This window comes from Alteromonas sp. BZK5, assembly GCF_014349115.1.
In the GTDB taxonomy this organism is placed as follows: domain Bacteria; phylum Pseudomonadota; class Gammaproteobacteria; order Enterobacterales; family Alteromonadaceae; genus Alteromonas; species Alteromonas macleodii.
In genome coordinates this window covers 1-57,671 of sequence record NZ_JACSOE010000024.1, presented here as the reverse complement: position 1 = coordinate 57,671, position 57,671 = coordinate 1, and the positions used below count along the sequence as shown (strand labels likewise).

Here is a 57,671-nt window from a genome sequence, read left to right as displayed (position 1 = left end):
AAGATCCGCGCCACGGCAGTAAAAAGCCTATTCAGCTTGTAAAAGCAGTGACGCCCACCCCTGCTCAAAAGAAAAAGTACGCCACACCAGCCCAAGAACTGGCAGCGCTTGAAGCAGATCAACGCTTGTCAGATTTACTCGACAAACTTGACGACGATAAACCGCTCACCCGTGAGCAACAAGCTTATGTCGACGAGAAAATGGCACGCCACCGCATTCTTTGTGATCTATTAGGAATAGTAGAAGAGGATGATGAAGACGACGATATGGATCCGTTTAATGATTTAGACGCTATTAATATCGACGACTTTAAGCACTAATAAAAAACGGGAAAGAGTCATGCTTTGGGCAGTACTTTCAGGCATCGCGCTACTAATTATTCTTGCGCTAGGTTTTTACGCAGGCAAACTGCTGTTTATGTTAAAACAACAAAAAGAGCGACAAGAAGCGGCAAGGCAGTCGCGCGTAGCCACTATAACCGACAGTATTATAGTAATAGCTAAGGCGATGGAGCAGCAGCAATGTGATTTGTCAGAAGGCGTAATTCGCATCGTGAACTTGCTTAACGCGCTTCCAATAAGTACTCCGCCTGATTTTAAAGCGCAGTATCCCAACATTCATGCACTATTCACAGAGGTAAGCGGTTTTGCGATTTTAGAAGCAAGGCAACAGCTACCTAAGAATGAGCGAAGAAAGCAAGATATCGCTCGCGAGCAGATTGAATCGGAATACGAATCTAAGGTGCTGGACGAATTACCACCGCTGAAGGCGTATTGTGAGACACTCGTAGCCACTAAATAACGAGTAAGCGCGACGCTGATTTAAAAGATAAAAACTAATGCAATCAATATCGAAAATGGCCGAGTACAGTATGTAGTCGGCCATTTTTTTAACCCGGTTACCTTTGCCTATGTCACTTTATCGCGAGCTCGCAGGTACGTTCGTAACAATGACACCCTACTTCGTGGTCATTGACCATACCCACAGCTTGCATAAAAGCATAGCAAATCGTTTCACCTACAAAATTAAATCCGTGCTTTTTAAGTGCTTTTGACATTGCTTTAGACGCATCAGTTGATGTGGGTGCTTGCCTGAAGTCTTCCCACGCATTAATGACCGTACGTCCATCTGTAAATTGCCAAATAAAATCACTGAATGGCTGCGACGCTTCAATAGCTAAAAAACCCTTGGCATTTTTGATAACCGACTCTATTTTGAGCTTGTTTCTGATTATGCCGCTGTCTTGCATAAGTCTGTCGACATCATCGGGGCCCATTTTCGAAATTTTCTCAGGGTCGAACTGGTAGAATGCCTGTTCAAAATTCTGCTGTTTTTTCAAAATGGTCAGCCAAGATAAACCAGCCTGCTGTCCATCGAGGCATAACTTAGCAAACAACGCGCGACTATCTAGCTCGGGTACCCCCCATTCGTTATCATGATACGCTAAATAAATAGGGTCGCTGCTTACCCAACCGCAGCGATGCAAAGGCATATTTTTTTCTATTTTTGTTTGATTGGGCATGGCTTAAGATTAAATCCTTGTTGTGAAGTGGCATATTGGCTTTATTCGTGACGTTTTTTCACCCTTTACACCTACATACTATGCCTCACAAATTGTATACTATCCCACCTTTATTTTAAGTCAGATAACTAATAAGCAGCGGATGTATGCAGAAATACGATATTAAGACCTTTCAAGGGTTGATCCTTGCGCTTCAAGATTATTGGGCGCGTCAGGGCTGCGTTATTATTCAGCCTCTGGATATGGAAGTGGGTGCCGGTACTTTTCACCCTATGACGTTCCTACGTTCTTTAGGTCCAGAGCCAATGAGTAGCGCCTATGTTCAACCGTGCCGTAGACCGACCGATGGTCGTTACGGTGAGAACCCAAACCGCTTACAACATTACTATCAGTTCCAAGTAATGCTTAAGCCTTCACCTGACAATATTCAGGAGTTGTACTTGGGCTCTTTGAAAGAGTTAGGTTTCGATCCGCTGGTTCATGACATTCGCTTCGTAGAAGACAACTGGGAATCACCCACGCTTGGTGCATGGGGTCTAGGTTGGGAAGTGTGGCTAAACGGCATGGAAGTAACTCAGTTTACGTACTTCCAGCAGGTAGGCGGTCTAGAGTGTAAGCCTGTTACCGGCGAAATTACCTACGGCTTAGAGCGACTCGCCATGTACGTTCAAGGTGTCGATAGTATCTACGACCTGGTTTGGACTGACGGCCCTATGGGCAAAGTGACCTATGGCGATGTGTTCCATCAAAACGAAGTAGAACAATCGACGTATAACTTCGAACACGCCAATGTTGAAGCTTTATTTAGAACCTTCGACGAATGTGAAGCAGAAAGCAAAAAGCTTATCGAAAACAACCTTCCACTTCCTGCCTATGAGCAGGTTATGAAGGCGTCACACGCATTTAACTTGCTTGATGCTCGTCATGCTATCTCAGTGACCGAACGCCAGCGCTATATTCTTCGCGTTCGAACGCTAGCCAAAGCGTGTGCAGAAAGCTATTACCAAGCACGTGAAGCACTTGGCTTCCCACTATGTAACAAGGAGGCATAAGCGTGCGTACAGAAAATTGTTTAGTTGAATTAGGTACTGAAGAACTCCCACCAAAAGCGCTTAAGTCTTTAGGTGAAGCCTTCGCCACGCAGTTTGAAGCTGCGCTTACGCAAGCTGACTTAAGCTTTGATTCAGTCAGCTGGTTTGCAGCCCCTCGCCGCTTAGCCGTTTATGTTTCAGGTCTTGCTGAAGGTCAGGCTGACAAAGTAGTAGAGAAACGCGGCCCAGCAGTATCAGCCGCGTTTGACGCCGACGGTAATCCCACTAAAGCAGCACAAGGTTGGGCTCGCGGTAACGGCATTGACGTTGCTGACGCAGAACGCCTTGTAACTGACAAAGGAGAGTGGTTACTTCATAAAGCCCACGTTCCAGGGCAATTAGTTGCAGAGCTTCTAGAAGGGCTGATAAACCAAGCGGTAAGCAAGCTACCTATTCCAAAGCCAATGCGTTGGGGTAATTACAACACTCAGTTTATACGCCCGGTTCACACCCTTTGCGTGCTTTACGGAAGCGAAGTGGTTAACGTTTCTGTATTGGGCCTAACAAGCGGCCGCGTTGTTCAGGGTCACCGATTCCACGGCGAAGGTCGCTTTGAACTGGATCATGCTGACAATTACGCCTCTGCCCTAGAGCAACAATATGTGCTGGCAGATTTTGAGGCGCGTAAAGATAAAGTGCGTCAGCAGCTTGAAGACGCAGCGCAAAGCTTGTCGCTTAAGCCAGACTATAATGAAGACTTACTAGAAGAAATCGCGTCACTTGTAGAGTGGCCGGTTGTACTTCAAGCTGGTTTTGATGAGGCTTTCTTGGCAGTACCGAAAGAAGCGCTTATCTATACCATGAAAGACGACCAAAAATATGTGCCGCTGCTAGATAGCGATGGTGCACTTTCAAACACTTTCTTATTCGTAACGAATATCGAAAGTCGCGATGCGTCTCAAGTTATTTCTGGCAATGAAAAGGTTATCCGCCCTCGTCTTGCAGACGCTGAGTTCTTCTTTAACAGCGATAAAAAGACGACATTAGAAAGCCGCCTTGAAAGCTTAGAAACCGTGTTGTTCCAAAAACAGCTTGGTACGCTAAAAGAAAAGTCTGAGCGTATATCTGCCCTATCGGCGTTTATCGCGTCGCAAATAGATGCGAATGAAACACAAGCTGCACGAGCAGGTCTTCTAGCTAAAACCGACTTGATGTCGAACATGGTTATGGAGTTCCCTGACGTTCAAGGTGTTATGGGTAAATACTATGCGCTAAACGACGGTGAAGATGCGCCCGTTGCAGAAGCACTGTATGAACAATACATGCCGCGTTTTGCTGGTGACGCACTTCCTAGTTCAGGCGTTAGCGCGTCGGTCGCGCTTGCTGACAAACTAGATACTCTTGTGGGTATTTTTGGTATTGGCCAGTTACCTAAGGGTGATAAAGACCCATTTGCGCTTCGTCGTGCAGCTATCGGTGTATTACGTATTGTCACTGAGCTGTCACTGCCGCTAGATCTTGAAACGTTAGTAAGCAAAGCTATCGATGTGTATGGCGATAAGTTAACGAATGCAGAAACACAATCTCAGGTTGTTGATTTTGTATTGGGTCGATTTACTGCGCTCCTACAAGATCAAGCTATCGCCATTGACGTTATTCAGGCCGTTGCTGCTCGTCGCCCTACTAAGCCAGCTGACTACTTAGCCCGAGTTCATGCGGTAGATAAGTTCAGAGCATTGGAAGAAGCCGAAGCGCTAGCTGCCGCTAACAAGCGTGTTGCAAACATCCTTGCTAAGCAGAACGTTGAAGTGACAGACACAGTGAATATTGATGAGTCACTGTTAGCTGAAGAAGCTGAAAAAGCGCTTTACGTTGAGCTGAAAGCCGCACAGAAAGAAGTTGATATTGCTGTTCCTTCACAGGACTACACGCGTATTCTTACTGCGCTTGCAACCTTACGTAATGTAATCGATAACTTCTTCGATAACGTAATGGTTATGGCTGATGACGAAGCGGTTAAAAATAACCGACTTGCTTTACTGTCGCTTTTAAGGCAACTTTTCCTTACTACCGCAGATATATCTATTCTCGCGAAGTCGTAGGCTAGTAAGAGTTAATGCGGTTTTATGCCGCGAAAAACAAAGAGCCCAGCCTTAACGTTGGGCTTTTTTTATAAATGGAGACGCTGTGAAGAAGTTACTAACTATTGCTTCTATGTGCATAGCACTTTCAGCATGCTCAAGCAGTGGAAGTTTTAAAATTCCAGAAATAGCACCGGACGTGCCTCGCATTCAATTCGAAAACATGTTCCTAAGAGGTGTATTTAACTGGTGGGAGGCTGACCCAAGTTACAAGTTCAAACGATCAAATTCAGGCTGGACAGTGGACGTTGAACTCATAGCCGACGGACAACCTTATGATTTTAGGTTGTCCGATGCAAAATGGACGCCCTCACAAAGCTGTGGCGGCAAATATAAAGGGCAGCCTGTAATGTTAGGCTCCACTGTTTATTTAGTCTGTGAACAGGGCTCAGAGAACTTGCAATTTACCCCCTCCTCAACTGGCACCTATCGCTTTACAGCAACAGCAGCAAGTGCGGGGGAAGTCGCTCTGGTTGTTTCTAAAGTTTAGACTTGAGTGCCGTGTAGTAGTAGCGGCATTCACCAAGCTTTTTTCATTGTAAAGACTCTTGCCTCACGTTCAATGCCAATAAAAAGTTCTCTGTTTTGTACGAGTAATTCACCTGAGCTTAGGCAAAAAAAAAGCGACCCGTTGGTCGCTTTTTTCAAATAAATAAAAGCTCTACACGTCTAAGTTTTCCACTTTCAGCGCGTTAGCTTCGATAAACTCTCGACGAGGCTCAACTTGGTCACCCATCAATGTAGTGAACAGCTGGTCACAACCAATGGCATCCTCAATGGTAACTTGTAGCATACGGCGGCTTTCAGGATCCATGGTGGTTTCCCAGAGTTGCTCAGGGTTCATTTCACCTAGCCCTTTATAGCGCTGAATGTATTGGCCGCGTTTCGCTTCGTTCATTAGCCACTCTAGTGCTTCTTTGAAAGACTCAACTGGCTGTCTACGCTCGCCACGCTGAATGTAGGCGTCTTTGCCCATCATGTCGTTAATGGCAAGGTTAAGCTCTTTAAGACGCTGGTATTCCGACGACTCGATGAACTCATGATCGATAATGTACTCATAATCAATTCCGTGCATACGCATAATGATTGTAATGTAGTACTCGCTAAGCTCAGCATCAGTGCGAATTTCATAACGGTATGTAGCACCATCGTTTTCGCGCTCTGTAAGCTGCTCTACGAAGTGTTTCGCCACATGCTCTAGTGCAGATTGATCTTTAAGGTCTTCAAGGTTTAGCGTAGGCGTGTAAAGCATTCTGTAGAGGATAGATGCAGGCATAAGACGTTTCATACGTGCAATCATCTTCTCTACCGATTGGTACTGCTTAACAAGGTTTTCAAGGCCTACACCACTAATACCTGGGTCTTCATCGCTGGTGTGCAAAGACGCACCGTCAATGGCGATTGATGTTAGGTAGTTAGTTAACGCATCGTCATCTTTAAGATACTGCTCTTGTTTACCCTTCTTCACTTTGTAAAGCGGAGGCTGTGCAATATATACATATCCACGCTCAATGATTTCAGGCATTTGACGATAGAAAAATGTGAGTAGAAGCGTTCGAATGTGAGAACCATCCACGTCAGCATCGGTCATGATAATGATGCTGTGATAGCGTAGTTTTTCAGGGTCATACTCGTCGCGACCAATACCACAACCTAGTGCAGTGATTAGCGTCGCAACTTCCTGCGAAGAAAGCATCTTATCGAAACGCGCTTTCTCAACGTTTAGTATTTTACCTTTAAGCGGAAGAATAGCTTGGTTTTTACGGTTACGACCCTGCTTAGCTGAACCGCCCGCAGAGTCACCCTCCACTATGTATAGTTCACTAAGTGCAGGATCTTTTTCCTGACAGTCAGCTAGCTTACCTGGTAGGCCAGCCAAATCTAGCGCACCTTTACGGCGTGTCATTTCACGGGCCTTTCGTGCAGCTTCACGAGCACGAGCAGCATCGATAATCTTACCCGCAATGATTTTACTTTCTGCAGGGTTTTCTAATAAGAACTCAGCTAGCTTTTCATTCATTGCCGATTCAACAGCTGGACGAACTTCAGAAGATACAAGCTTATCTTTAGTCTGTGAGCTGAATTTTGGATCTGGTACTTTAACAGAAATAACCGCGGTTAGACCTTCACGCGCGTCGTCACCACTGGCATTCGTTTTAGCCTTTTTGTTCAGGCCTTCCTTTTCCATGTAGTTATTCAATGTACGCGTCAACGCTCCACGGAAGCCCGCCAAGTGAGTACCGCCGTCGCGCTGAGGAATGTTGTTGGTGAAACAGAACACGTTCTCTTGGAAACTATCGTTCCATTGCATCGCTACTTCTACTGCAATACCGTCTTCTTGTTCACTGCTGAAATGAAACACTTTCTGGTGAACAGGTGTTTTCTTTTCATTTAGGTACTCAACGAAAGCTTTGATACCACCTTCGTACATGAAGTGGTCTTCTTTTCCATCGCGTTCGTCTTTCAAGCGAATAGACACACCAGAGTTCAAAAATGATAGTTCACGAAGACGTTTAGCAAGAATATCGTAGTGGTAAAGCGTATCTGTGAAGGTGTCTGAACTTGGCCAGAAACGGATCATAGTTCCCGTTTTGTCAGTATCGCCTGTTACGGCTAGTGGCGCCTGTGGAACACCATGATGATATTCTTGTTCATGCGCTTTACCGCCGCGACGAATACGAAGCTTCAGACGGCTTGAAAGTGCATTTACTACTGATACACCTACACCGTGCAAACCGCCCGATACTTTATAAGAGTTATCGTCGAACTTACCGCCGGCGTGAAGAACCGTCATAATAACTTCAGCTGCAGACACACCCTCTTCTGGGTGCATTTCAGTTGGTATACCACGTCCATCGTCAGACACAGATACTGAGCCATCGCTGTGAATGAGCACAGTAATCTCAGAACAATGTCCAGCAAGTGCTTCATCGATAGAGTTATCGACCACCTCGAAAACCATGTGGTGTAATCCGGTACCATCATCAGTATCACCGATATACATACCAGGACGCTTTCTTACGGCATCTAATCCTTTAAGTACTTTAATACTGGACGAGTCGTAGTTGTTCTCTGCTGACATACTAGCTTTTACTCCTCTTTCACGTTTCCATGTTCCACGTGAAACATTTTCTTTTCGTTGTATTTTTGTATAAAAGCGAGCTGCGTGGATTCTATTGCAGTAACGAAAACCTGCGTATCCATTTTGAGCAACCCATCAATAAATTGTTCTCTTTTATCGGCATCTAGTTCGGCACCTACATCATCAAGTAAAAAGATACTTTTACGCTGCGTTGCCTTATTAAATAGCTTAGTCTGTGACATTTGAAGCGCTGCCACAGCCATTCTAAGCTGCCCTCTCGATAAAAGCTCCTGGGCGTTTACTCCATTCACTTTAAGCCTTAAATCGGCTTTATGGGGCCCAGAAGAGGTATGTCCTATTTTACCATCATACTCACGTTTTTTAACTAGGCTTTCTAATAAACCGACATCTTTTTCCCACCCTTTATAGTAACTTAATTCCACATCGAAGTTAGGAAGAAATTCTTGCGCATATTGCTTAAAAATAGGCGTAAGGGTATCCACATATTCCTGACGCGTAGCCGATAGAGATTCACCTAGTTTTGAGAACTGAGACTCCCAATATTGATTTTGTGGTGCGCTTAAATTTGCCTGCTGTTTCAGTAAGGCATTTCTATGTTTTAAAAATTTACCATACTGATTAGCAAGTGATTGAAACTGATGTTCCACGTGAAACAATCCCCAATCACAAAAACGTCGACGCTCGGAAGGCGAACCAATTATAAGGTCAGTACTCTGCGGAGTAAAAAGTTGAAGTGGTACCAAGCTAACTAAATCTGATAACTTATTTGAATGTTCACCGTTAATACTACAGGTGAATGTCTCATTTCTACTTCGTTGAAAACCTAGCTTTAATTCATCCCCTTCTTCAGTTTTGCATGACGCGAAAACACTGAAGCTGTCCTTCTCATTTTGAATAACCGAACTGTGTTTATTTGTTCTAAAAGAACGTCCAAAGCCCAGGTAATAAAGTGCTTCGATTAACGAGGATTTTCCACTCCCATTCACGCCTTTAATGATAGTCAACGCTGGTGAAGGAGAAAGTGATACGGAAGTAAGATTACGAAACTGTGTAATCTGGACGCGGTCCAGTTTCATGAGGTCACACTGATGAAAGAAAAGAAGCGAGGAGTATCAACACTCATCGCTTCTTGAATTGATAATTTAAATAATAAAATAACGTGGAATATGCGAAACGCTGCAAACACTTAATGTAGTAGTGACTACAGTCGCATTGGCATAATAACGTATAACGCGGCGTCATCAGCATCATCTTCGATTAGCGCACTTGCGTTTGAGTCTGATAGGCTAACTTTAACACCATCAGATCCAAGCGCATTCAATACGTCAATTAAATAGGCAACGTTAAAGCCAATTTCTAAATCGTCACCTTGATATTGAACATCAACGATTTCTTCCGCTTCTTCTTGCTCTGGGTTATTAGCCGTTATCTTAAGCTCACCAGAAGACAAGTTTAATCGTACGCCTCTAAACTTTTCGTTAGATAGAATGGCCGCACGTGAAAATGCTTCTTTTAATACGGCTTTACTCGCAATAATTTCCTTGTCGCCATTTTGAGGTAAAACACGGCGATAATCAGGAAATCTGCCATCAACTAATTTCGAAGTGAAAATGAAATCGTTTGAGAAAATTCGAAGATGGTTGGCGCCTATTTGCACCTTAAGAGATTTATCATCTTCGCTAATAAGACGAGAAATTTCTAACACGCCTTTACGTGGAATAATCACCTGACGAGATGGCAAAGCGGTCTCGTAGTTTAGGCGACAAAGAGCAAGACGGTGACCGTCTGTTGCAACGGTACGAATGATATTCTCTTCCGTTTCAAGGGACATACCATTTAAGTAATAACGTACGTCTTGTTGAGCCATTGAAAAGCTCGTTGCATCGATAAGACGTTTTAGATCACTGCACGATAATTCAAACTCAACTTCACCTTCCCAGTCTTCTAAATTTGGGTAGTCGTTGGCAGATAAAGTAGAAAGCGTATAACGACCTCGACCGGCACGAATAAGTGCTTTGCTGCCGTCTAACGAGAAATGAATATCTGTTCCTTCAGAAATACCGCGAATAATATCAAACAGCTTTTTAGCAGGAACAGTAATTTCACCTTCCGTGAATTCACCTTCTAATTTCACGCTAGAAATTAGTTCTACCTCTAAATCTGTACCAGTAAGCCAAAGTGCGTCCTCACTTACTTTGATGAGAACATTGGAAAGAATTGGCAGTGTGTGTCTACGCTCTACAGCACCAGATACCAACTGTAGGGGTTGTAAAAATTGTTCGCGGCTTATAGTAAATTTCATCGCAGTGCTATCTCGCCTCTAAGGTCGTGGTGTTAGGAAGACAAAGTCCTAATGAGGTTCTTATAGTCCTCTTTTATATCATGACTTTCTTCTCTTAGCTGCTCTATTTTTCTACAAGCGTGTAAAACCGTAGTGTGGTCTCGTCCACCAAACGCGTTTCCTAGTTCAGGTAAACTGTGGTTGGTAAGTTCTTTGGCCAGCGCCATCGCGACTTGGCGAGGACGCGCCACACTACGACTACGTCGTTTAGACAAAATATCAGCTACTTTTATCTTATAATAATCTGCGACGGTTTTCTGAATATTATCAACGGTTACCAATTTTTCTTGAAGCGCAAGAAGGTCTCGAAGCGCTTCGCGAACGAAATCAATAGTGATAGGGCGACCGGTAAAGTTTGCGTTAGCAATAACACGGTTAAGTGCACCCTCGAGCTCACGTACGTTTGAACGCAATCGCTTAGCTATAAAGAACGCCACTTCATTAGGTAAGTGAATCCGGTTCTCTGCCGCTTTGCGCATCAAAATAGCCACTCGGGTTTCAAGCTCTGGTGGCTCTATAGCAATAGTTAAACCCCAACCGAAGCGCGATTTCAATCGATCCTCTACCCCATCAATCTCTTTAGGATATCTATCAGAAGTAAGTATGATTTGTTGGTTACCTTCAAGAAGCGCATTGAACGTGTGGAAGAACTCTTCTTGTGAACGCTCTTTATTAGCAAAGAATTGAATATCATCGATAAGTAACGCATCAACGCTGCGATAGAAGCGCTTAAAGTCCTCTATAGCGTTATTTTGTAGTGCCTTAACCATATCCTGCACGAAACGCTCTGAATGCATATACACAATTTTAGCGTCACCGTTATTAGCTACGATGCCATTACCCACTGCATGTAATAAGTGAGTTTTACCTAAGCCCGTACCACCGTAAATGAACAGTGGGTTGTAAGAACCGCCTGGGTTATTTGCAACTTGAGTTGCAGCCGCACGTGCTAGCTGGTTAGATTTACCTTCGACAAAGTTGTCGAATTGATAAGTCGGATTAATATTACTTTTATGCTTCATCGCCTCAGGGATCGGGATCACTTTCGGCGGTGTAGACGATCTTGGCGCTTGATCTGCGTATGCATTATATCCATTACGGTCGTGGTTTTGCGCACCGCGATCATTTAGATCCATACCCTGTGTGTATGAAGGTGATTTTGAAAACGCATTGTTTTGTCCTTGATCACCCGCTTGGCTTGCCGATGATGGCATACCGCTATTCGACATTGGTGAATAAGACGATGTGTGCTGCCCATTACTGCCGCTGTGAACAGGCTGATTACTAGGATTATAGTTCTGATACCCTTGACCGCCCGCAGGTGCACTAGGCTTACTTGGTTGATTATTAGGCGTATTTGGAGCAGGCGAAGATCCGCTGGTACTTACAGGCTGACTACGGCTTACGCTGTGACGATTCATCACTTCTAAACGCAATTGTGGTGCGTCACTTCCGGCAAACTCTTTTAGTAGTGCGGTAATATTATTCAGGTACTTGTCTCTTACCCAATCAAGTACAAAACGATTGGGAGCATAGAGTGCAACCACGCCTTGTTGTTCTTCACAAACAAGCGGTCGTATCCACATACTAAACTGCTGCGTTGGTAATTCTTGACGCAATCTTTCAAGGCATTGGTTCCACAAGGACATGGTACGTAGTTAGCTCCCGTAACTCGCTAGAAAAACCAACTCCTGAAAAGCCAAGCATAAAGAAAGCAGGCACTAAAAAGCGCCATTAGAAGAAAATAGCGTTGGAAGTGTTGGGTAGCAGCGAGAAATTAAGTTATCGTTTTAATCGCTGTGGATTATCTTACTTTATCAACACAATGTAAATGGCGATCCCGATCGATCTTTTCGATCAAAACAACAAGCAACTGATTAGCAAGCTTTTTTCTTTTAGATCAAATCAAACTATAACGAGAAAAATTCATTCTAAATTTGTGCTAAAAAACCGTTAGATCACCTTGCTTTTTATATATATCTCTGTGTTTTTCACAACGCACTGTGGATAACCTAACCAAATTTTACGCGTTATTCACAGACGATTTGTACGAAAACTGCGTTATCGATTAGGCTATCGATTAGAAAATGCAAAAATTGTTCACTTATTCATCCGAAAAGCGAGAATATGCATTGACAGCACGCCCCGAGATCTCTAGAATTCAGCGTCCTTTTTCGATGGGCTTTTCTGGTGAAAACACCACATTGTTCTGGCAACAGCATAATGTGTTACCAAAAACGCCTATGTTTAACTAAATATAAGTGAGACTTTGGTCATGAAAAGAACATTTCAACCGAGCAATCTAAAGCGCAAGCGTTCTCACGGTTTTCGTGCTCGTATGGCGACTAAAAATGGTCGTAAAGTACTAGCAGCTCGCCGTGCAAAAGGCCGCGCTCGTCTTTCAGCTTAATTGAAAGACGCCAAAGTGGGCGAGAATAATTTTTCTAGGGAGTTACGTCTGTTAACTCCCACCCACTTTACCTATGTGTTTGATAACGCAACCCCAGCTGTATCTCCCTCTTTTACTGTCCTAGCCAGAAAAAATACACTTTCAACTCCTCGTTTAGGCATTACGCTCGCGAAAAAACGTATCCGTAAAGCTCACGATAGAAATCGTTTGAAGCGATTAGTCAGAGAAAGTTTTAGGCATAAACAGCACAACTTACCCAATGTCGATATTATCGTTATTGGCAAGTCTGGCGCTGACAACCTTAGCAACCAAGAAGTTTTCGCTACATTGGACAAGCTATGGAAAAAATTAAACAAGCGTTGCGGCAACTCTTAATTGCAGTGCCTTTGGCATTGATAAAATTCTATCAATGGTTCATTTCCCCTATGTTAGGGCAACGATGTCGTTTCCATCCTTCTTGTTCTTGGTATGCTATAGACGCATTAAAAACGCACGGATTAGTAAAAGGCGGTTGGTTATCTATTAAACGCATATTAAAATGCCACCCTTTGCATGCCGGCGGATATGATCCAGTGCCGGAAAAACAACAAGATAAACACTCAAAATAAAGAGACCTCTATGGAATCGCAACGTAGTTTTCTGATAATTGGCCTTGCGCTAGTTAGCTTTTTGCTTTGGCAATCATGGCAAAAAGATTATGGGCCACAGCCAGTTGTGCCTGTTGAGCAACAACAAACGCAAGAGACATCACAAGGCGTACCGTCATTTAATGAAAATGGCAGCGAAGATGTACCTAGTAGTGATAGCGTTCCTGCTGCACAACCTATCGCAGCGGCGCAAAGCTCAAACCGCATTATTGAAGTAAAAACCGATACGCTTGATTTACGCATCGATTTGCTAGGCGGCGATGTAGTATCAGCAGACTTACTGAAGTTTCCGGTAGAGCAAGGTTCGGATATTCCTTACAGCCTACTTCGCTCTGGCAACGGTCTTTATGTAGCGCAAAGTGGTCTAATCGGTGCTCAAGGGCCTGATGCAAGCAGCAGTGGCCGCCCGGTGTATAATGCACAAAGTGACTATTATGAAATGACTGGCGACACCCTTGTTATTCCTCTTACATGGAAAAACAACCAAGGCTTGTCAGTTACCAAAACTTTCACTTTCACTAAAGGTCAGTACGACGTAAACGTGAGCTATAACGTTGAAAATGGCACCGGCAGCGCAGCAACGGTTCAGCCGTATGCGCAGCTTAAGCAAGTGATGGAGTTTGAAGACGACAGCAACATGTTTATGCCAACGTACCGTGGTGCCGCTTACTCAACGGAAGATGACCGTTATCAAAAGTACTCGTTTGACGAGATTGAAGATGACAACCTACGCGAAACCACGAAAGCGGGTTGGGTTGGCATGCTTGAACATTACTTTGTATCAGCATGGGTACCTTCACAAGAGCAAACTAACACGCTTTATTCTCGTAACCTGAAAAATCAGTATGCGGTAATTGGTGTATTATCGCCGTCTGAGAGCGTAGCGCCTGGTGAAACCAAAACCCTTGCGTCTACCCTTTACATGGGTCCTAAAGATCAAGAAAGCCTAGCGAAAATTGCGCGCGGATTAGACCTAACCGTTGATTACGGTATTCTTTTCTGGATTTCACAGCCGCTGTTCGCCCTTCTTACCTTCCTTCATAGCCTAGTTAATAACTGGGGTGTGGCAATTATCCTTATCACTATTGTAGTGAAAGGCGCGATGTACTGGCTAACTAAGAAGCAATACGAGTCAATGGCACGTATGCGCAACTTAGCACCTAAGATGCAGCAGCTAAAAGACCGTTTTGGCGACGACAGACAAAAAATGTCTCAAGCTATGATGGAGCTTTACCGCAAAGAGAAAGTAAACCCAATGGGCGGTTGCTTACCTCTTCTTCTGCAAATGCCTATCTTCCTTGCGCTTTACTGGGTACTGATGGAAAGTGTTGAACTACGTCACGCAGACTTTGTGCTTTGGATCACTGACCTTTCTACAAAAGACCCGTACTTTGTGCTGCCAATTCTAACTGGCGCAAGTATGTACCTGTTGCAAAAACTTCAGCCAACCACCATTACTGATCCAATGCAGCAGAAAATCATGCAATGGATGCCGGTAGCAATGAGTGTATTCTTCCTGTGGTTCCCTGCAGGTCTGGTACTATACTGGCTAGTCAGTAACGTGATTACCTTGGTTCAAGCCAAAATGATTTATGCTTCAATGGAGAAGCGGGGCATCAGCAGTAAATAACACGCTGATCAATGAATTATACAGCCCGCCTATGCGGGCTGTTTTGTCTTAAGAGGAATAACCTGTGCCATCATTTGATATTGTTTCTGAAATCAACATGGAAGAAGTACGTAACGCCACTGAAAACGCAAGCCGTGAGCTATCAACGCGTTTCGACTTTCGCGGTATTGACGCGAGCTTTGAGTACAAAGATAAAGCCGTGGTCATGAAAGCTGAAGCTGAATTCCAACTTCAGCAAATGGAAAGCATGTTTAGAACGGCGATGTCTAAACGTAACGTAGACACTTCATCTATGGATGTTAAACCCTACGATGCACACGGTAGAACTTACCGTCAGACCATTACCTTTAAAGAAGGTATTGAACAGCCGATGGCGAAGAAGATTGTGAAGCTGGTGAAAGACGCCAAAATCAAAGTGCAAACGGCTATTCAAGGCGAAGAACTTCGCGTAACAGGTAAAAAGCGTGATGATTTGCAGCAAGTGATTTCGCTGGTTAAAGAGTCGAACTTAGGCCAACCTTTCCAATTTAAGAACTTCCGCTAAGTTGATGACATAGCTATAATGCTGCCCCATTAATCCCTAGGGGCGCTTTGCTTGTCTCAATTCGCAATATCATACACACGATTCTCATCAGGCTCACAACGCCACGGCACAAGCCTAGAACGTCAACAAGAGCTTTCTAATGCATACTGTAAGGAACACAACCTTACCTTAATACAATCCTTTCATGATGGTGGAAAGTCTGGTTTTCACGGTAGACATTTAGCAGCAGATGGAGAGTTAAGACGGCTGTTAAAGATGTTGGACAATGGTGATATACCAAAAGGTACTCACCTTCTCATAGAACAAACTGACAGACTCTCTAGACAACCATTAATGCAAGCTTTTAGCCTAGTAACGAACTTGCTTGAAAAAGGGTTGGTAATCGTTACTTTAGATGATAAGCAAAAGTACACCTATGAAGGAGACCAAACCCAAGTCTATATGTTGGCTGGCAGATTACACCGTGGTTACGATGAATCTCGTTCTAAGAGTGAGCGTCTTAGTAAAGTGTGGGCTAACAAACAAAAGGAAATGGAGGAAGGTATAGCTCCAAAGATGAGACTTCCATTCTGGCTTGCACGTGATTCTTCTGGGAAGGTCATAGAGCTATCATCATGGGTCTCTATGATTGAAGAAGTCCTAAACCTTGCCATTGAAGGCCATGGTGGAGCAGACATCGCAGCAAAGCTTAACGGTGAGGGTAGACTGACTAAAGATGGTGTTGATTGGAATAGCTCAAAAATCACTAAACTCATTCGAAACAAGCAACTGATTGGTTGGCATACGCGTAAAAGCGATAAGACCACTTACTTGTGTCTCCCACCTATAGTGTCTCAGGAGCTGTTCTCAATGGCGCAGAAAGCTCTAGACTCCCGTACACGGACAAGAGGTAACAGCAAGCAGTGGAATAGTGCCTTATCTGGCTTAACGACATGTGGGGCATGTGGAGGCACTTTAAAGCTTCATGGTAGACCTCAATCAAGGACAGCCGTTTGTAGAACCGCAGTTGATGGTGGCTCATGTACAAATAGGAAGTCTATAAGATACAAAGCTCTTATTCTTGGTTCTGTTGCTTCACTTAACACAAGCTTAGCGAATCTTATGATGAACCAACCAATTAAAGAGCAGCCTCAAGAAAAGCGTGAATTAGAGGCGAAACTAGCCAAAGCTCAGGTTAAGGTCAGTAACCTCACTTTAGCGATTGCTCAACTAGAAAGCCCTGCAGCCCTTTCAGCTATAACGAGAGAACTCGATACCGCTAGTAATGAAATTGAGAAGATAAAGCGTAGCTTGTCTGAATTAGACCCTGTCGAACACCCTGATGACAAGGCTTTTAGACTACTATGGACAGCGAGGGAAGAAGTACCTTCTCTTGTTACAGAAGTCCTTGAAGGTAGTAAGGCTGCAGCTAATAAGTTAAACACTTACTTACATTCAATTGATGGGTTCAAAATAAGCCTTCAAGGTGGTGTAGCTTCTGTTCTGGGTACAAACATATGGTTCGAGAAAAAAGAACTCAAAATACACAATGAATACGTTGGTGAAGTATCCATCGTCAAAGCAGATGAAGCTACTAAGACAAGTACTTTTGTGACTGAGAGTGGTCATGATATAGCAATAGAAGAACGAGGAACCCCACTGGGAGGTGGCTACTACCTAGCAATCTAACGAACTGCAAGCAGCCTCTCAAGATTTCCTCTAGGGGTGCAGGGGGGAGTGGCTAGGGTAGTAACTCACTTGGCGATTGCACCGTCTCATGACTTTACAGATAAATGTAGTTTATTTTTCACTCAGTTTTAGCTGCATTTTAATTTGAGTGTGTACACCTGAGACGACCTCAAGCGTACACATACACCAACTGGTACAACGTTTTAAATAGGGTCTATTTCCTCAAGGCTCATAACGTCCTCGTCAGTGATTAAGCTACTGAAACAACTATTACAGCGAGTCCACAAATCAACCTCATAGTAATTGTCGTCGTGACCACAATCAGAGCACTTGTAGACACCTTGAGAGCCGTTAACAGTTAATATACTCCCGCTTGTGGCCACTGCTTCAAATTACGGCCTAGAGAGCGTTACAAGCCCACCAGCGATGGCGTTGGACAGTCTTAACATTCTTACAATCCTTTTGCCTTAGCAGAGATAGCCTTAGCCATAGCCTTAGCTTCAATGTGCGCTGGATGCTCTCCCTCATCAGTGATGAACTTCCATGAAGGCTTGAATTGGTCATTGTACTTGTCTAACTTCTGCCATAACTCTAAATCTTGAACAGGCTTTTTGTTACCACCTTTCCAACCTCTAGACTTCCACCCTTCCATCCACTCAGTAATACTCTTGTAAATGTTGTTACTGGAGGTATAAACAGTAATAGGTCTATCTGTTAAGTTTCTCTCCTCTATGCGCTTAAAGGCTTCCACAAGCGCTGTAAGCTCCATGTGCTGCTGTGTAGTAGAGCTCCCACTTCCTGTAAATGGGGAATGCTCTAGCTCTCCCTTAGGGCTTATACGGGTCATTAGAAAAGACCACCCACCGTTTTTAGTCTGAGAGTTCCACGAACTGTAAAAATAAATGCGTAGCGTGTTATCTGTTGATTGTGTCATTACTGCTCCTTATGACATAGGCACACCTGCACCCTGATAAGCCCAGAGCGCATGTTAGAAAAATAATTAGATAAAGCTGTTACTGTGGGAACTTCCACATAAAGGATAACGTGCATTTAAAATGCAGCATTATGTTACTAGTTGAAAAAGTGCTCCTGTATCGTCAGGTCGTGCATCAAGGTGCCTCGACCATCACCATGAACTCCTTGTAATACGTGACTTTCAAAGAGATTCATGGGGTATTTCTCGTGGTAAAATTATGGACTCTGACGTGTACTAAAATTCAACCTCTGGTGGCGCTAGAGGCTCTTCGTTACCCACTTTAAGTACACCGTCACCAAGTCCAATCCCATAGACAAGAGCTGCTGTGAAAGCTTCCGTTGGGCTATATGTTGTGTGTCTCCACGGATGAGTGCTACCACCTTCAAACCTCCTTAATTGAGACTCCAGCGTTATCTGTGGTGAGGTTCCTTTTGGAAGGAAATCTGGATTGATATTTGTAATGTTAAACTTTTTAGGTGTGTATTTTTTAAGACCTAATTCATTTACAAGCCCTAGAAGGTCGTATTGACCTCCACACCACTCTCTTACCTTTGCAGCTGTTCCAAAAGGTTTTTTATCTGTATAGACTCTAAACCCATGGTCAATTGGCGCATGGTTGTATGCCTTTTTATTAGCTACAGCGGTAGCTATTATTAGATTCCCAGTAGTGAAGCGCCCTTGGAAGCCTTCTCCCGTAGCAGGATCTCTATGGCTAATGTGGTAGTCATACCTATGCTTTAGTTGTCCACATCTAAGCTTATAACCTGAAGCGTGTTTACGTTCTACCCATAGGTCATAGATTCCTACAATATCGTCTTCATCTAGGGGCATACTAACGGATGACTGTCTTTTGGCTGCATCTGCAAACCATCGTCCAAATTCAGAAAGCCAGAACTGACCTCCAAAACACTCCTTACACTTGGTACTTGCTCTCCCGTTTGACCGCTTAGCTGGTTTTCTACGCTTACCACATTGACTACATTTTCTTGGTGTTAACGCTTTACTCATTGATGGATGCTTAAGGTTTCTCAGAGGCTGCTAGAGCCCGTTGTACTGTTGATAATGACACACCTACTTCAGTGGCTATCTTGCGAAGCGATACACCTTCTGAGCGCAGTGTGTGAATGCGCTGGTGGTTGGATTGATTAACTGGACGCCCACGATACTTACCAGCTTGCTTGGCTTTCTCTATGCCTTCCTGACGTCTCTCTTGAATCATTGATAGTTCAAATTGGGCAACTGCTCCTAACATGCTCAGCATTAAGTCAGACATAGCATCAGACCCACCAGCATTAAAGCACAGACCCTCTCTATGGAACTTTACGTTAATACCTTCTGAGTTCCATTGGGTTACGAGTGTCTTGAGGTCTACGAGGTTTCTAGCGAGCCTATCAATACTGTGTACATGAATAGTATCTCTTTCTCTAGCGTACTCCTTAAGACCTTTCAATGCTGGACGGTTAGTAGTACCACCACTACAGCGGTCAATGAATTGCCTCTTGAAAGAGATTCCAGTGTCTGACAACTGACGGTCTGTGTTTTGGTCTGTAGTAGAAACCCTAATGTATGCTAAATCAGCCACTTCCTGTACCTGTTTGATTCTAAGAGGTGGCGGATAGTGATGTACCCATAAATAAAAGTCAATATAAATAGGTACAAAATAGTGATTAAATGACTACGCTCGTTTGGGTATACCTAACGAATACAGTTAGCTCCGCTACTTTAGCTTGAGTAAATGCCAGCAAATGATAAGTTAGTAACCAGTTAGGACTACTACACATATTAAAGGATTATTACCTATGTTAAGCCAAAAGTACCTCTTCATAGTTGCTTCTATACTAGCTACATCACCCGTTCTCGCTAAACCAGTGTATTTGAAATGTTCGTATACCAATGGCGATGGAAGAGAAATAAAGTTCCAGTCAAAGGTCGATGAAGAGACTAATGCTGTGACCCACACTAATTCAAATGGACATAGCTTCAATGCTAAAGGCTTCTTCACTGCAGACAGCATTACTTATCAAGACGTAACACTAATTGCAGGTCTTCGTATGACGAACCAGTACTCTATAAGTAGGGTCAATTTGTCAATGAACTTTTCTATGGTAGCTGAGTCAGTGGAATTTCCAGATAAGATTGAGCCCGTAACAGCTTCAGAAACAGGCAAATGCGAATTGGTAGAAGTAGCCAATAGGGCTTTTTAAACGACCTGTAAAAGCTATCGTAGGTGTGTATACAACATGCCTACACATTAATATTTGTAAGACTAACCTACCCTTAATTACCGCTTGTTAGTTTTCCATTGATAATTTTGTTGGCTTGCTTCATGTTGCAGATGACTAGGCTAGAATAAGTGAGCAACACGAGCCATGCACTGTAAGGAATGTCTCTATGGTCACTGGAAGATTCTTTTGTACACCAGCGCTGAACTGTTGGACTACTTCCCTTTGCAGTTACAGCAACACCTGTAAGCTTTGCAGCATCTGCATACGTCCAATTATTCAAATAGAGTAAGTCTTTAACATCTTTGCTAGTAGGACTCTCGTGATCTGGGTGTTCTTTTACTAAACAGCATTTTCTCTTAGCAAAGGTACTAAGGGTTTCCATATATACTCCATGTTGCTGCCATAACCACTCAGTATAGACAATGTCTTGTAATACAAAAACACAAAGAAACCAGCTAAAGCTTTAAATACATGGCATGCGACGAATGACTGACTGGTCTAATCTGTTAAACCCAAATTTTATGCTTTACCTACAATGAGCCTGATTATAATATGCACAATATGGAAAAAGCCAACGGCTAGTAAACACCTTTTGGTGGACACTCTCCGTCAGCTTTCTTTCCTGTGACACCAGCCATGACGGCCACTATCACGCATCAACAACGTTATAATAGTGTCCACATGGTTTAATTTCAATCAATTTGAATTGAGGCTTAAACTATGAAACAGCGCAATAAATGCCCCCACCAGTGCCGCGGAAAGCAACTAGAGCTCTTCTGCCAATGTTACTTAGACTCGCTCAACCAAGGAGGTTGTGATGTCATCTAAAGACTCATATTACGAAGACGGTTACGTCTACTGTAAACGCGTTAAACATTGGCGTTCAGGGCAATACATATACCCTAAGAATGGGACTTGCTTTAGATTTAAAGTCCGCTAATTTAATTGGGGTAAAAGGACAGACCCCTTCATCTCTGTTGGTTGCGGCCTCTATCGCTTGTATACTACTTCCACGCTGATCAATAAAAGAAAATCACTATGTCATCATCAAATCTCAACAATAAGAACTTCCGCGACTAATTATGGAATCACTCACCCTTTCTACCGACACTATTACCGCACAAGCGACAGCGCCCGGTCGTGGCGGCGTAGGTATTGTACGTGTTTCAGGTCCTAAGGCTAAAGCCATCGCTGAGGCGTTAGTACCAAGCGCACTAACACCACGTTTTGCGACCTATACGCCGTTTGTTGATGCTAACAACAGCGTAATAGACCAGGGCATAGCACTGTTTTTTAAAGGGCCTAATTCATTTACCGGTGAAGATGTACTTGAACTGCAGGGCCATGGCGGTCAAGTTGTCATGGACATGCTGATTGATGCCGTACTTGCAACGGGCCATGCCCGGCTTGCCAATCCAGGTGAATTCAGTGAACAGGCCTTTTTAAATGATAAGTTAGACCTTGCTCAAGCAGAGGCGATTGCTGACTTGATTGATGCAAGTTCTAAACAGGCAGCAAAAAGTGCGCTGCGCTCGCTACAGGGTGAGTTTTCTACACAAATTCAAACGCTATCTGACCAAATCGTGCATCTTCGTATGTACGTAGAGGCGGCCATCGATTTTCCTGAAGAAGAAATTGATTTCTTATCTGATGGGAAAGTATCAGGTGACTTAAGCGCAATTATGCAAAGCTTAACCAAAGTGCGCGAACAGGCTAAACAAGGCACCTTGTTGCGCGAAGGTATGCAGGTGGTGATTGCGGGGCGACCTAACGCCGGTAAATCGAGCTTATTAAACGCCCTGGCAGGACGAGATAGCGCCATTGTTACCGATATAGCCGGTACCACGCGAGACGTGCTTAAAGAGCATATACACATTGATGGTATGCCGGTGCACATTATCGACACAGCAGGGCTTCGAGAAAGCCCAGATAAAGTGGAACAAATTGGTATTGAGCGCGCGTGGCAAGCTATCAATGAAGCTGACCACGTATTATTCGTTGTAGACTCTACCGCAACTGCTGTTATCGACCCTTATGAAATATGGCCAGAATTTATGGCCCGATTGCCACAAGGCATCCCCGTTACCGTAGTTCGCAACAAGGCCGACCTTAGTACCTTAGATATTGGACAAAGCACAGTTGCCACCGAGCAAGGTGATATCTCAGTTATCAATCTATCAGCCAAAGAAGGTAGCGGCGTCGACACGCTAAAAGCACATCTGGCCAAAACCATGGGCTTCGATACTACAACTGAAGGTCAATTTATTGCGCGTAGACGACACATAGATGCACTCGACCAAGCCTACAGTTATGTAAGCACTGGCGAACAACAACTGCATGATGCTATGGCGGGTGAGTTGCTTGCTGAAGAATTGCGCTTGGCTCACCAGGCACTATGTGAGATAACCGGTGAATTCACGTCAGACGATCTACTTGGTAAGATTTTTTCATCGTTCTGTATTGGTAAGTAGCGCAACCAATAAAGTTACAAGTAAGATGGTGAATAACGTAACGGATAAGCCGTACTTACGTTAAGACGACAATCGTAAATAGAGAAGCAACCTAATAATGAGCAAGCATTTTGAAATCATCGTTGGAACTATGTTAGGCGCCGCAGAATACGTGGCAGATGCCATTGCGGAAAAACTTGATGCGAGCGGGCACACCCACACTATTCACGCTGAACCAAATTTAGATGAGATTAAAACGGAATCAACGTGGATCGTGTGTACATCAACCCACGGTGCTGGCGAATTACCTGACAACATCCAGCCGTTCGCAAAACAGCTAGAGGGCGCGGATTTAAGCGCAGTAAATGCCTATGTTATTGGGCTAGGTGACACCAGTTACGACACCTTTTGTTTCGGCGCAAAAGAAATGGAAAAGCATATTAAAAACGCAGGTGGCACGTTAATTACCGACGCGCTATACATCGATGTGCTAGAACACCCTATCCCTGAAGATGCCGCCGTAGAATGGTTTGACGAAAAGCTGGCCAATGCTTAACAAGCGTTTTTACGTGGAACAAATGCGATGAACAGCAACCTTACCCAAGCTGAACTAGCGGCGTTGCAATCTCCCCTTTCTAACGATTGCCGGGTACTGTATTTACTTGGGCTTCGAACAGGTGCAAATTCGGCAACGACATCGTCGGCACCTATTGATTATAAGCAATTATTGAATTTGCTAAACGGCGACAGCAAAGACGAGCCTTACCAACGCGGTCGTCAAATCAATAGCTTGGTGAAGCAGCTTGAACAAGTGGGTTTGGTTGCCCTGCCCCTTGAACTTGATCTTGAGCATACAATCAACGGGAAAACCCTACTTCTTCCGCTTCTAAGCGAGCCGCAGTCAGACTTCGACCAACTACATGTCCGTCATAGCGCCATGACCCCTAATTGGGCACCCAACAAGGCGTTGTTTGAAGAAATGGCCTCGCTACTTGGTATTATCGATAAAACATTTGATGACAACGAGGTGGGTGAATTCATTGCCTATTGGTTAGGAAGACCAAGTTCAGTGTTTAGCGAATTCCAATGGACACAAAAGTTTGCCAACAATATCAAGCGCAAGCGTCTCGCTTCAGGCTACGCCCCAACAAAGGTGGTGGGAACGCAACAAGTGAAAGTTGCAGCCGGCATAGAAGCAGATGATAATGCTAGAAAGCTGGTGGAAAAGTATGCCGCAACTAAGAAGAGTTAATTCGTTATGGATCGTATAACCGACAAAATTGCTAATTTAGCGAGAGCGCTCAACAAAGACGTCGATCCCAATCGTGAATACATCGACTATAAAACGCTGCGTAAGCAGTACGAGGCGAAAGCGAACGAAGAAGTATCACAACTACAGCAGCGTAGTAAAAAAGCGCGTGTAGAGGCTATTCATGGCCGTTCTGATCTGAATCCTAAATGGACCTTCGCCAACTTAGTTGAAGACAGTGACGATGTGATTGAAGCCGTATCGATAGCTCAGTCTTTTATTGCTGCCCATGACGACCCTGCATGGCGTCAAAGCGGCTCGCATATGATGCTGTTTTACGGCGATTACGGTCGTGGTAAATCACATATCGCCGGTGCCATAGCCCATCAACTTATAGAGCAATACGAAATTTCAGTGCTTTATCGTCAACTGTCTACACTGCTTGAAATGCGCAATTTCTCGTTTGATTTTGGGGCTTCAGATAACGCAGGACAGCGCTTTAGGGAGATCAATCAGGAACTGCTAGACGTCGATCTGCTTATTCTTGATGAAGTGTGTGTAAACGAAAGTGTGTTAAAGAAGAATGCGCAAAGCTGGTTTGGTAACCTGCTAAGACAGCGCTTAGTAAACAAGAAAAACTGTATTTTGATCACCAATCACAATTTAGCCGAACTTGAAAATGCCCTTGGTCCTTACTGTTTTGAGTCGATTAAAGAGTACGATACTTACAAGGTTAGGTTCCAAGGCCCAAGCCGCCGTGAAGGCTTAACCATTGAACAAGAAGACATGCAAGGCTCTGTTTCACAGCCACGCTATCAACCCAACCAGGTGCGCTAATAGCACCTGGTTTCCTATCTCTCTCAAAACCTTGCCCTTACTCTGCTTGGTCTTTTCCTTCATTAAACCTTATTGCATGTTCCTGTTGTGCTAAGTAATAGCGAATCACTTAGTCTGTTGATCCCGCTTTTTACCAAAACGATACGGTTTCAATTCATAGATACACTCAACGATCTCCTTCAGTTAAACTAATAACCATTCTTTCAGACCCACTTCTACCTTATAAAAGTGACTGTATTTTGGTCAGCTCCTATGTTTTTCTCCTGAAAAATGAGCTGTTTTGGAAAAATAATCTTGTCGTTCATAAAAGCCTGCACATTTTTTGAAGATGTTGATAAATGCGATCGGGCGATCTAATCACAGCTTTTGGAAAAGATCTCCTCCACAATGAGATCACGCTATAACGCACGTAACTACACGATCTTTTGATCGCGATACATAAATAGCAAACATTTTATCCCCAGTTGGATCACATCTTGATCACCCCTGTGGATAGGATCCTACAAACCACTGTGCATAAGCTTTGATCGAAAAAAGAATAACTTTTCAAACGATTCGGGGTGTGGATAAAAAGGCCATTTATACACAAGTTTGAGGTAGGGTTATGGATCGGGGTTTCCCAATGTTATTGATCGCGTAACTTGATGATCTTTATGTGCTTTGATCGGTTACCCACAGATCTTGATGATCCTAATAAAAGTAAAAATAAACAGATCTAAAAGAGATCTTAAGATCTTATAATTCGATCACACCTTTTCAAAAACAGGTTTTGAGGAAAATTTAATCATTTTCTTTATCCAATAAGTCAGATAAAATACGCGCCCTTTTTTCAGCAGTCTCTGCGTGAGAAAAATTAGTTTTTAATCGGCTTATCGTAAGTTAATAGTGAGGTTTAACCATGTTTTATGCTGAAGCATTTGATGTCATCGTTGTAGGTGGTGGACATGCAGGTACAGAAGCGGCACTTGCAGCTGCTCGCATGGGTGCAAATACGCTGTTGCTCACTCACAATATTGAGACGATAGGCCAGATGTCGTGTAACCCTGCAATTGGTGGGATCGGTAAAGGCCATCTTGTAAAAGAGATCGATGCGTTAGGTGGTGCAATGGCACTGGCTATCGACAAAGGTGGTATTCAGTTTAGAAAATTGAATTCTTCTAAAGGCCCAGCTGTTCGTGCAACGCGTGCGCAAGCGGACCGTACGCTTTACAAAAACGCTATTCGCGACATTGTTGAAAATCAAGAAAACCTAACCTTGTTCCAACAGAGCGTTGACGATCTGATTGTTGAAAACGATCAGGTATGCGGTGTTGTTACGCAAATGGGCTTGAAGTTTAAAGCCAAATCAGTGGTACTGACAGTGGGTACTTTCCTTGGCGGAACCATTCACATTGGCCTTGAAAACTATCGCGGCGGTCGTGCCGGCGATCCACCGTCTATCGCACTTGCAGATAGACTACGTGCGCTTCCGTTTCGTGTTGACCGTTTAAAAACTGGGACACCAGCAAGACTTGATGCTCGCTCGTTAGATTTTTCTGTAATGCAGCCTCAACCTGGTGACAATCCTACGCCGGTATTTTCGTTCATGGGTGATAGAACCATGCACCCTACACAGATCCCGTGCTATATCACCCACACTAACGAAAAAACCCACGATATCATTCGCGGGGGATTAGATCGCTCACCCATGTTTACTGGGGTTATCGAAGGTATCGGACCGCGCTATTGCCCAAGTATTGAAGATAAGATCACCCGTTTTGCAGACAAGACATCGCATCAAATTTTTGTTGAGCCAGAAGGTTTAAACAGCATTGAAGTTTATCCAAATGGTATTTCAACCAGTTTGCCATTTGACGTACAGATGAACCTTGTCCGCTCGATCAAAGGTTTCGAAAATGCGCACATTGTTCGCCCGGGCTATGCGATTGAATATGATTTCTTTGATCCACGCGATCTGAAACAAACACTGGAAACGAAGTTTATTCGAGGTTTGTTCTTTGCTGGCCAAATTAACGGTACCACTGGCTATGAAGAAGCGGGTGCGCAAGGGTTAGTAGCAGGCGCAAACGCAGCGCTACAAGTTCAAGAAAAAGACCCGATGATTTTACGCCGCGACCAAGCATACATGGGCGTACTTATCGACGACTTAGCCACCATGGGTACGAAAGAGCCGTACCGCATGTTCACTAGCCGTGCAGAATACAGACTACTGCTTCGTGAAGACAATGCCGATAGCCGTTTAACCGCGATGGGCCGAGAGATTGGTCTTGTTGATGATGCGCGCTGGGCGAAATTTAACGACAAGATGGAAGCGGTAGAAAGTGAGCTGCAGCGTCTACGCGGTCAGTGGATCCACCCTGATCACGCGGCAACGCCGGAACTTAATACCATGCTGAAAAATCCTGTGAGTCGTGAACATTCTCTTGAAGAACTGATCCGTCGACCTGAAATGACTTACGGTCAGTTAATGGAAATTGAAAGTGTTGGCCCAGGTCTTGAAGATCCGGTTGCTGCAGAGCAAGTGGAAATTCAAATTAAGTACGCTGGCTACATTGCCCGTCAAATGGATGAAATCGCGAAAACGCAGCGACACGAAAACACCCTGTTGCCGGTTGATATGGACTTCAGCAAGATTTCCGGCTTGTCGAACGAGGTTGTAGCCAAGTTAACCGAAGCCAGACCGGAAACAATCGGTAAAGCATCGCGTATTTCGGGCATTACCCCGGCGGCCATCTCTTTACTGCTGGTTTACCTTAAAAAACACGGCATGTTGCGCAAGCAAGAGAAAATCAGTGCGTAAAACACGCGCTTAACTCAACACATTACTCGCAGCGCTTAGTTTTTCCAATTTATTCGCGTATTATGATAATCATAATTGCCTAAACTATGCGAAAACTAGAAAAACTCGGCGCTTTTCACACTGTCCCATTGCACCAATTTACATTCGTTGTGCGGCTTTGATTAATTTATGTGCCTTCTTCAAGCGCACTTGTATCGAGCATGAAGAGCTGCAGTAACAAACGGCTGTAAATGAGCGGCAAATAACGATTCGCCACGCGTGTTTATGGTATGGACTGTGTAGAGCAAAAAACATTAACGCGAACAGACAGATTTTTCGATGACGATACAGCAAGAATTGCACACCATTTTGGTGTCTGGACTCGATGCCCTTTCACTAGATTTAAGTGATAAGCAACAGCAGCAGTTAGTTGACTATGTGCTGCTTATGGACAAATGGAATAAGGCGTACAACCTGACTTCTGTGCGCGATCCTAAGCAAATGATGGTGAAACACATTCTAGATTCGCTGGCGATTGTGCCCTTTCTTGATGGTAACAATATCATTGATGTTGGAACGGGCCCTGGCCTTCCAGGTATGCCGTTGGCAATCGCGTTTCCAGATAAATCATTCACATTGCTTGACTCATTGGGCAAGCGTGTACGGTTTATGACCCAATGTGTGCACACGCTTGGATTAACTAACGTAACTCCTGTGCAAAGCCGCGTTGAAGAGCACAATGGCGATACGCCTTACGATATTGTGCTAAGCCGAGCTTTCGCTTCGCTAAAAGATATGTTGCACTGGTGTCAGCATCTGGTAGATTCAGAAGGTCAATTTTTGGCGCTTAAAGGTCAGTTTCCACAAGATGAGATAGACGAAGTGAGTGATCACTTCCATGTGAGCAAAACGGAAAACCTCACTGTGCCAAATTTGGTAGGCGAACGACATCTGGTTTGGCTAAAAAAGAAATAGCCGAAAAATAGAAATAGACGAGAACAGGATCTAACGTGGCTAAGGTAATCGCGATCGCGAATCAAAAAGGTGGTGTTGGAAAGACAACCACCGCAGTTAACGTGGCAGCGTCAATGGCAGCAACCAAGCGTAAGGTGTTGCTCATTGATCTCGATCCACAAGGTAATGCGACCATGGGAAGCGGCGTTGATAAATACGACGTTGAATCTACGGCATTTGAATTGTTGATTGAAGAAAAGCCAATTAACGATGTTATCGTTAAAGCGACAAGCGGCAAGTATGACCTCATCGCGGCGAACGGTGACGTAACCGCGGCAGAAATTAAGCTGATGGAAATGTTTGCCCGTGAAGTAAGGCTTCGCAACGCGCTGAAGCCCGTTATGGATTACTACGATTTTGTCTTTATCGACTGCCCGCCTTCGCTAAACCAGTTAACTGTGAACGCCCTGGCGGCTGCCGATTCGGTAATGGTGCCTATGCAGTGTGAATATTACGCACTAGAAGGCCTCACTGCCCTTATGGATACCATTCAAAAATTGGCATCCGTAGTGAATCCAGAATTGAAGATTGAAGGCGTATTGCGTACTATGTACGACCCGCGCAATCGCCTTGCTAACGACGTTTCAGAACAGTTGAAGCGCCATTTTGGTGAACAGGTTTATCGTACGGTTATTCCGCGCAATGTTCGTCTAGCTGAAGCACCAAGCTTCGGTACGCCAGCGATGTACTATGATAAGTCATCGACAGGCGCTAAAGCCTACTTGGCACTGGCGGGTGAAATACTGCGTCGTAGGGACAAAACAACGCCTGCACAGGCAAAAGCAAGTTAAACGACAATAAGCTGAACACTATCAGCACATGCCATAGAGGACACTATGTCAGCACGTAAAAGAGGCCTTGGCCGCGGTTTAGATGCGCTACTCGCAACCAGCCAATCATCTGCTCAAAAAGAACAAGATGCCGCCGAGGTAAATTCAACCAACGGTGAGTTGAGTAAACTCCCTATTGAATACTTAGTGCCGGGCAAGTATCAGCCTCGTAAAGACATGTCACCTGAGGCATTAGAAGAATTGGCATCGTCCATTCGTGCGCAAGGTATTATTCAGCCTATCGTAGTGAGAAAAGTCGACGAGCACCGCTATGAAATCATTGCCGGTGAACGTCGCTGGCGAGCTTCACAACTGGCACAGCTAGACGAAGTACCTTGTTTGGTTAAGAACGTGCCTGATGAAGCGGCAGTGGCCATTGCGCTTATCGAAAATATTCAGCGTGAAGATTTAAATGCCATGGAAGAGGCGCAAGCCCTCGACCGTTTAATGAATGAGTTCGCGCTTACCCATCAAGAAGTTGCTGAAGCGGTGGGCAAATCACGCACCACAGTGACAAATTTACTTCGTCTGAATAATTTGAACGACGACGTGAAACTGTTAGTCGAGCATGGCGATATTGAAATGGGTCATGCTAGAGCGCTGTTAGCGCTAGAAGGTGATACCCAGTCGGAAACTGCGCAAGTAGTATCGGGCAAAGGTCTTACCGTGCGCGATACAGAAAAGCTTGTTAAAAAGCTTTTGGAGCCAGCTAAACCTAAGCCTGAGAAGAAAGTTGATCCCGATGTGCAAAACCTTATGACACGACTTTCAGAAAATTTAGGCACTCCTGTGAGTATTGACCACAATGCGAAAGGCAAAGGCAAGCTGACAATTAGCTTTAGCGACCTTGAACAATTAGATGGAATTATCTCTAAAATTCAATAGCTTAAAATAAAATTACTAGAGAAGCTCCCTTTGCCTACCCGCAATTGATACGCTGTTCGGTGCAAACGCCGGACACTCTCCTTTCCGGTTATAGCAATAGAAAATTTTCAGAATAACTTTCAAAAAGCGTTGTACTGTTGAAAATTGTCGGTAAAACAGTATACTTCTGACGCTTTTTGTAAGACGTGAACAAGCTGCGAGTAAAAGTGACGAACAAGTTAGCAAAACGCGGGTTAGACCTCGCCAAGAAAGGGCTACTTTTTCAGGCTGTCACGGCCCTAGTCGTTACCGCTTTCGCAGGCGCCGCAGGAGGAAGTCATTCCGCCATGTCGGCAGCGGCAGGCGCTTTAATCAGCATTCTGCCGAACAGTGTTTTTATGGCTTTCGCGTTTCGTTACGCAGGTGCCAGTAAAAACGACCTTGTTGCACGGAGTTTTAGCCAAGGCTCAAAATTGAAGCTGGCACTGACAATCATTTTATTTGTAATTGCTTTTAAAGGCTTAAACGCCGCGCCATTAGAGATTTTCATGGCATTTGTGATTACAACCGCTAGCCACGGGCTAGCCATGTTTCATTACGGTACGAAAGAATAAAGACAGCGCGAGGCGTTGCGATAACGAAAACAACGTATTCGACCGATTGAGACAAAAGAACCAGTCACCAAATTTTTACACTTTACAACTTGGGTTAAACAATGGCATCTGAATACACTACCTCAGAATACATCAAGCACCACTTGACCAATGCCACCATGTGCTCAACTGACAACGGAATTGCTTTTAACAAAGCGTGTTCTGACGCCGGTTTTTGGGCATGGCATGTTGATACACTGGCATGGTCTATCGGTCTTGGTCTTCTTTTCCTAATCATCTTTAGAAGCGTTGCTTCAAAAGCGACAACCGGCGTACCTGGCAAAATGCAGGCGTTTGTTGAGCTAGTTGTTGAGTTTGTTGACGACAACGTTAAAAGCACCTTCCACGGTAAGAGCGCACTTATCGCGCCATTAGCACTGACTATCTTTGTATGGGTATTGCTAATGAACCTTATGGATTTGGTTCCAGTTGATCTAATTCCATGGGTGTCTGGTCTTATCGGCCAAGCGGCTTTTGGCATGGATCCACACGACGTTTACAATAAGGCAGTTCCAACCACTGACCTTAACTTGACGTTCGCACTGGCTTCAGGCGTGTTTATTCTTATTCTTTTCTACTCAATCAAGATGAAAGGCATCGGTGGTTTTGCGAAAGAACTTACTATGCAGCCTTTCGGTCACCCTATCTTTATTCCGGTGAACTTTATTCTTGAAACCGTTACTTTGCTTGCGCGTCCGCTTTCACTAGCACTGCGTTTGTTCGGTAACTTGTATGCCAGTGAGCTAATCTTCATTTTGATTGCTACAATTGGTTATTTCCAGCTTCCACTGCACTTCATGTGGGCTGTGTTCCATATTCTGGTACTTCCGCTTCAAGCGTTTATTTTCATGATGCTTACCATCGTGTACTTAAGCCTGGCGTGTGAAGACCACTAAGCATTAACGGGTGTCGGTTTTGATTTTTAATCGACACTGTTTTTACAGAGTTTGACTTTTAAACATTAACTTTAAATTTAACTTAAATCGGAGACGTAAATGTTATACATCGCTGTTGCACTACTGATTGGTCTTGGTGCCCTAGGTACCGCTATTGGTTTCGGTCTACTAGGTGGTAAATTCCTTGAATCTGCTGCTCGTCAACCTGAACTAGCACCTCAACTACAAGTTAAGATGTTCATCGTAGCGGGTCTTATCGACGCCATCGCGATGATCGGTGTTGGTATCGCTCTATACCTATTGTTCGCTGTTGGTGCCTAATTCTACTAAACACTTTTTTAGCGAACTTTAAGAGGAGGGGCGATTGTGAATTTTAACGCCACTTTTATTGGTCAATTAATCGCCTTCGCTGTGTTCGTGGTGTTCTGCATGAAATATGTATGGCCTCCACTAATGGCAGCGATTGAAGAACGTCAGAAGAAAATTGCCGATGGGCTTGAAGCTTCTGAGCGTGCAGAGAAAGACCTAGAGCTTGCTCAAGCGAAAGCTACTGAGCAATTGAAAGATGCGAAAGCGCAAGCAGCTGAAATTATCGAGCAGGCTAAAAAGCGTGCCAACCAATTGGTTGACGAAGAAACGCAAAAAGGCCACGCGGAACGCGAAAAAATTATCGCTTCTGGTTATGCCGAGATTGAAGCTGAACGCAATCGTGCCAAAGAAGATTTGCGCAAGCAGGTTTCTGCACTTGCAGTAGCTGGCGCACAGCAAATCTTACAACGTGAAATCGATGCAAACGCACAAAACGACATTGTTGAAAAACTTGTCGCTGAGCTTTAATAGGGAGATGAGCCATGTCTGAATTGACAACCGTTGCTCGTCCTTATGCTAAAGCTGCTTTCGATTTTGCTGTCGAGAAAGACGCCGTTGCAAAATGGCAAGAAATGTTAGCCTTTGCAGGCGCTGTAGCAGCGAACGATGACATGCACCAGCTTTTGTCTGGTGCGGTTGCCGCTGACACGCTTGCCGACATTTTTAACAATGTTTGTGGTGAGCAACTCGACGAACACGGCCAAAACCTAGTTAAGGTTTTGGCTGAAAATAAACGTTTAGCCGCGTTGCCTGAAATTTCTACTTTGTTTGATGCATTTAAAGCAGATTACGACAAAGAAATAGAAGTGGACGTAACCTCAGCAACTACGCTGACCGATGCACAACAAAATGAGTTGGTTGCATCTTTGGAAAAACGTTTGGCACGTAAAGTGAAGCTTAATTGTAACGTGGACCCTGCCCTGATCGCTGGAATGGTAATTAATGCCGGCGATACAGTTATTGATGGTTCCGTAAAGTCGAAATTGAACCGTCTAGCAGACGCGTTGCAAGCATAACGGGGATAAGAGCATGCAACTTAATTCCACTGAAATTGCTGAACTGATCAAGAAAAGAATTGAACAGTTCAATGTAAGCAGTGAAGCACGTAATGAAGGTACTATCGTCGCAGTAACTGACGGTATTATCCGCATTCATGGCCTTGCAGATGTAATGCAAGGTGAAATGATCGAGCTTCCTGGAAGCCGTTACGCAATTGCACTAAACCTTGAGCGAGACTCTGTAGGTGCAGTTGTTATGGGTCCTTATGCGGACCTTAAAGAAGGCGATAAAGTACAATCTACTGGTCGTATTCTTGAAGTACCAGTAGGTAACGCACTACTAGGTCGTGTTGTAAACACACTAGGTGAGCCTATCGATGGTAAAGGCGCAATCGATGCAGCTGGTTTCGAACCAGTTGAAAAAATTGCACCTGGCGTAATCGAGCGTCAATCGGTAGACCAGCCAGTACAAACTGGTTATAAGTCTGTTGACGCCATGATCCCAGTAGGTCGTGGTCAGCGTGAGCTTATCATCGGTGACCGTCAGTGTGGTAAAACAGCAATGGCTGTTGACGCTATCATCAACCAAAAAGGTACAGGCATTAAATGTGTGTATGTAGCGGTTGGTCAGAAAGCATCTACTATCGCTAACGTAGTACGTAAACTAGAAGAGCACGGTGCACTTGACCACACTATCGTGGTTGCAGCATCTGCATCTGAGTCTGCAGCGCTTCAATACCTAGCGCCTTACTCTGGTTGTACTATGGGTGAATTCTTCCGTGACCGCGGTGAAGACGCGCTAATCGTATATGATGATTTGTCTAAGCAAGCTGTTGCTTACCGTCAAATCTCACTACTACTTAAGCGTCCACCAGGCCGTGAAGCTTACCCAGGTGACGTATTCTACCTTCACTCACGTCTACTAGAACGTGCTGCACGTGTAAACGAACAATACGTTGAGCGTTACACAAACGGCGAAGTGAAAGGTAAGACAGGTTCATTGACTGCGCTTCCAATTATCGAAACGCAAGCTGGTGACGTATCTGCATTCGTACCAACTAACGTAATCTCAATTACCGACGGTCAGATCTTCCTAGAAACTGACTTGTTTAACGCAGGTATCCGTCCAGCGGTTAACGCTGGTATCTCGGTATCTCGTGTTGGTGGTGCTGCACAGACTAAAATCATCAAGAAGTTGGGTGGCGGTATCCGTCTAGCCCTAGCTCAGTATCGTGAACTTGCGGCGTTCTCGCAGTTTGCTTCTGACCTTGATGATGCAACTCGTGAGCAACTTGAGCACGGTGAGCGCGTAACTGAGCTAATGAAGCAGAAGCAGTACGCACCACTTTCAATTGCTGATATGGGTGTATCTCTGTTCGCGGTAGAAAAAGGTTTCCTTAAGGGTATCGAGCTTAACAAAATCCTAGATTTTGAAGCCGCTCTTCACTCTTACATGAACAGCGAACACGCTGACCTTATGAAGACTATCAACGAATCAGGTAACTACAACGACGAGATTGCCTCTAAGTTGAACGACGCTTTAACAAACTTTAAAGCGACACAAACTTGGTAATCAATGGTGCTGGTGTTTAACCACCAGCGCAATTCGTTGAGTAATCGGAGAGATAGTCATGGCCAGCGGTAAAGAAATAAAAGGTAAGATTGGGAGTATCAAAAATACTCAGAAGATTACCAGTGCGATGGAAATGGTTGCTGCGTCTAAAATGAAAAAGGCGCAGGAACGCATGGCTTCTGGCCGTCCATATGCACAAAATATGCTTAAAGTGATTGGTCACATTGCAAACGGTAACCTTGAATATCGCCATCCTTATTTGGAAGAGCGTGAAGTCAAGCGCGTCGGTTACATTGTGATTTCCACTGACCGAGGCTTATGTGGTGGCTTGAACACCAATGAATTTAAGCTCGTCACTCAAGACGTCAAAAAATGGCGTGAACAGGGTGTAGAAGTGGATTTTGCTGCATTAGGTTCTAAGGCGTGCAGTTTCTTCAACCGCTTTGGTGGCAAGTTGCTTGCTGCTGAATCTGGTTTAGGTGACAAGCCGTCTGTGAGCGATGTAGTGGGTGTTGTACGCGTTATGCTTAAAGCGTACGACGAAGGACAAATTGACCGAGTATTCTTGGTATTCAATGACTTCGTTAACACCATGACACAGAAACCTGTGATCAATCAGTTATTGCCTTTGCCAAAGTCAGAAGACGAAGAATATCAACATCGTTGGGACTACATCTACGAGCCAGATCCAAAAGAAATTTTGGAAGCACTAATGGTTCGTTACATTGAGTCTCAGGTGTATCAGGGTGTTGTAGAAAACGCGGCGTCAGAACAAGCTGCGCGAATGGTTGCCATGAAGGCAGCAACCGACAACGCCGGTAACCTCATTGATGAGTTACAACTGGTATATAACAAAGCGCGTCAGGCTGCAATCACACAAGAAATCAGTGAGATTGTGAGCGGTGCCGCAGCGGTGTAGGCAAAGGTTTAAAAGAGATAACGAGGACAAATTATGAGTCAAGGTAAGGTCGTCCAAATCATTGGCGCCGTTGTGGATATTGAATTTCCACAAGATGCGGTACCAAGAGTTTATGACGCACTACAAGTTACCGAAGGTGACTTGTCAGGTCTAACCCTGGAAGTGCAACAGCAATTAGGTGGTGGTGTTGTTCGTGGCATCGCACTAGGTACTACTGATGGACTAAAACGTGGTCTTGCAGTAGAAAATACCGGTAACCCAATCATGGTTCCAGTTGGTACGAAGACACTTGGTCGTATCATGGACGTATTGGGTAACCCAATCGACGAAGCTGGCCCAATTGGTGAAGAAGAGCGTATGTCTATTCACCGTGAAGCGCCTAGCTACGAAGATCAGTCTAGCTCGGTAGAACTACTAGAAACTGGTATCAAAGTAATCGACTTGGTTTGTCCATTCGCTAAGGGTGGTAAAGTTGGTCTATTCGGTGGTGCGGGTGTAGGTAAAACCGTAAACATGATGGAGCTTATCCGTAACATCGCAATCGAGCACAGCGGTTTCTCAGTATTCGCTGGTGTTGGTGAGCGTACACGTGAGGGTAACGACTTCTATCACGAAATGAACGAATCAAACGTACTTGATAAAGTATCGCTTGTATACGGTCAGATGAACGAGCCACCGGGTAACCGTCTACGTGTTGCACTTACCGGTCTAACAATGGCTGAGAAGTTCCGTGACGAAGGCCGTGACGTTCTATTCTTCGTAGATAACATCTATCGTTATACCCTAGCAGGTACTGAGGTATCAGCACTTCTAGGTCGTATGCCATCTGCGGTAGGTTACCAGCCTACTCTTGCAGAAGAGATGGGTGTACTTCAGGAACGTATTACGTCAACGAAGACAGGTTCAATCACTTCAATCCAAGCGGTATACGTACCTGCGGATGACTTGACTGATCCATCTCCAGCGACAACCTTTGCTCACTTGGATGCAACGGTAGTACTTTCTCGTGATATCGCGTCTCTAGGTATCTACCCTGCGGTAGACCCACTAGATTCAACGTCTCGTCAGCTAGACCCGCTAGTAATTGGTCAAGAGCACTATGACGTAGCACGTGGCGTACAGACTGTTCTTCAGCGCTATAAAGAGCTGAAAGACATCATCGCGATCCTAGGTATGGACGAACTATCTGAAGAAGACAAGCAAGTGGTATCACGTGCTCGTAAAATTCAGCGTTTCCTATCTCAGCCGTTCTTCGTAGCAGAAGTATTTACTGGTGCACCTGGTAAATATGTATCGCTAAAAGACACAATCAGTGGCTTTAAAGGCATTCTAGACGGTGAATACGATCACCTTCCAGAGCAGGCCTTCTACATGGTTGGTTCTATCGAAGAAGCGCTAGAGAAAGCCAAGAAAGCATAATGACAGGGCTAGCAGTTGCTAGCCTAGCATCATGCTAACGTACCTAATCAGGAGGTTCACATGGCAATGACAGTACATTTGGACGTAGTAAGCGCGGAGAAAGCGATTTTCTCAGGTCGCGTTGAAGCGATTCAGGTGACAGGTAGCGAAGGTGAGCTGGGTATTCACCCAGGGCACGCGCCACTTATCTCTGCTATTAAACCTGGTATGGTGCGTTTGGTTAAACAGCACGGTGAAGAAGAAGTAATCTATGTTGCAGGTGGTGTACTAGAAGTACAACCTGGCAATGTTACCGTACTGGCTGATACCGCGGTTCGAGCTGAAGATCTTGACGAGCAGGCAGCAGAAGAAGCCAAACGACGTGCAGAAGAGCACATCGCCAACCCAGGCGCTGACTTTAACTACGCTGAAGCAGCTCACGAGCTTGCAGAAGCTATTGCTCAACTTCGTCTTATTCAGAAGTTACGCAAGTAAAAAGCACAGCTTTGAAAAAACCCGCCAAATGGCGGGTTTTTTATTGCCGAACGAAAAGTGGTCGTTCACATTCTCTTACGTTTATTTTTATTGCTATCGCACTACACAAAGCTTATCGTTAGAGCGTTTTAACCGATTTAAATTAAAACGTAATCGGCGCTAATTCTAGTGCCACCTTTGCCTGTAACGAATTATAGAAATGAAGCTTAACCCGTATTCCAACATGCACAAAGGTGCCTCTATTGGATTTTTTCCTCTGCTAACAACACTGATTTTACTTTCAGTGCATTATTTTACGGGTGCGTTAGATTGGCCTGAAGTGGGAAATGTACGTGCACAGCGCGACTTCAACTCTGCTATTGGTATGTCGCTTATTACAGGATACTTTTGGTTTGCGCTTCGTTTAATGCATCAAAACGTGGCTAGCACCCTTATTTCTTTGCTTGTAAAAACCAATCAGCTTAGTCAGTTTTCGGCGCATAGGCGAGAACTCGCCATTGAATTTAGACACCATATTTTTAATGCAATCATCATTTCTATTATGATCACGATTGTGTACTGCATATTCGAAGGATTGATCACGGTAAAACAAGAAATACACGTTTTATTCTTAACGGCCACAGCCGTCCCCTTTTGGTTCTTGGCCATTTTATTTTTGTTTCAGATCTCCTCCAACATTAAGTACCTAACTTCTAAAGTTTTGCCCCAAGCCGGTGGGAATATTGACCGACTTAAGTCCATCATGACGATTTTAAAATTAGGAACAACCAACAGCATATTTGCGATGGGGGCACTGGCCATTTTTCCTATCTTTTGGTTGAAAAAAGACATTCCTTCCATTGATGTACTAGTAGTCACGTTCTTCACGGGCATAGTGAGCGTTTATCTATTTTGGCCGGTAATAAAGCTTAAAAGTATGCTTGAGAAAGAGCAGAAAGCTGCTGTTCTGCACCTTGAGGAAAACATAGAAGACGGTATTAAACGATGTGCAAAGCACGAAGAATTCTCTACAGCTGCGTCAATTGAGCAACTAGAAAGCGAAAAAGAACGAGTCTTAAAAATGGGGGCGCGGGTTTTTGCCCCAAGAGATAAGGCTAGAGTGGCTGCATGTATTGCGTTAATACCGATTTCTTGGGTTCTATTGTTCATTGTTGAATGGTTAATTCAACTCCCTCGCTATCATTAGTCTATTCGGGTCTGTTGTTCTTTGCCTTATCTTTTCGCAGCGGTCTATGTGGTATTTAGACAAGGCACGCTTAACCCCTTCTCGCACCCTAACAGCTATTAATAATTGTCGTATTCACATTGCGTTGGTATGGTAAATCTTCTTAGGTCATAGAGATATCATTATGCGAATATACGGCGACACGCGTTCAGGAAACTGTTACAAACTCCAACTGCTTCTTTCTTTGTTAGGTAAAACCTGCGAATGGATTGATGTGGACATTATGAAAGGAGAAACACGCGCTCCTTCTTTCCTAGAAAAGACCCCTAATGGGAAAATTCCGTTGCTTGAACTAGACGACGGCAGGGTGTTGTCAGAATCCAATGCCATCATGCACTACCTGGCATCTAACACTCCTTTAATCCCCTCTTCTCCCTATAGTTTTTCGCAACTTTTACAGTGGCAGTTTTTCGAACAATACAGTCACGAGCCTTATATCGCCGTTGCTCGCTACATCAATGTTTATTTAGGGCTACCCGAGGACAGGAAAGCGGAGTACGAATCTAAACAAGCGGGTGGATATCGAGCACTAGCTGTCATGGAGCATCAACTTAAAACTACCCCGTTTTTGCTAGGTGACACGTTAACTCTTGCGGATATTTCATTGTTTGCGTATACCCACGTTGCCCACGAGGGCGGGTTTGACCTTTCCGCCTATCCTGCCATTCGAAATTGGATAAGTTTAGTCAAAGATCAAAAGGGCTTCATTCCCATGAACGCGTAATGTGCGCTAAACGAAGTTCTACGCTACAAATACCTTCTATGTGACATAGGGCCTTGCCACTTATCTTGTAAGGCTGTCTGCGCTCTGTAAAGCCCAGAAACGTCGATTTGATCTAAGCACTGTAGTGCATAAGCTGTTGCTTCTAGCGTAGAGAGGGCATTGCTTAATGTCGTATGACGAATAGCATAGTTAGAAGTGGGTGAAGAAATGAAGTGAAACGCTGGTAACTTTGTTAACCATGGGTTCTGTTTAACTAGACCAAATGCTTGTTTCCAACTTCCATCTATTAGAATTAGCGTTGTGATCTCAGAACGTGCAACGGCATCGACATTTTCTATCGGTGTACTGCATTCACTTGGGTAAACAAGCACTGAATGTCGACGTGAGCAGTGTTCGGATAGGGATTGCATAGCGACGACATCATTAGCAAGTATGATTCGCGTCGAAGGAATACACAATGAAACTAAGCGCGCCGTATTCTTGGCGTGAAGTGCTTCTTTTTCGTGTTGAATTATCACAATCTCTAACGATGTATCTACTGTGTTAATGTGAGAGCAAATACAGGTTTTTTGAGGATATCCACAGTGTTCACAATAAAGGCGCATAACTGAATTTCTTTATTCTCTTTTGAACGTTTATCGCACTTATTAACTAAGTAACTTAATAGATAGGATAATATACAACATGCCGAATGAAGCAGTACAATCTCGAGTAGAGAAAACGCTTTCTTTAGTGCCAGAGGGACAGGTAATAAGTTACGCCTTGCTCGCTGACCTGTGTGGATTACCCGGCAGAGCTAGAATGATGGGAAAGTGTTTAAGAGAGATAAATGCTGACTGCCACTGGCATCGCGTACTACGTGCTGACGGTAAAATTGCTTTTCCTGCTGGCTCTGATAAAGCGGATGAGCAGCGAGAGCGATTAGCAGAGGAAGGTGTGGTCGTTAAAAACTACCGAGTGAATATGACGAAGTTTGGTTGGAAGCCAGATTTACACACTATACTAGTAGAGTTAGAGTACTGAGCTTTCACTTTTTATATGAAAGCAGTTAGCAAATATATGGCGATTAATATAGTGCAGTGCATATAAGATGATAAAAAAGATTACTATTGATCAGTTAGTGCCAGGCATGTTTGTTCATCAAATTTTAGAGCAAAAAGGTGCGTTGAGGGTTACGAGCCAAGGCCGCGTTACGTCTGATGACGTGGTTAAAACACTTAGAAAGCGAGGTGTGAAAACCCTCGCCATTGATACAGATAAGGCGTTTAACGTTGAGCAACCTAGCTCATCGGCCACTGTGGAAAAGCACCAAAACTCGCCTTCTGATCAGCCGGTAAAATCAAAAAAAGTATCACTAGAAAATGAGCTGGTAAGAGCCGAAAAGCTTCACGAGCAAGGAAAGGCAATTCAAAAGTTGTTACTTGCCAATGTACAAAAAGAGACGCCTTTTGATGCGAGTATTCCCAAAGCATTTTCAAATAAGTTAGTCGAGTCGGTAGATAGAAACCCCGATGCGTTGCTTTGTCTAACTAAAATTCGAGAAAAAGACGACTATTTACTAGAGCATTCTCTGAACGTCGCTATTTTACTCGCCAATTTTGGCAAGTATTTAGGGATGTCTGAAGAAGAGGTGCAAGACCTTTCCTATGCTGGCTTTCTACATGACTTGGGCAAAATCAAAATTCCAGATGAAATTCTTCATAAGCCAGGCCGCCTCACAGACAGCGAAATGGAGATTATGAAAGGTCATGTAAAGCACGGGGTCGACTATTTAAAAAGTACGGAAATTGCGCAGCCACTGATTCAAGCGATTAGTGAGCATCATGAGCGATTGGACGGGTTAGGCTACCCTGCTGGGATCAAAGGTGAGGATATTAGTCAAGCAGGCCGAATGCTTGCCATTGCCGATATGTACGATGCACTCACCGCGGACCGGGTGTATAAGGCCGGTATGTCTAGCCAAAAGGCATTCTCTATTTTGATGAGTGATGCGCCAACGCGTCTTGACCAGTCGCTCGTTCAACAGTTTATAAAGTGTCTGGGCGTTTATCCCGTAGGAAGCCTCGTTCTATTATCAAATGATAAATTAGCGATGGTGCTTGAACAGAGAGACTCCCCGCTTACGCCACTCGTAAAGGTTTTTTATTCGGTTCGCAGTAACCACTATCTAACGCCGAAAGATGTTGACCTATCATCGGATAAAACAATCAGTATCAACAAAGCCGTCATAGCGTCTGACTATAAGATTGATGTGAACGCATTCTTTGAGCGTTCAGTTTCAATAGGCTAAAACGTTACTTTTTAGCAACACAGTGTAGTATTTACACTGTGTACCAACGCATTTTTTCTTCTTTATTCCAACGTTCATTTAGCTAACGTTCAGGTTTGATGTCCTACAATCCTCTAAACATGAAGTGCTGTAGTGCCTTTGAGTGCTGATCTTTAGGAAAAGTTAAGCAGGAAGCGAACTCGTGGCGCTCAGATACTCGTTGTTGCTTATATACAGAATATTTGCCAGTGGAACGCTAATTGCTATCACAGTAGTTGTTTAATGCAAAACTAACACTGAGCTTATTGAGAGTGGCAATGGATAAATGCAACTCATCAATATTAAGCTTTTAATTGAAATAAGAGGAAGTTATGAAAAAGACTCTTGCTGTAAGTTTGATTGCTGCGTCACTAACGGTAGCAGGTTGCGCAACCGATCCGAATAATACGCAAAAAGGTGCCGCTATTGGTGCGGTAGTAGGCGCATTGCTGGGTAAAGCGACAGGTGATAACGACAAAAGTCGTTATGCATGGGGCGCTGCGGTAGGTGCAATCGCAGGTGGTGCGATAGGTAACTACATGGACAAACAGGAAGAAGAGCTTCGAAATGAGCTTTCTGATACTGGCGTTCAAGTTGTGCGAGAAGGCGATAATCTGCGATTGATCATGCCGGGCGACATTACCTTTGCTACTGACAGTTCTAGCATCAGCCCTAACTTCAATCCGGTTCTTCAAGACGTTGCCAAAGTCGTAAACAATTACGAAAAAACCGTTCTTATGATCAAAGGCCATACGGATGACACTGGTTCTGAGCAGTATAATCAGTCTTTATCTGAGCGTCGTGCAGGAGCGGTTAAGAATTTACTAATTAACTATTCTGTTAACCCGACGCGTATCACGACGGTAGGTATGGGCGAATACGCACCTAAAGTACCTAACAATAGTGCAGCAAACCGCTCGATGAACCGTCGAGTAGAGATGGAAATTCAACCACTCACACAGTCTAATACCTAAAGGTAGTTAAGACCCAAAGAGAAACAAAGGCCCCGTTATGTCGGGGCTTTTTTTATTGCATGGTTTTAATTTGATTAGCAACGCTATCTGCAAGCGCGTTGGGGATAGGGATCGTTAAATGGTATTGGGTGACTTTCCACTTTGCTCCCTCTTTTATTAAGACACCCGTGCCTCGTGTTTCTCCCAGGCTTTCATTATCGAGCAGTTCATCGAACCAGGCTACATCGTGATTAGGGGAAAAATAGATATGCCTGTCTCGCGGGTGGTATGTCCATCCTCTGCCCTTGTCAAAGTGAGGTTTGGCATACGCCTTAAACGCTTCTTTGGTCCATACCTCAGATGCGTCGGTGCCAATAAAGATCGCGCTGTCGTGATACAAACCAAAATACTGCTCAAAGTCTGCAATAGACGCATTGTGATGTAGAGCATTAAGTGTCTGATTCACTGCGTCGCGGTCGTTGTTCGCAACGGCCGTCGTCGCAACAGCAAGCATGACCAGACCTAACAATAGATATTTCATAGTGACTCCGTTTTTCTTCTAGTATTTCTTATTATGCTGTTGAACGCATCATTAGTATATTCGAAGCAAATAATTGCTACTTTTTACTGCAATGTTATAGCATTGGGTTAATCGTTTAACTATCGATGCTGTAAGTGGCTAAAACCACCGCTAAATTCTGAACGAAGTTGTGTTGATAGCAAATATTTCCTCCTTGATGTAATGGCTAAAATGTCTTCTAGTATTCAACGAAACCGTATTCGAAGCATCGATATGATGCGTGGCTTGGTCATGCTGATTATGCTTATCGATCACGTGCGAGAGCGCTTTTTTCTGCATTTGCAGGTATCTGATCCTATGGATATCGATACCACGTCACCTTCTCTATTTTTCACACGATTAGCCGCCCATTACTGTGCACCCACATTTGTGTTTTTGACGGGGCTGTCTGCATGGCTCTATGCCAATCCAATGGACTCAGCGAATAAGGCCAAGCCGACACGCAATGTCAGAGAGTTCTTAATTAAGCGTGGATTGTTTATTCTGTTCTTAGAGGTCACATTTATTACATTTAGCTGGGGGGCGAGTTTCCAAACGCTTTATCTTCAGGTGATGTGGGCCATAGGTATCAGCATGATTGCTCTGGCTGTATTGAGTTATCTTCCAAGAACTCTGTTGCTCATTTTAGGCCTCTTAATTGTCTTTGGACATAATGCACTAACGCCAATTAGCTATGTTCCACATGAAACAGGCTATACGCTTTGGACAATGCTGCACGATAGAGGATATATACTTCAGTCAGCCGCCCTAAACATTAAAGTGAGTTATCCCGTGCTTCCTTGGATAGGGGTAATACTGCTCGGTTATGCATGTGGGCCCCTTTACAGTCAACAGCTTGATAAAGCGCGACGCGGTCGGTGGTTGCTCGGTTTATTTGCAGTGTCGCTCAGCCTATTTTTCCTACTTCGCGGTTTAAATATTTATGGTGAGACCTTGCCTTGGGAGCTACAACAAAGTGCCATCACTACGTTGATGTCATTACTTAACTTGACTAAGTACCCCCCGTCTTTAGCATTTTTGCTCTTTACGCTGGCCGGCATGTTTCTATTGTTGTTTGCTTTCGAGCGCGTTAAGGAAACGCAGTTTGCATTTCTTGACACCTTTGGTTCGGTTCCGATGTTTTTCTACATCCTGCATTTGTACGTATTGTTGGTGATGTACGGTATTGCATTCTTTATTTGGGGGACAAATAAAGGAAAATACGTGGGTGTAGACCATATTTATCAAATATGGTTAATAGCTGCTGGCCTTAGTTTAGTGCTTTATTTCCCTGTTAAATGGTTTAGCGCCTATAAATCAAAGCACCACGCCCCTTGGCTTAAATACTTGTAAGACTGGCCTTCGCGTCTATTGTGGGTCGTATCATCATTAAGGTGGATAGCAAAGTGCGCTATTGGGAGCGAAAGGCACTTAATTGAAAGTTTTAATTAAGAGTTTAGATGAAAGTCGGTTTTCGACTTACCGGCTTGGCTTCATCCTTCATGTTTTACCGTAGATTCCCGAACAACCAAGGAAGGTTCGAAGTACAGCTGAACGTCATTAGCCTGACCATATACTTTATTAAGTATGTACTTGGCTGACATTTCAGCCATTTCCGCAATTGGGTTACTGACCGTGGTAAGACGAGGAAAAACATGGTGGGCAAATACCACGTCATCGAAACCGACTACAGACAAGTCGTGGGGAAGGCTCATTCCTAAATCTCTCGCGCAGCTTATCGCACCCGATGCCATCCAATCGTTGGCGCACACTAAAGCCGTGAAAGGCATATCGCGCGCCATGAGCTCTAACAAGCCAATCTTCCCGTCTTCTTCAGAATAGTCGCCGTTAAATATCAACTGTGGGTTTATGGGCAACCCTGCTTCCGACAATGCGCGTTTATGTCCTTCCAAGCGCAAGCTCGCGTCACACTTGTCAGTCGGTCCAGAAATATATGCAATGTCTTTATGGCCTAGCTCGAGTAAGTGGCGAGTAGCCAGATATCCACCCTTTTCATTATCGAGGCTAGTGCATGCCTCAGGTAGCCCTTCCACCTGTCTGTTAACCAAAGCAACGGGAAGTTTCGACTGGTTTAACTCCAATAAATACTCATCGGATAATGCTTCTGCATGCATGATGAGTGCATCGCAGTTACGGCTAATAAGAAACTCTACCGCATCTTTCTCTGTTTCTAGGCAATTTCGTCCTACCGAAATAATGACATGTTTATCTGCGGCGCGCAGCGTTGACTCTACAGCTTGCATCAGATCGCCAAAAAACGGGGCGTTGAGTTCAGGTACGAGTACCCCGACGCTGTCAGTGCGGTTATTTGCCAATGAACGAGCGACAGAGTTTGGGCGGTAATTTAGCTCTTTAACCGCTTTCTCTACGCGTTCTTTCAGTACTTTGTTTACCGAAGCCTTACCATTTAATACGCGGGATACCGTAGATAAAGAAACACCTGCACGCTCGGCAACTTGATAAATGGTGGGCACGTGATAAGACCTCGTTCTCTAAAACAATCACTCTAACTGACTGTATTATGCCGATATCGGCGGTTGTTCGCTACGTCGAGAGAGTAAAGCTTGTGTAACTTCTTTTTGTTTTTCGTCATTTAATGGGTACAGACAGATTAACGCTGCGCCAGCAAAGCCAAATAGCGCCGGTATCCAACTCATTAAAGACTTCATACCTGGAAGCGTTTGATCAATTGTATTGATATCAAGACCGTTATAGCCATAGCTTCCCAATACTAGCAAGACGAGCGCCCCTGCAAAGCCTCCCCCTGTTTTTTGAACAAAAGAGCCTGCAGAGTAGACGAGTCCGGTGGCTCTTCGACCTGTCTTATATTCGCTGTAGTCTGCCGAGTCTCCTAGCATAGAGAAAAATAAGGTAGGCAATATGGCGGCAAAAAACTCTGCACTGCAACCTAGAATGAATATGGCGCTCACGCTTTTCTGAGGAACAAAATAAATGCCAGAGGTCAATACGCTACTTGCTAACAGCGCGATAATAAAGAGCTTCTTGCGACCAAACATAGCGGCTAATTTGGACGTTGCTAATGCGCCGAAAATCGACACTACCAGCAGTGAAATGAAAAAGTAGCCTGTGAGTAGCTCATTGCCCATGTAATATTTGAAATAGTAGGCAATAACGCCATATTTGACGCCATTAAACATCATGGTTAGAAAACCCATTCCTAACAGAATTAGCCAGGGTTTATTGGAAAGCAGGTCGATAATATCCTGCTGAGAACGGGTGTTTTCGGCTTCCGGTCGGCGAGTTAACCGTTTAATTGCAATAGTAGTAAGCGCTATAACAGTAATGAAGATTGCCCCAGTTACAACGTCTCGATAATAAAAGAAGGCGGTTATTGCTGAAAGAGGAACTAGAATTAACGGTAGTTGCTTTCCCAAGTCGATGAGTTCAGATGTTAGTGAACGAGGAGCGGGCGCTACTTGGGTACCTGTCTCTGTTTTTGGAGAGTCCAGTTTAGTGTCTTGAGGCTTTGAAACCTGCTGCAACGTAACGCGCTCTTTCGTGGTAAAAACTGTTACACACATTAATATGACAAGCAACGTGGCAAACAACCACATGGTATATTGATACCCTACAGCAGTGTTCCCTTGGCCTAGCAAGTCCACCAGCATAGGCAAACAACCCATAACAAGCAGTCCACCAAAGAATGCCCCAGCAAAACGAAAGCCAGACAAACTTGTACGCTCTCTATCATCACTGGTCATCACGCCCATTAGCGCTGAGTACGGTACATTATTAACCGTATACGCTAAGGTTAGTCCGATGTAGGTCAGGTAAGCGTAAATGAGTTTGCCTGAATACGAGAGATCAGGTGTGGTAAAGCAAAGGACCATGAAAAGGCCAAGAAAAGGAGTGGAGCCTAATATCCAAGGGCGAAACTTTCCCATCTTAGTCTGGGTTCTGTCAGCAATCATTCCCATGATAATATCGGTCACACCGTCAGAAAGACGAACGACAAGAAATAGCATCGCAGCTGCAGCGGCTGTAATACCGAACGTATCGGTATAAAATACCGCCAAATATGCTAGTGCGCCCCGCCAAACTAAATTGGCCGCAGCGTCTCCCATGCCATAACCCACTTTTTCTTTTAATGTCAGCTTATGGTTCATTGCTATTTCCACTGTTGTTATGTTCGACTTGCTATGAGCGCTTTATAAGCATTGGCGCTAAGTTTAAGCGTACGCTTTTGCGTTTCAAAATCCACATAAACTAGCCCAAATCGCTTTTCATATCCTTCCGCCCACTCGAAGTTATCAAGGAGGCTCCATGCGAAGTAACCACTCACTTCTACTCCATCAATCACTGCGTTGTGTACCATGTTTAAATGGGCATTGTAGTAATCAACCCGATCAACATCATTAACAAGACCATCTTTGAGTTCGTCTGCCATTGCAGCACCATTTTCAGTTATAAAAATGGGAGGGAGCGTATATCGTTCGTTTAATGAAGTAAGTAAATCATAAAGCGCTTTTGGATAGATTTCCCAACCAATATCGGTTAATGGACCTTGATGAGGATGCTCGAAATACAATGCACCTTTCTCTTTGGGCGCAGAATAGTGTAATCGCGTGTAGAAATTTACCCCTAAGAAATCGATGGGCTGACAGATTGTCTCCATATCACCAGCTTCAACTGGTGGTCTATCCGCTTCGTCTATATCAGATAACACTTCGGGGTAGCTTCCCTCCATTACAGGCTGCATATACCATTGGTTGATATAGTCATCTGCTTTGCGGGTGGCTAAGAGGTCTTCTTTCTTTTGTGTGGCGGGGTAGCATGGCGTAAAGTTCAATACTATACCGGCTTCGCTATTTGGGACATTTTTTCTAAGCACCTTCATCCCAAGGCCGTGTGCTAGCAAAATGTGATGAGCCGCAGTTCTTCCGTATTTTCTACCCGTTCTGCCCGGGGCGTGTACGCCTATCTCATACCCTAAATAAGCACTGCAAAAAGGTTCATTGAACGTTGCATAGGAAAAAACGGACTCGCCTAACGCCTGCGTTATTTTGTCAACATAGTCTTCAAATGCAAAAGCAGTTTGTCGGTAAAGCCACCCACCTTTATCTTCCAGGTGCTGCGGGAGATCCCAGTGATAAAGGGTAACAAATGGCTTAATGCCTTTTTCATTTAACGCATCAACTAGCGTTTTATAAAAGGCAACGCCTTTTGGATTTAGCTCACCTTCTTGAGTGATAACGCGCGGCCAAGAAATAGAGAAACGGTAAGCGTCTACATTTAAGTCTAACAAAATGTCGAAATCTTCTCTCCAGCGAGCAATATGATCACAGGCGACATCGCCATTGGAGTGATCAGCAATGGCTGAAGGCCGTTCACAAAATCTATCCCAAATACATTCGAGACGGTTATCGACATCCCCTTCTATCTGAAAACTTGACGTGGCAGTTCCATAAAGAAACGAATTTTTGAGTAAGGGACTGCCTGCGGGAAGCGAAATGCTGTTCATATGTCGATAACCTTTTTCTTACTGCACAAATTCTAAACGGATGCTGGCAGTACAATGAATCTGAAATAACAAAGCGGTTTATAGCACAAATAAAAAACAATTAGAAAGCGCTTTCTCATATTTATGTCATTTTTACGTTAATGGAATTAAGTGACTGATAATATTTAAATGACTATTACCGGAATCTAATGGAGCTTTGGTTTTCCTGTAACGTATTGAATTAATTTGTTTTTGATCTTCCTGTGAGAAGTTTGGTGTTGTCGATACAGTTGTTGCCTGTGAATTAATTGTAAAAAATGTGTTGATCTTAAACTTTTGTTGAATTAATGTTCGGAAAGCGCTTTCTTACGTCTGGGTGTTCTAGTTTCTCTTTGGGAAAGCCCTTTCTGGTAGCGCGTAAGGTTCACAACACACATAAAAGCCACTATTAAAGAGAGATAGACCGTGACACAAACAACACCAAATAAAAGCAAGATCGCAGCAAGTTTGTCATTGATACTCGGGACCGCTTTGAGTAGCGGTGTGATGTCATCTGCGACGGCGCAAGAAACAGAAAAAGACATAGAAGTTATTCAGGTATCAGGTATACGAAGTAGTGTTCAAGAGTCGATGGGTATCAAGCGTGACTCTGCTGGTGTTGTTGATGCCATCTCAGCAGAAGATATTGGTAAATTTCCTGATACTAACTTAGCAGAGTCACTACAGCGTATTACTGGTATTTCAATTAGTCGGAATAATGGTGAAGGAAGCCAAGTCACAGCGCGTGGTTTTGGACCTGACTTTAATATGGTAACGCTGAATGGACGTACGATGCCTGGTTCTGCGTTACCTGGTGGTGGCGGAGCAGCAAATTCTCGCGCCTTCGATTTTTCTGACCTTGCTTCTGAAAGTGTTAGAGCGGTTGAAGTGTACAAAACAGGTAGAGCGAGTATTGCAACTGGGGGGATTGGGGCTACGGTAAATATACGAACAGCACGTCCCTTTCAAGCATCTGACAATGGCATTACCGCAAGTGTAGGCGCAAAAGCACTGCATGATACGACTAACCGTGTAGGTGATGATGTTACGCCTGAAGTATCAGGCTTTGTCAATTATCTCAATGATGACAATACCTTTGGCGTTACGTTTACCGGTTCATTCCAACAGCGCGACAGTGCTGCACAAGGTGCGTTTGTGAACGAGTGGCGCGTAAATCCATTTGATGGCACGGTGCCCCAATCTCCTGATCCAGCGAACCCAGATAGCGGTGACCCAATTGTGCTGAACAACGCACCAGCCATGGGACAGCTTTTCGCCATTCCCTCAGACTTACGTTATTACATGGCAGACCGAGAGCGTGAAAGAACGAATGCACAGCTAACGTTCCAGTTTGCTCCTTCAGAAAAAATGACGGCCACGCTTGATTACACCTATTCAAAGCAAGACTTATACGAAGCTCGAGCCGAGCAATCGATATGGATGGATGATAGGTACTTCACCGAACTAACTTTTGATGATGAAACGGTAAAAACGCCAGTATTAATCACTCAAGAACGCCGAGATTTGCTACCTCGTGATCTAGGCTTGGCGCTTCAAGAACTAAACCAAGTCAACGAAAACAAGTCGATCGGCTTAAACCTTGAGTACTTCGTAAATGACGAGCTAACTCTAGTCTTCGACCTTCATAATTCGACGGCAGAAGGACGCCCAGATGCGCCCTATGGAACGTGGACAAATCTTGGTTTAGGCGCAAACGTAGTTAAAGGGCAAGGTGTCGATTTCAGAGGCGACTTCCCTATTATGTTCGTCGATTTTGACGATGAAGCTCGTGATAATCTTAACGGTAATGGCGTGCTTGACCAAGATGATGTAGGTACATCGATATTGGACATGAATTTCTCGTCGCAAGACACCGAGATTACTCAAGCTCGTCTTGATGGCTCTTACGTTATGGATACCGGAAGTATTAACTTTGGTATTGAGTCACGCTCAATGGAGAGCACATCGCTCCAATCTCTAACCCGCCACACCATGGGCAACTGGGGAATTGAGAACCCGGGTGAGCTTCCTGCTGGTTCTTTAACACCGCTGGATTTGGCGAGTGAGTTTAGCGATTTCAATACTGAGGGGATGTTCTCTCAGGGCTTTACCGGTAGCGTTGCGCAAATTGGTGCATTTGCTGCTCAAGAATACGGTTTTGATTTTCTTGCCAACAACCCGTTTGCAACTAACCGTACTATTGAAGAAGACATAACTGCGGTTTATTTCGAATTGGATTTATCTGGCGAGTTAAACGGCATGGAGTACAACCTGTTGGCAGGTGTACGCTACGAAAATACCGATGTAACTTCAATTGCAAATATAAGTTTACCTAGCGGCATTGCGTGGGAAGGTAATAATGACTTCAACGTCCGCTTTGGAAGCGACATGGAAGATGTTGAAGTTGAATCAAGTTACGACCATGTACTTCCTGCATTAGATTTCGATATCGAAGTTGTTGAAAACATGATTGCGCGATTCTCTTACAGTAAGACAATAGCGCGACCCACGTACAACAACTTGAGCGCCGCTGCGACAGTATCGCCTCAAAGCGGGCCGACAATTCTTACTGACAGCATTACCGCCACCGCGAGTTCAGGTAACCCATCGCTAATACCATTAGAGTCAGACAACCTTGATCTTTCGTTCGAATATTATTTCGATGAGACAAGCTATGTGTCGGTTGGTTTTTACGATAAGCGTGTTAAGAACTTTATCGGTAATGAACAAGTTGAAGAAAATATCTTTGGGTTGAGAGACGTTACCAATGGACCGCGTGCAGAGGCGGCTCGCGCTGAATTAGAGGCGCGTGGTATTCCAATTAATGATACGTCATTGTTTAACATGGTTGCTGCGATGGAAAACGGTATCGAGTATGACTCATTGACTGACGAACAGTTTGAGCAGCAATTCGATGTGCTGCCCAATAGCGAAGATCCGTTGATTACCTTCATTAACTCTAAACCTGTTAACAATAAAGCGGCGAATATTTACGGTTTCGAACTTGCTGCGCAGCACTTCTTTGGTGATAGCGGCTTCGGGGTACTGGCTAACTACACCACAGTGCAAGGTGATATTGGTTTTGATAATGACGCAAATCCATCGATAACTCAGTTTGCCCTTGTGGGACTAAGTGACACAGCAAACCTCATCTTGATGTATGAGAAAGATGCTTTGCAAGCGCGTATTGCCTACAACTGGCGTGATAAGTTCCTTGATACAACCTCTCAGTACATTAATGAGCCGGGCTATACCGAAGACTATTCACAAATAGACTTCAATGTTTCTTACGACATCACTGAAGATCTTACGGTGTCATTTGAAGGGATAAACATCACAGATGAAAATATCCGTAGACACGGCAGAACAAGTGCTATGTTGTGGAAATTAGATGAGCTTGGCGCTCGCTATGCACTGGGAGTTCGCTACAAGTTTTAACGATTGGGGTGTGTTTACCCGCTAAAGTGCTTAGGGTTGCGCTTTAGCGGGTTTTTTTGTCATAGTGCTGTTTGAATAGTAACCAGAAAAACGACTGAACATGTTTGTAGAAGTACAGTGGGGCATATCGTGGTTCTTAACGTATGAGTGATAATGAAAGTCATTGCAGTATGCATCGGGTCGTCATTGTCGGTGGTGGTACGGCTGGGTGGCTTGCAGCAGGGATACTTGCCGCAAAACTAAGCGCGAATCACACCGTTACCTTGATAGAGTCACCCAACATCCCTTCTTTAGGTGTGGGCGAAGGCTCTTGGCCGTCACTGCGCGATACCCTTCTTGATATTGGTATTAGTGAAACGGAATTCTTAACGGTGTGTCATGGTGCTTTCAAGCAAGGCTCCAGCTTTGTTAATTGGCGTAAAGGCGGGCACTGCTATTATCATCCATTTACCGTTCCAACAGGCTACAACGAGCTCGATATTTATACATGTTGGAAATCAATCGCACCAAACACATCGTACGAAGATGCGTTTTCGTTACAAGCCGCCATGTGTGCCGCAGGCAAGGCGCCCAAGCAAATTGCTACGCCGGACTACGCCCATGTGCTCAATTACGGTTACCATTTCGACGCCACAAAACTTGCTGAGCTGTTAAAAAATCATTGCGTAGACAAGTTAAATGTCGCCCATGTCGTTGGTCATGTTGACAGTGTTCACTCTCATCAAAACGGGGATATTGAAAGCGTATCAACAAAGGACGGGAAAAAAATAGTTGGCGATCTATTTATCGACTGCTCTGGCAGCAGCGGCTTGCTTATCAAGGAACACTTTACTATTCCCTGGATACCGGTTAAGCGCACAATGCTCAACGATCGCGCCGTTGCGCTTCAAGTGCCTTATTCAAACGAAGATGCTGAAATAAAAAGTACCACAGTGGCCACTGCACAAACCTGTGGGTGGACGTGGGATATTGCGTTGCAGCACCGCCGAGGTGTAGGCCTAGTTTACTCTTCTCAATTCACAAACGAAGAGCAAGCAAAGCAGGTGCTGATTGACTACGTTCGTGAACGTTACCCTAGTGCACAAGATGCAGAGCTTTCTTTTCGTACACTCTCCTTTGAGCCTGGCTATAGATCACAGTTTTGGGTAAAAAACTGTTTGAGCTTAGGTATGTCTTCGGGGTTTGTTGAACCGCTTGAAGCATCAGCCATTGCCATGGTCGAACTTGGCTTACGTATGCTCTGTGAGGCTTTTCCGCAAAACAAAGTACACATGGAAATAGCCAGTAAGCGCTACAACTCGCGCTTTGCATATCGCTGGCAGCGCGTTATCGACTTTCTAAAACTACATTATGCTTTAAGCGATAGAGAAGAGCCGTATTGGTTAGCGCAAAGAGATAAGGCGTCCATACCCGATTCCCTCGCTGAATTGCTTGAACTGTGGAAGTATCAAAGCCCTTCACGCTTAGATCTTATCGAGAACGAAGAGATTTTCCCCTCTGCTAGCTATCAGTATGTACTGTATGGAATGGGCTTTTCTTCTTCTACATCGCCTTTACGGCTAAATGAAGAGCATAAGCGTAAAGCAGTTCACATTCGCGAAACCTTACAACAAACTAAAAACGCTTATCTGCAGGGATTGCCGTCTAACAGAGTTTTGCTCAATGATATTGCAAAGCGCTACAGCAACGAAAAACAACACGTGCCCTCGCTTGCTCAACGTGAAAAGAACGAACACGCTTCAGCTTCGAGTTGTAATGACATAAAAAATACTTCAGATAAAAAGGACACCTCTTATGACCGTATCGGGTTTAGATAGCAGTAAAAATCAAACGCCCGTTAAGAACGTAGTCATTGCGGGTGGCGGTACTGCGGGATGGATGGCGGCCACAGCGCTGTCACGGCTTTTGGGTAAGTCAATAAACGTTACGCTAGTCGAGTCGAAAGATATTGGTATTGTAGGTGTGGGCGAGGCGACTATTCCGCCTATTAGAACATTTCACAAGTTGCTTGGCATCGACGAAAAAGCATTTATGCGTGCCACACAAGCCACGTTCAAACTGGGTATTGAGTTTGAAAATTGGCGTGAACAAGGTCACAGCTATATTCATTCTTTTGGTATAACCGGAAGAGAGTGTTGGGCTGGCGAGTTTCACCATTTTTGGCTGAGGGCTAAAGAATACGGATTTGGTGGTGAATTTGGTGATTATTGCCCGGAACTTATTGCCGCTAAACAGAGCAAGTTCGCCACATCAGAAGCCATGCCGCTTAACTTTGCCTATCATTTTGATGCCGTTGCTTACGGTCGATTTTTAAAGTCTCTAGCGTGTGATGCTGGGGTAACTCACAAGGAAGGAGATATAGAAAAGGTCGTAGTATGCCCGCAATCAGGCAACATCCAGTCCCTTCGATTAGCAAGCGATGAAGTCATAGATGGCGACTTTTTCATAGACTGTACAGGCTTTAAAGGGCTGCTTATTGAACAAGCCCTTCACACCGGTTACGACGATTGGCGACACTATCTTTTCTGCGATAGTGCGGTAGCTATGCAAACTGAGCTTACAGCCCCACCTGTGCCATACACCAAAAGTGTGGCACATCAGGCCGGTTGGCGCTGGCAAATACCTCTTCAAGAACGAATGGGTAATGGATTGGTATTTTGTAGCCGATTTATGAGCGATGAAGACGCCATCAATACACTTAAATCGCAGGTGACAGGCGCGCCCATTAATGAGCCGAGAGTGATTCGTTTTACTCCTGGAAAACGCAGGCGTGGTTGGAATAAAAACTGCGTGGCGCTAGGGCTATCCAGTGGCTTTATTGAGCCTTTAGAGTCGACCAGTATCCATCTAATCATGACTGGCCTTATACGCTTAATGCGCCTATTCCCTTTCGATGGCATAACCCAAAGCGCAATCGACGAATACAACAATAAGTTTGATAGCGAAATGTCGGCCATACTCGATTTTATTGTTATGCATTACAAGGTGACACAGCGCGAGGACAGCCCCTTTTGGCAGCAATGCCAACGCATGGAGATTCCGCCGTCACTTGAGCATAAATTGGCTTTATTTGCCGAGTCTGGCCGCGTGTTTTTAGATGACGGAGATATTTTCCGTGTTGACTCCTGGACCCAAGTATTAATGGGCCAAGGCATGACACCTAGCCAGTATCATCGTGTTGCCGATGAAATGAGTGAACAGTCACTTAAGCAGTTTATGGCAGGATTAAAGCAGCAGGTGGATAATCACGTAGCTAAACTCCCCTCGCACGAGGCCTTCTTAACACAGTATCTGAGATGAGTTATTAGAAGCGTTAGGTGTTGGCGGCAGGTAGCGCGTTAACGATGAACCAAGCAGATTCTAACTAAAGAGTTACCAAACACACTGCATCAGCACCATACCCAGCTAGAAGTCTGGGTTTAGTGCTATCTAAATTGGGAAAAACGCATACAAAGTACTGAAATAGATAATCCATTTTGTAGTTTACGGTAGTTTGTTACTGTAAATGATTGCTGCTTTGCAGTTAAACGGTAGAATTGTACCGAAATTCTGCTAATATTTAGTACTTAACGGTAATAAACTACTGGATAAATGATGCAAACAGTCACACTGCAATTATTTAATCAAGGTCAATGGTGGGATGCTGCTACTTTGTGTTTCTCTGATGAGCGGATCAATGCAAGTTGTTCGCTGTACTATGAGCATGAATATATTGTTAAGGTCGCAAGCTATGAGGTCAAAGATTGCTGGGCATGCTCCGTCAATGCACCTATCAGCATTGTTCCTAAAGACTACCCTCATTGGCCAGCTCTATTAGATGATATTTTGCCGGTGGGTAAGTCTCGAGATTGGTGGCTCAGTTATCTTAATGTCAGTCGCTCAGACGAGTTTCAGCAAAATTACGCACTGCTGACTAATGCTTGTATGTCGCCCGTTGGTAACTTAAGAATAAAAGAAGCCGTACCGACAGATGCTAATATCGACTCTCGCCGTTTTCCAATTGAGAACGTGATTTCATTGCAATATGACTTTTTAGAGTATGCTAATGAACAAGGCTCCGCAGTAGGAGGGGCGACAGGAGCTGGTGGTGTTGCCCCAAAACTGCTACTCATGCTTGAAGACGATAATGTTTTCATTGATGGGGACTTTGCAGGTAAGCCGTTGACCGCCACACCTTATTTAACCAAGTTTGCTAGAAATAGACGCTCAGCACGAGATAACAACATCTTAAAAGCTGAGGGCGTTTTTTATAAGGCTCTTTCGGAGATCCTGAAAGGTACCAATGTTTCCACCATCGATGTTGAAAAGTTAAAAACATTAGAAGATAAACAAAGTGGCCAAGCTAGTTTATGGCTACCTCGCTTTGACGTCCGCATAGAAAGTGGTGTGGCTAGTCGTATTGGGTTGGAAAGTATTTATTCAATCATTAATGCCGAACCTGGCAGCTATCAAGATCATTTTGATGTGATGGAGACGGTGTGGCAAAGAATAAAGTCTGCAACTCAAATGACGAAAAACGAATTTGCTAAGCAATATGTTGTGAGAGATTTTCTAAATATTGTCTTCGGTAACTCAGACAATCACGGCCGCAACATTTCATTTTTAAAATTTGACGGCGATATTTGTTTTGCACCTATCTATGATTTTGCTCCTATGAAAGCCGATGAAGAAGGCATAACCCGTTTATTTAAGTGGGGGCGAAGTTGCGAAGTAGGTGGGCACGTTAATTTTTTAATCATTGCAGAGCAGCTTTCAGATTTTTGTGAGCCTGATGAAATGATTTTATTTTTGCGGCAACTGGCAGAAAAACTAATCGACCTGCCTGAGAGGTTGAAAAGATTACATTGCCCAGATGAGATATTAAATTTTCCGGCGATTGGTTTTAGTAACACTAAAACTAAGTTAGTGGCAATGGGAGTCTATGATGGTTAGGTTGACGGGCGAACGACGAAAAGAAATTTTAGCTCAGCTTGAAAGTGATCTTGCGAACAATGTTATCGGCATAGGCGATCTAGTAAAGCAGGTTCGTACCCAACTTTATGGCATGACCCAAACACAGTACGCGAAATTTATTAAGGTGTCTGATAAAACATTGCGCGATATCGAGAAAGGGAATACCGATCCTCGCGTCTCGGTACTAAATAAAATTTTAGCGCCTGGTGGTTTTCAACTTTCTGTTCGATCAGTTCGCCGCGATATATAAAATTATCTTTGAGGTGCATCAACTCATGGGGTTTCATAAAAAATAAAAAAGCCCAGCATGGCTGGGCTTTAGCGGAGGCTTTTGGACTCCAACGGATATTACTCGATATTCTGAATTTGCTCGCGCATCTGCTCAATCAGGACTTTAAGTTCAACCGCCGATTGTGTGATGTCGGTGC

General features: G+C 44.2%; 55 protein-coding genes (1 of these 55 running past the window's edge). 40 read left to right on the top strand and 15 right to left on the bottom strand.

Annotated elements, in window-relative coordinates:
• On the top strand, nucleotides 1-320 hold the 3' portion of the coding sequence (gene yihI, locus BIZ39_RS09445) for a Der GTPase-activating protein YihI (RefSeq protein WP_014947719.1). The gene continues 184 nt to the left of window position 1, outside the view; 320 of the gene's 504 nt are visible here — the last part of the coding sequence; the start codon falls outside the window, past its left edge; it ends in the stop codon at nucleotides 318-320.
• 19 nt (nucleotides 321-339) lie between these two features.
• Nucleotides 340-801, top strand: coding sequence for a DUF2489 domain-containing protein (locus BIZ39_RS09440; RefSeq protein ID WP_039222303.1), 462 nt, complete (start codon nucleotides 340-342; stop codon nucleotides 799-801).
• A 112-nt stretch (nucleotides 802-913) separates the two neighbouring features.
• Here the strand turns inward: BIZ39_RS09440 and BIZ39_RS09435 are convergent, their stop codons facing one another.
• Nucleotides 914-1,522: a DNA-3-methyladenine glycosylase I gene (locus BIZ39_RS09435; protein ID WP_187446856.1), complete on the bottom strand. Its 609-nt coding sequence runs from the start codon at nucleotides 1,520-1,522 to the stop codon at nucleotides 914-916.
• Between the two features lie 146 nt (nucleotides 1,523-1,668).
• On the opposite strand from BIZ39_RS09435, the gene glyQ reads away from it, so the two are divergent.
• The 3 genes from glyQ (at nucleotide 1,669) to BIZ39_RS09420 (ending at nucleotide 5,184) form a co-directional block, all read left to right on the top strand.
• Entirely contained in the window at nucleotides 1,669-2,574 is a 906-nt protein-coding gene (gene glyQ, locus BIZ39_RS09430; protein ID WP_014947716.1) for a glycine--tRNA ligase subunit alpha, read from the top strand.
• Nucleotides 2,575-2,576: 2 nt separating this feature from the next.
• Nucleotides 2,577-4,655 carry a glycine--tRNA ligase subunit beta gene (gene glyS / locus BIZ39_RS09425; RefSeq protein WP_110289606.1) on the top strand — a complete coding sequence of 693 codons (2,079 nt, stop codon included), beginning with the start codon at nucleotides 2,577-2,579 and terminating at the stop codon, nucleotides 4,653-4,655.
• Nucleotides 4,656-4,740: 85 nt separating this feature from the next.
• Nucleotides 4,741-5,184, top strand: coding sequence for a hypothetical protein (locus BIZ39_RS09420; RefSeq protein WP_039234509.1), 444 nt, complete (start codon nucleotides 4,741-4,743; stop codon nucleotides 5,182-5,184).
• 171 nt (nucleotides 5,185-5,355) lie between these two features.
• On the opposite strand, the gene gyrB is transcribed toward BIZ39_RS09420, so the two are convergent.
• The 4 genes from gyrB to dnaA form a co-directional block, all read right to left on the bottom strand.
• Nucleotides 5,356-7,776, bottom strand: coding sequence for a DNA topoisomerase (ATP-hydrolyzing) subunit B (gene gyrB / locus BIZ39_RS09415; RefSeq protein ID WP_187446855.1), 2,421 nt, complete (start codon nucleotides 7,774-7,776; stop codon nucleotides 5,356-5,358).
• Nucleotides 7,777-7,784: 8 nt separating this feature from the next.
• The gene (gene recF, locus BIZ39_RS09410; protein ID WP_187446854.1) at nucleotides 7,785-8,873 is read right to left on the bottom strand and encodes a DNA replication/repair protein RecF; all 1,089 of its coding nucleotides are present in this window, start codon (nucleotides 8,871-8,873) and stop codon (nucleotides 7,785-7,787) included.
• 125 nt (nucleotides 8,874-8,998) lie between these two features.
• Nucleotides 8,999-10,099 carry a DNA polymerase III subunit beta gene (gene dnaN / locus BIZ39_RS09405; RefSeq protein WP_012516526.1) on the bottom strand — a complete coding sequence of 367 codons (1,101 nt, stop codon included), beginning with the start codon at nucleotides 10,097-10,099 and terminating at the stop codon, nucleotides 8,999-9,001.
• Between the two features lie 32 nt (nucleotides 10,100-10,131).
• A complete protein-coding gene (dnaA, locus tag BIZ39_RS09400; protein WP_049586370.1) occupies nucleotides 10,132-11,787 on the bottom strand; it encodes a chromosomal replication initiator protein DnaA in 1,656 nt (551 codons plus the stop codon).
• 626 nt (nucleotides 11,788-12,413) lie between these two features.
• Between dnaA and rpmH the strand changes: the two genes are divergently transcribed.
• The 6 genes from rpmH to BIZ39_RS09370 all read left to right on the top strand — a co-directional run bounded on the left by rpmH (nucleotide 12,414) and on the right by BIZ39_RS09370 (nucleotide 17,037).
• Nucleotides 12,414-12,548, top strand: a complete 135-nt coding sequence (gene rpmH / locus BIZ39_RS09395) for a 50S ribosomal protein L34 (protein ID WP_014290886.1) — start codon at nucleotides 12,414-12,416, stop codon at nucleotides 12,546-12,548.
• A 15-nt stretch (nucleotides 12,549-12,563) separates the two neighbouring features.
• Complete coding sequence (gene rnpA, locus BIZ39_RS09390) at nucleotides 12,564-12,923, top strand: ribonuclease P protein component (RefSeq protein WP_015000154.1); 360 nt, start codon at nucleotides 12,564-12,566, stop codon at nucleotides 12,921-12,923.
• A complete protein-coding gene (gene yidD / locus BIZ39_RS09385) occupies nucleotides 12,908-13,156 on the top strand; it encodes a membrane protein insertion efficiency factor YidD (protein ID WP_014951464.1) in 249 nt (82 codons plus the stop codon). The genes rnpA and yidD overlap by 16 nt, the downstream gene beginning before the upstream one ends.
• Nucleotides 13,157-13,166: 10 nt before the next feature.
• Nucleotides 13,167-14,825 carry a membrane protein insertase YidC gene (gene yidC / locus BIZ39_RS09380; RefSeq protein ID WP_049586373.1) on the top strand — a complete coding sequence of 553 codons (1,659 nt, stop codon included), beginning with the start codon at nucleotides 13,167-13,169 and terminating at the stop codon, nucleotides 14,823-14,825.
• 64 nt (nucleotides 14,826-14,889) lie between these two features.
• The gene (locus BIZ39_RS09375) at nucleotides 14,890-15,369 is read left to right on the top strand and encodes a YajQ family cyclic di-GMP-binding protein (protein WP_187446853.1); all 480 of its coding nucleotides are present in this window, start codon (nucleotides 14,890-14,892) and stop codon (nucleotides 15,367-15,369) included.
• A 51-nt stretch (nucleotides 15,370-15,420) separates the two neighbouring features.
• Nucleotides 15,421-17,037, top strand: a complete 1,617-nt coding sequence (locus BIZ39_RS09370) for a recombinase family protein (protein WP_187446852.1) — start codon at nucleotides 15,421-15,423, stop codon at nucleotides 17,035-17,037.
• Between the two features lie 451 nt (nucleotides 17,038-17,488).
• Here the strand turns inward: BIZ39_RS09370 and BIZ39_RS09365 are convergent, their stop codons facing one another.
• The 3 genes from BIZ39_RS09365 to BIZ39_RS09355 form a co-directional block, all read right to left on the bottom strand.
• Entirely contained in the window at nucleotides 17,489-17,971 is a 483-nt protein-coding gene (locus tag BIZ39_RS09365; RefSeq protein ID WP_187446851.1) for an RNase H family protein, read from the bottom strand.
• 276 nt (nucleotides 17,972-18,247) lie between these two features.
• Nucleotides 18,248-19,021, bottom strand: a complete 774-nt coding sequence (locus BIZ39_RS09360) for a hypothetical protein (RefSeq protein ID WP_187446850.1) — start codon at nucleotides 19,019-19,021, stop codon at nucleotides 18,248-18,250.
• 10 nt (nucleotides 19,022-19,031) lie between these two features.
• Nucleotides 19,032-19,595: a recombinase family protein gene (locus BIZ39_RS09355; RefSeq protein WP_187446849.1), complete on the bottom strand. Its 564-nt coding sequence runs from the start codon at nucleotides 19,593-19,595 to the stop codon at nucleotides 19,032-19,034.
• A gap of 217 nt (nucleotides 19,596-19,812) precedes the next feature.
• Between BIZ39_RS09355 and BIZ39_RS09350 the strand changes: the two genes are divergently transcribed.
• Entirely contained in the window at nucleotides 19,813-20,217 is a 405-nt protein-coding gene (locus tag BIZ39_RS09350) for a hypothetical protein (protein WP_187446848.1), read from the top strand.
• A gap of 73 nt (nucleotides 20,218-20,290) precedes the next feature.
• On the opposite strand, the gene BIZ39_RS09345 is transcribed toward BIZ39_RS09350, so the two are convergent.
• Nucleotides 20,291-20,620, bottom strand: a complete 330-nt coding sequence (locus BIZ39_RS09345; RefSeq protein ID WP_187446847.1) for a hypothetical protein — start codon at nucleotides 20,618-20,620, stop codon at nucleotides 20,291-20,293.
• Nucleotides 20,621-21,320: 700 nt separating this feature from the next.
• Between BIZ39_RS09345 and mnmE the strand changes: the two genes are divergently transcribed.
• From mnmE to BIZ39_RS09250, 19 genes are all read left to right on the top strand, one after another.
• Nucleotides 21,321-22,709, top strand: coding sequence for a tRNA uridine-5-carboxymethylaminomethyl(34) synthesis GTPase MnmE (gene mnmE, locus BIZ39_RS09340; RefSeq protein ID WP_061486878.1), 1,389 nt, complete (start codon nucleotides 21,321-21,323; stop codon nucleotides 22,707-22,709).
• A 97-nt stretch (nucleotides 22,710-22,806) separates the two neighbouring features.
• Nucleotides 22,807-23,244, top strand: a complete 438-nt coding sequence (gene mioC / locus BIZ39_RS09335) for an FMN-binding protein MioC (RefSeq protein WP_014977843.1) — start codon at nucleotides 22,807-22,809, stop codon at nucleotides 23,242-23,244.
• Nucleotides 23,245-23,271: 27 nt separating this feature from the next.
• Entirely contained in the window at nucleotides 23,272-23,940 is a 669-nt protein-coding gene (locus tag BIZ39_RS09330) for a DnaT-like ssDNA-binding domain-containing protein (RefSeq protein WP_187446846.1), read from the top strand.
• Between the two features lie 6 nt (nucleotides 23,941-23,946).
• A complete protein-coding gene (locus tag BIZ39_RS09325; RefSeq protein WP_014951458.1) occupies nucleotides 23,947-24,774 on the top strand; it encodes an ATP-binding protein in 828 nt (275 codons plus the stop codon).
• Nucleotides 24,775-25,672: 898 nt separating this feature from the next.
• On the top strand, nucleotides 25,673-27,574 hold the full coding sequence (gene mnmG / locus BIZ39_RS09320) for a tRNA uridine-5-carboxymethylaminomethyl(34) synthesis enzyme MnmG (RefSeq protein WP_187446845.1): 1,902 nt from the start codon (nucleotides 25,673-25,675) through the stop codon (nucleotides 27,572-27,574).
• A 318-nt stretch (nucleotides 27,575-27,892) separates the two neighbouring features.
• Entirely contained in the window at nucleotides 27,893-28,528 is a 636-nt protein-coding gene (rsmG, locus tag BIZ39_RS09315; protein ID WP_014951456.1) for a 16S rRNA (guanine(527)-N(7))-methyltransferase RsmG, read from the top strand.
• A 35-nt stretch (nucleotides 28,529-28,563) separates the two neighbouring features.
• A complete protein-coding gene (locus tag BIZ39_RS09310; RefSeq protein ID WP_014951455.1) occupies nucleotides 28,564-29,358 on the top strand; it encodes a ParA family protein in 795 nt (264 codons plus the stop codon).
• A 45-nt stretch (nucleotides 29,359-29,403) separates the two neighbouring features.
• Complete coding sequence (locus BIZ39_RS09305) at nucleotides 29,404-30,282, top strand: ParB/RepB/Spo0J family partition protein (RefSeq protein WP_014951454.1); 879 nt, start codon at nucleotides 29,404-29,406, stop codon at nucleotides 30,280-30,282.
• A gap of 206 nt (nucleotides 30,283-30,488) precedes the next feature.
• The gene (locus tag BIZ39_RS09300) at nucleotides 30,489-30,875 is read left to right on the top strand and encodes an ATP synthase subunit I (RefSeq protein ID WP_014977839.1); all 387 of its coding nucleotides are present in this window, start codon (nucleotides 30,489-30,491) and stop codon (nucleotides 30,873-30,875) included.
• Between the two features lie 101 nt (nucleotides 30,876-30,976).
• On the top strand, nucleotides 30,977-31,810 hold the full coding sequence (gene atpB, locus BIZ39_RS09295) for a F0F1 ATP synthase subunit A (protein WP_012520223.1): 834 nt from the start codon (nucleotides 30,977-30,979) through the stop codon (nucleotides 31,808-31,810).
• A 99-nt stretch (nucleotides 31,811-31,909) separates the two neighbouring features.
• Entirely contained in the window at nucleotides 31,910-32,131 is a 222-nt protein-coding gene (atpE, locus tag BIZ39_RS09290) for a F0F1 ATP synthase subunit C (RefSeq protein ID WP_012520222.1), read from the top strand.
• 45 nt (nucleotides 32,132-32,176) lie between these two features.
• Complete coding sequence (gene atpF / locus BIZ39_RS09285; RefSeq protein ID WP_014951452.1) at nucleotides 32,177-32,647, top strand: F0F1 ATP synthase subunit B; 471 nt, start codon at nucleotides 32,177-32,179, stop codon at nucleotides 32,645-32,647.
• Nucleotides 32,648-32,661: 14 nt separating this feature from the next.
• Entirely contained in the window at nucleotides 32,662-33,195 is a 534-nt protein-coding gene (gene atpH / locus BIZ39_RS09280) for a F0F1 ATP synthase subunit delta (RefSeq protein ID WP_015000145.1), read from the top strand.
• A gap of 13 nt (nucleotides 33,196-33,208) precedes the next feature.
• Nucleotides 33,209-34,750, top strand: a complete 1,542-nt coding sequence (gene atpA, locus BIZ39_RS09275; protein WP_014951450.1) for a F0F1 ATP synthase subunit alpha — start codon at nucleotides 33,209-33,211, stop codon at nucleotides 34,748-34,750.
• Between the two features lie 58 nt (nucleotides 34,751-34,808).
• The gene (atpG, locus tag BIZ39_RS09270; RefSeq protein WP_012520217.1) at nucleotides 34,809-35,669 is read left to right on the top strand and encodes a F0F1 ATP synthase subunit gamma; all 861 of its coding nucleotides are present in this window, start codon (nucleotides 34,809-34,811) and stop codon (nucleotides 35,667-35,669) included.
• 33 nt (nucleotides 35,670-35,702) lie between these two features.
• Nucleotides 35,703-37,088: a F0F1 ATP synthase subunit beta gene (gene atpD / locus BIZ39_RS09265; RefSeq protein ID WP_039221268.1), complete on the top strand. Its 1,386-nt coding sequence runs from the start codon at nucleotides 35,703-35,705 to the stop codon at nucleotides 37,086-37,088.
• Between the two features lie 60 nt (nucleotides 37,089-37,148).
• Nucleotides 37,149-37,562, top strand: a complete 414-nt coding sequence (locus BIZ39_RS09260; protein ID WP_014951448.1) for a F0F1 ATP synthase subunit epsilon — start codon at nucleotides 37,149-37,151, stop codon at nucleotides 37,560-37,562.
• A 199-nt stretch (nucleotides 37,563-37,761) separates the two neighbouring features.
• A complete protein-coding gene (locus BIZ39_RS09255) occupies nucleotides 37,762-38,748 on the top strand; it encodes a hypothetical protein (RefSeq protein WP_039228875.1) in 987 nt (328 codons plus the stop codon).
• A 163-nt stretch (nucleotides 38,749-38,911) separates the two neighbouring features.
• The gene (locus BIZ39_RS09250) at nucleotides 38,912-39,511 is read left to right on the top strand and encodes a glutathione S-transferase family protein (RefSeq protein WP_039228873.1); all 600 of its coding nucleotides are present in this window, start codon (nucleotides 38,912-38,914) and stop codon (nucleotides 39,509-39,511) included.
• Between the two features lie 23 nt (nucleotides 39,512-39,534).
• Here the strand turns inward: BIZ39_RS09250 and BIZ39_RS09245 are convergent, their stop codons facing one another.
• The gene (locus tag BIZ39_RS09245; protein WP_187446844.1) at nucleotides 39,535-40,116 is read right to left on the bottom strand and encodes a tRNA-uridine aminocarboxypropyltransferase; all 582 of its coding nucleotides are present in this window, start codon (nucleotides 40,114-40,116) and stop codon (nucleotides 39,535-39,537) included.
• A 79-nt stretch (nucleotides 40,117-40,195) separates the two neighbouring features.
• Here BIZ39_RS09245 and BIZ39_RS09240 point away from each other — a divergent pair, with 79 nt between their 5' ends.
• The 3 genes from BIZ39_RS09240 to BIZ39_RS09230 all read left to right on the top strand — a co-directional run bounded on the left by BIZ39_RS09240 (nucleotide 40,196) and on the right by BIZ39_RS09230 (nucleotide 42,793).
• Nucleotides 40,196-40,534: an MGMT family protein gene (locus BIZ39_RS09240; protein ID WP_014951444.1), complete on the top strand. Its 339-nt coding sequence runs from the start codon at nucleotides 40,196-40,198 to the stop codon at nucleotides 40,532-40,534.
• Between the two features lie 67 nt (nucleotides 40,535-40,601).
• A complete protein-coding gene (locus BIZ39_RS09235; protein WP_049586384.1) occupies nucleotides 40,602-41,801 on the top strand; it encodes an HD-GYP domain-containing protein in 1,200 nt (399 codons plus the stop codon).
• A 350-nt stretch (nucleotides 41,802-42,151) separates the two neighbouring features.
• The gene (locus tag BIZ39_RS09230; protein ID WP_014951442.1) at nucleotides 42,152-42,793 is read left to right on the top strand and encodes an OmpA family protein; all 642 of its coding nucleotides are present in this window, start codon (nucleotides 42,152-42,154) and stop codon (nucleotides 42,791-42,793) included.
• Nucleotides 42,794-42,845: 52 nt separating this feature from the next.
• Here BIZ39_RS09230 and BIZ39_RS09225 read toward each other — a convergent pair whose 3' ends face one another.
• Entirely contained in the window at nucleotides 42,846-43,313 is a 468-nt protein-coding gene (locus BIZ39_RS09225; protein WP_014977834.1) for a nuclear transport factor 2 family protein, read from the bottom strand.
• Nucleotides 43,314-43,514: 201 nt separating this feature from the next.
• On the opposite strand from BIZ39_RS09225, the gene BIZ39_RS09220 reads away from it, so the two are divergent.
• A complete protein-coding gene (locus BIZ39_RS09220; protein WP_187446843.1) occupies nucleotides 43,515-44,684 on the top strand; it encodes a DUF1624 domain-containing protein in 1,170 nt (389 codons plus the stop codon).
• 140 nt (nucleotides 44,685-44,824) lie between these two features.
• Here the strand turns inward: BIZ39_RS09220 and BIZ39_RS09215 are convergent, their stop codons facing one another.
• From BIZ39_RS09215 to BIZ39_RS09205, 3 genes are read right to left on the bottom strand one after another with little or no spacing between them, the layout of a single operon-like run.
• Entirely contained in the window at nucleotides 44,825-45,826 is a 1,002-nt protein-coding gene (locus BIZ39_RS09215; protein ID WP_187446842.1) for a LacI family DNA-binding transcriptional regulator, read from the bottom strand.
• A gap of 45 nt (nucleotides 45,827-45,871) precedes the next feature.
• Complete coding sequence (locus tag BIZ39_RS09210) at nucleotides 45,872-47,479, bottom strand: MFS transporter (protein WP_187446841.1); 1,608 nt, start codon at nucleotides 47,477-47,479, stop codon at nucleotides 45,872-45,874.
• A 17-nt stretch (nucleotides 47,480-47,496) separates the two neighbouring features.
• Nucleotides 47,497-48,834, bottom strand: a complete 1,338-nt coding sequence (locus BIZ39_RS09205) for a GH1 family beta-glucosidase (protein WP_187446840.1) — start codon at nucleotides 48,832-48,834, stop codon at nucleotides 47,497-47,499.
• 525 nt (nucleotides 48,835-49,359) lie between these two features.
• Here BIZ39_RS09205 and BIZ39_RS09200 point away from each other — a divergent pair.
• The 5 genes from BIZ39_RS09200 to BIZ39_RS09180 all read left to right on the top strand — a co-directional run bounded on the left by BIZ39_RS09200 (nucleotide 49,360) and on the right by BIZ39_RS09180 (nucleotide 57,493).
• The gene (locus BIZ39_RS09200; protein ID WP_239217964.1) at nucleotides 49,360-52,290 is read left to right on the top strand and encodes a TonB-dependent receptor; all 2,931 of its coding nucleotides are present in this window, start codon (nucleotides 49,360-49,362) and stop codon (nucleotides 52,288-52,290) included.
• Nucleotides 52,291-52,433: 143 nt separating this feature from the next.
• Nucleotides 52,434-54,107, top strand: coding sequence for a tryptophan halogenase family protein (locus tag BIZ39_RS09195; protein ID WP_187446838.1), 1,674 nt, complete (start codon nucleotides 52,434-52,436; stop codon nucleotides 54,105-54,107).
• Nucleotides 54,085-55,590, top strand: coding sequence for a tryptophan halogenase family protein (locus BIZ39_RS09190; RefSeq protein ID WP_187446837.1), 1,506 nt, complete (start codon nucleotides 54,085-54,087; stop codon nucleotides 55,588-55,590). The genes BIZ39_RS09195 and BIZ39_RS09190 overlap by 23 nt, the downstream gene beginning before the upstream one ends.
• Nucleotides 55,591-55,881: 291 nt before the next feature.
• Nucleotides 55,882-57,222, top strand: coding sequence for a HipA domain-containing protein (locus BIZ39_RS09185; RefSeq protein ID WP_231514346.1), 1,341 nt, complete (start codon nucleotides 55,882-55,884; stop codon nucleotides 57,220-57,222).
• Nucleotides 57,212-57,493, top strand: coding sequence for a helix-turn-helix transcriptional regulator (locus BIZ39_RS09180; protein WP_231514345.1), 282 nt, complete (start codon nucleotides 57,212-57,214; stop codon nucleotides 57,491-57,493). The genes BIZ39_RS09185 and BIZ39_RS09180 overlap by 11 nt, the downstream gene beginning before the upstream one ends.
• 98 nt (nucleotides 57,494-57,591) lie before the next feature.
• On the opposite strand, the gene BIZ39_RS09175 is transcribed toward BIZ39_RS09180, so the two are convergent.
• A partial coding sequence (locus BIZ39_RS09175; RefSeq protein ID WP_187446858.1) for an endoribonuclease YicC domain-containing protein occupies nucleotides 57,592-57,671 on the bottom strand: 80 nt, incomplete at its 5' end.

What these genes read in the sequence shown, in the direction of transcription:
- BIZ39_RS09235 (WP_049586384.1), top strand. Translation starts at nt 40,602, where the DNA reads ATGATAAAAAAGATTACTATTGATCAGTTAGTGCCAGGCATGTTTGTT.
- mioC (WP_014977843.1), top strand. Translation starts at nt 22,807, where the DNA reads ATGAGCAAGCATTTTGAAATCATCGTTGGAACTATGTTAGGCGCCGCA.
- BIZ39_RS09440 (WP_039222303.1), top strand. Translation starts at nt 340, where the DNA reads ATGCTTTGGGCAGTACTTTCAGGCATCGCGCTACTAATTATTCTTGCG.
- BIZ39_RS09205 (WP_187446840.1), bottom strand. Translation starts at nt 48,834, where the DNA reads ATGAACAGCATTTCGCTTCCCGCAGGCAGTCCCTTACTCAAAAATTCG.
- dnaA (WP_049586370.1), bottom strand. Translation starts at nt 11,787, where the DNA reads ATGTCCTTGTGGAACCAATGCCTTGAAAGATTGCGTCAAGAATTACCA.
- BIZ39_RS09185 (WP_231514346.1), top strand. Translation starts at nt 55,882, where the DNA reads ATGATGCAAACAGTCACACTGCAATTATTTAATCAAGGTCAATGGTGG.
- mnmG (WP_187446845.1), top strand. Translation starts at nt 25,673, where the DNA reads ATGTTTTATGCTGAAGCATTTGATGTCATCGTTGTAGGTGGTGGACAT.
- atpD (WP_039221268.1), top strand. Translation starts at nt 35,703, where the DNA reads ATGAGTCAAGGTAAGGTCGTCCAAATCATTGGCGCCGTTGTGGATATT.
- atpG (WP_012520217.1), top strand. Translation starts at nt 34,809, where the DNA reads ATGGCCAGCGGTAAAGAAATAAAAGGTAAGATTGGGAGTATCAAAAAT.
- BIZ39_RS09255 (WP_039228875.1), top strand. Translation starts at nt 37,762, where the DNA reads ATGAAGCTTAACCCGTATTCCAACATGCACAAAGGTGCCTCTATTGGA.
- BIZ39_RS09325 (WP_014951458.1), top strand. Translation starts at nt 23,947, where the DNA reads ATGGATCGTATAACCGACAAAATTGCTAATTTAGCGAGAGCGCTCAAC.
- atpB (WP_012520223.1), top strand. Translation starts at nt 30,977, where the DNA reads ATGGCATCTGAATACACTACCTCAGAATACATCAAGCACCACTTGACC.
- BIZ39_RS09225 (WP_014977834.1), bottom strand. Translation starts at nt 43,313, where the DNA reads ATGAAATATCTATTGTTAGGTCTGGTCATGCTTGCTGTTGCGACGACG.
- BIZ39_RS09240 (WP_014951444.1), top strand. Translation starts at nt 40,196, where the DNA reads ATGCCGAATGAAGCAGTACAATCTCGAGTAGAGAAAACGCTTTCTTTA.
- BIZ39_RS09230 (WP_014951442.1), top strand. Translation starts at nt 42,152, where the DNA reads ATGAAAAAGACTCTTGCTGTAAGTTTGATTGCTGCGTCACTAACGGTA.
- BIZ39_RS09305 (WP_014951454.1), top strand. Translation starts at nt 29,404, where the DNA reads ATGTCAGCACGTAAAAGAGGCCTTGGCCGCGGTTTAGATGCGCTACTC.
- atpE (WP_012520222.1), top strand. Translation starts at nt 31,910, where the DNA reads ATGTTATACATCGCTGTTGCACTACTGATTGGTCTTGGTGCCCTAGGT.
- BIZ39_RS09345 (WP_187446847.1), bottom strand. Translation starts at nt 20,620, where the DNA reads ATGGAAACCCTTAGTACCTTTGCTAAGAGAAAATGCTGTTTAGTAAAA.
- BIZ39_RS09200 (WP_239217964.1), top strand. Translation starts at nt 49,360, where the DNA reads ATGTCATCTGCGACGGCGCAAGAAACAGAAAAAGACATAGAAGTTATT.
- atpA (WP_014951450.1), top strand. Translation starts at nt 33,209, where the DNA reads ATGCAACTTAATTCCACTGAAATTGCTGAACTGATCAAGAAAAGAATT.
- BIZ39_RS09245 (WP_187446844.1), bottom strand. Translation starts at nt 40,116, where the DNA reads ATGCGCCTTTATTGTGAACACTGTGGATATCCTCAAAAAACCTGTATT.
- BIZ39_RS09180 (WP_231514345.1), top strand. Translation starts at nt 57,212, where the DNA reads ATGATGGTTAGGTTGACGGGCGAACGACGAAAAGAAATTTTAGCTCAG.
- BIZ39_RS09260 (WP_014951448.1), top strand. Translation starts at nt 37,149, where the DNA reads ATGGCAATGACAGTACATTTGGACGTAGTAAGCGCGGAGAAAGCGATT.
- glyQ (WP_014947716.1), top strand. Translation starts at nt 1,669, where the DNA reads ATGCAGAAATACGATATTAAGACCTTTCAAGGGTTGATCCTTGCGCTT.
- BIZ39_RS09190 (WP_187446837.1), top strand. Translation starts at nt 54,085, where the DNA reads ATGACCGTATCGGGTTTAGATAGCAGTAAAAATCAAACGCCCGTTAAG.
- rsmG (WP_014951456.1), top strand. Translation starts at nt 27,893, where the DNA reads ATGACGATACAGCAAGAATTGCACACCATTTTGGTGTCTGGACTCGAT.
- BIZ39_RS09195 (WP_187446838.1), top strand. Translation starts at nt 52,434, where the DNA reads ATGAGTGATAATGAAAGTCATTGCAGTATGCATCGGGTCGTCATTGTC.
- BIZ39_RS09210 (WP_187446841.1), bottom strand. Translation starts at nt 47,479, where the DNA reads ATGAACCATAAGCTGACATTAAAAGAAAAAGTGGGTTATGGCATGGGA.
- BIZ39_RS09250 (WP_039228873.1), top strand. Translation starts at nt 38,912, where the DNA reads ATGCGAATATACGGCGACACGCGTTCAGGAAACTGTTACAAACTCCAA.
- BIZ39_RS09330 (WP_187446846.1), top strand. Translation starts at nt 23,272, where the DNA reads ATGAACAGCAACCTTACCCAAGCTGAACTAGCGGCGTTGCAATCTCCC.
- BIZ39_RS09220 (WP_187446843.1), top strand. Translation starts at nt 43,515, where the DNA reads ATGGCTAAAATGTCTTCTAGTATTCAACGAAACCGTATTCGAAGCATC.
- recF (WP_187446854.1), bottom strand. Translation starts at nt 8,873, where the DNA reads ATGAAACTGGACCGCGTCCAGATTACACAGTTTCGTAATCTTACTTCC.
- mnmE (WP_061486878.1), top strand. Translation starts at nt 21,321, where the DNA reads ATGGAATCACTCACCCTTTCTACCGACACTATTACCGCACAAGCGACA.
- BIZ39_RS09435 (WP_187446856.1), bottom strand. Translation starts at nt 1,522, where the DNA reads ATGCCCAATCAAACAAAAATAGAAAAAAATATGCCTTTGCATCGCTGC.
- BIZ39_RS09365 (WP_187446851.1), bottom strand. Translation starts at nt 17,971, where the DNA reads ATGACACAATCAACAGATAACACGCTACGCATTTATTTTTACAGTTCG.
- rpmH (WP_014290886.1), top strand. Translation starts at nt 12,414, where the DNA reads ATGAAAAGAACATTTCAACCGAGCAATCTAAAGCGCAAGCGTTCTCAC.
- atpH (WP_015000145.1), top strand. Translation starts at nt 32,662, where the DNA reads ATGTCTGAATTGACAACCGTTGCTCGTCCTTATGCTAAAGCTGCTTTC.
- BIZ39_RS09360 (WP_187446850.1), bottom strand. Translation starts at nt 19,021, where the DNA reads ATGAGTAAAGCGTTAACACCAAGAAAATGTAGTCAATGTGGTAAGCGT.
- yidC (WP_049586373.1), top strand. Translation starts at nt 13,167, where the DNA reads ATGGAATCGCAACGTAGTTTTCTGATAATTGGCCTTGCGCTAGTTAGC.
- BIZ39_RS09350 (WP_187446848.1), top strand. Translation starts at nt 19,813, where the DNA reads ATGTTAAGCCAAAAGTACCTCTTCATAGTTGCTTCTATACTAGCTACA.
- dnaN (WP_012516526.1), bottom strand. Translation starts at nt 10,099, where the DNA reads ATGAAATTTACTATAAGCCGCGAACAATTTTTACAACCCCTACAGTTG.
- gyrB (WP_187446855.1), bottom strand. Translation starts at nt 7,776, where the DNA reads ATGTCAGCAGAGAACAACTACGACTCGTCCAGTATTAAAGTACTTAAA.